The organism is Microbispora sp. GKU 823, assembly GCF_002027145.1.
Classification (GTDB): domain Bacteria; phylum Actinomycetota; class Actinomycetes; order Streptosporangiales; family Streptosporangiaceae; genus Microbispora; species Microbispora siamensis.
In genome coordinates this window covers 1-54729 of sequence record NZ_MWJN01000011.1, presented here as the reverse complement: position 1 = coordinate 54729, position 54729 = coordinate 1, and the positions used below count along the sequence as shown (strand labels likewise).

Below are 54729 nucleotides of genomic sequence, written 5' to 3'. Positions count from 1 at the left end.
CGTATCGCCGAGGAGTTCTGCCAGGACGAGGCGGCCCAAGGCGTTCGCTACGCGGAGGTCACCTTCACGGCGGCGGCTCACGGGGAGCGTCTCGGCGATCCGGACATGCCGCTGGAGGGCGTGATGGAGGGACTCGCCATCGGCGCGGAGCGGTACGGCATCCAGACGCGGGTGATCCTGGACCACTCCCGCCGCCGCTCCGCCGAGCGGCTGTGGCGCAGCCTCAAGCTGGCCGCCCGGCACCCGCAGGTGATCGCCATCGGCCTGGCGGGAGACGAGGCCTATCCGGCGGCGCCGTTCGCCGAGGTGTTGCAGGCCGCCCGCGAGGCGGGGCTGCACCTGGTGCACCACGCCGGGGAGACGGCGGGCCCGGCCAGCGTCTGGGAGGTCCTGACGGTGGGGCACGCGGAGCGGATCGGCCATGGCATCCGGGTGCTGGAGGATCCGGATCTGGTGGCCGAGCTGCGGAGACGCCGCGTGCCGCTGGAGGTCTGCCCCTCCTCGAACGTCCTGCTCGGGCTGGTCCCGTCGTTGGCGGAGCACCCGCTGCCGCGCCTGGTCGAGGCCGGTCTGACGGTCACCCTGAACACCGATGGGGAGACGTCGTTGGCGGCGGAGTACGAGCGCGCCCGGGAGATCTTCGGGTGCGGCGACGCCGAACTGGCGGACCTGGCCCGCGCCTCGGTCGAGGCGAGCTTCGCACCTGCGGAGGTGAAGGCACAGGTCAACGCCGAGATCGGCCACTGGCTGAGCGGATGAAAGCCCGCTCCCCCGCGCCGTGTCCCCGAGGCGATGCGCGGTCTGGGCCGACTCCGGGGCCGCACGGGCGGCGGGACGCTAGCCTGGTGCGGATCACGGAAAGGGGACGACCGGAAATGGTGCTGGAGGGGACGGCCCGCGCACTGCTGCGCAGGCTGGCGGCCGAGCAGGCGGAGGCACGGGTGCCGTCGCTGGTGGCGGCGATCGTGCGGGGCGGTGAGATCGCCTGGTTCGGGGCGCGCGGCCGGGTCGGCGGGGAGCCGCCCACCCGGGACACCCAGTACCGCATCGGGTCCATCACCAAGACCCTCGTGGCGACCGCCGTCATGCGGCTGCGCGACGAGGGCCGGCTCGACCTGCTCGACCCCCTGGACAAGCACGTGCCCGGCACACCGCTGGGCGACGTCACGGTCGCCCAGCTGCTGTCGCACAGCGGCGGGCTGACCGCCGAGTCGCCCGGCCAGTGGTGGGAGCGCACCCCGGGCGTGCCGGTGGGCGACCTGGTCGCCGCGCTCGGCCCCGAGTCCGCACGGCACCGGCCCGGCCGCCGCTATCACTACTCCAACCTCGGGTTCGCCCTGCTCGGCGAGCTGGTCGCGCGCAAGCGGTCGGCGCCGTGGGACGAGGTCGTACGCGAGGAGATCCTGGAGCCGCTCGGCATGCGCGACACCACCCCGCGCCCCCGTGCGCCGCACGCCACCGGATATGCCGTGCACCCGTGGGCCGACGCGCTGCTGCCGGAGCCGGAGAACGACCACGGCGCCATGGCCCCCGCAGGGCAGATGTGGTCCACGGCGGCCGACCTGGCCCGGTGGGCGGCCTTCATCGGCGGCGACACCGGCGAGGTGCTCCGCCCGGCCACGGTCGCGGAGATGCGCGAGCCGGCCGTCGTGGAGGACGGCGACACCTGGACCCGCGGTTACGGCCTCGGCCTCCAGCTGGCCCGGCACATCGGGCCCGGCGGCCCGCGGCGGCTGGCCGGCCACACCGGGTCGATGCCCGGCTTCCTCGCCACCGTGTGGGCCGACCCCGCCGACGGCGTGGCCGTGCTGTGGATGGCCAACACCACCTCGGGCGTGCGCAACCTCGACACCGCCCTGCTGGACATCCTGGCCGAGCACGAGCCGCCGCTGCCGGCCGAGTGGTCGCCCTCCCCCGTGGACGAGGACCTGCTGGCGCTGACGGGGCCGTGGTACTGGGGACCGACGCCGTACGTGCTCCGGGTCCTGCCCCAGCGGGGCCTTTCGCTGACCCCGGTGAACGGGCAGGGCCGCGCCTCCCGGTTCACCGCCCGCACCGACGGCACCTGGGTGGGGCTCGACGGCTACTACGCCGGGGAGACCCTGCGTGTGGTCCGCTCCCCCGGCGGGGTGACCCACCTCGACCTCAACACGTTCATCTTCACGCGTGAGCCGTACGACCCGGCGGCCCCGGTGCCGGGCGGCGTCGACCCGGCCGGCTGGCGGTGACCTGTCGCCTGACCGGCCAGGCGACCGGTCAGGTGGTGGCCAGCGCGACCGTCGGCGACAGCCGGGCCGCGCGCATCGCCGGATAGAGGCCGGCGAGGGTGCCGATGACGAGCGTGGCGCCGACGCGCCGCGAACGCCCAGGCCGGGACCACCGGCGGCCAGTCGCGCGACAGCGCGTAGCCGGCGGTGGCCAGGCCGCCCAGCACCGCGCCCGCGATCCCGCCGAGCGCCGACAGCAGCAGCGACTCGGCGAGGAACTGCAGGCGCACCTGCCCGCGGGTGGCGCCCAGCGAGCGGCGCAGGCCGATCTCCTTGCGCCGCTCCAGCACCGAGATCACCATCGTGTTGGCCACGCCGACCCCGCCGACCAGCAGCGCGACCGCACCGAGGCCGAGTAGCAGGTTGGTGAACGCGCTCGCGGCCGCCGCCCGGGCCGCCAGCGCGTCGGAGGGCCTGCTGACCGTGACCTCCTCCGGGTTCTCCGGATTGACCGTGCGCGGCAGCACGGCACGTACGGCCTCCACCGACTCCTCGGCGGACCGCTCGTAGATCGTCGTCGGGTGGCCGTCGAAGCCAAGGTACTTCTCGGCGGCCGGGAACCGACGAGCGCCGAGCGCTCGATCTCCGGGGCGAGCGGCATCGGGCCCAGGACGCCGACGACGGTGAACCACCGCTCGCCCATCCAGACCTGTACGCCGATCCTGGTGATGCCGAGCCGCTGTGCGGCCTTGGCGCCCAGCACGACGGCGGGCCGCGCCTCGGTGGCGGCGTTCAGCCAGGCACCCTTGACGACCCGGCCCTCCAGGGTGGTGAGCAGGTCGGCGGTCGCGGCCTGGACGGCGATGCCGCCGGTCACGGCCTTGGGGATGCGGTCGGTGCGGCGGATGGTGGTGTCGACCGTGCCGGTGGCCGAGGCCGTGCGGACCGGTCCGATGCGCCGGACCATGCCGAGCGCCTCCACGGGCAGCTTGGCCTCCTCGCCGAACATCGTCTGCCCCGGCGCGACGGTGAGCAGGTTGGTGCCGAGCCGGTCGAGCTGGCGCAGCAACTGCTCGCGGGAGGAGGACGAGATGCCCAGCACCGCGATCATGGTGGCGATGCCGATGGCGATGCCGAGCGCGGACAGCACCACCCGCGCGGGGCGGGTGCGCAGCCCGGCCGCGCCGGTCCGCAGGACGTCGGACGGCCCGAGCCTGGCGGGGGTCAGCCGCTGACGGTTCATCGTGGCGCTCCCTTCGCCGCCCCCGCGGTTTCGGCATCCGGCAGCTTGGGGTTCGCTCCGGGAGGGCGGCGCCCGGCGCCCGCCCCGGCGTCGGCGACGACGCGGCCGTCGCGTACGCGCACCTGCCGGGGGCACCATTCGGCGATCTCGGGGTCGTGGGTGATGACCGCGATCGTCGTGCCGGCGGCGTGCAGGTCGCGCAGGACGCCCAGCACCTCGGCGCCCGCCGCCGAGTCCAGGTTGCCGGTCGGCTCGTCGGCCAGCAGCAGCGGCGGGTCGCCCGCCACGGCGCGGGCCACCGCCACCCGCTGCTGCTCGCCGCCGGACAGCTGGTTGGGGCGGTGGCCCAGCCGGTGGCCGAGGCCCACCCGCTCCAGCGCGGCGGCGGCGCGTTCCCGCCGCGCCCGCAGCGGCGTGCCGGTGTACAGCAGGCCGTCGGCGACGTTGTCCAGCGCGCTCACCCCGGGCGCGAGGTGGAACTGCTGGAAGACGAAGCCCAGGTGGCGGGCGCGCAGCGCGGACAGCTCGCGGTCGGAAAGCCCGGCCACGTCGTGCCCGGCGATCCGTACGGTGCCCGTGGTGGGCCGGTCCAGGGTCCCGATCAGGTGCAGCAGGGTCGACTTGCCGGAGCCGGACGGCCCGGCGATGGCGACCAGTTCGCCGGGTTCGACCAGCAGGTCCACCCCGCGCAGGGCCCGTACGCCGCCGCCGTACTCCTTGGTCACCTCGCGCAGCTCCACCACGTAGGGCTGCTCGGGCTGCGGGATGCTCATGTGGCGGGCACCCCGACCTTCATGCCCTCGGCGAGCCCGGCGCCGGTGATCTCGACCATGCCGCTGCCGAAGGCGCCGAGTTCGACCGGGACCACGCGGGTGGAGGCGCCCTCGACCACCTCGACGCCGAAGCCGCCCTCCCGCAGGGCCAGCAGCGCCTCCACCGGCACGGCCAGCACGTTCTCGCGCCGCTCGCTGACCAGCTCCACCTCGACCGGGGCCTTGTCGAGGCGGGTCTTCGGGGTCTTGCTCAGGGTGATGTCGACGTCGATGGTGCTGCCCTCGTCCTGGCCCTGTCCGGAGGGGACGGCCTCGGCCACCGTGCCGACCGTGGTGATCTTCCCGGTGACCCGCTCGCCGCCGGGCAGTTCCACGGTGACCTTGGCGCCCTTCCTGGCCAGCGACTGGTCGTCGGTGGACAGGTCCACGTGCACCAGCCGCCGTACGCCCGACACGGTGAGGGCCGGACGACCGGGGGTGGTCCTGTCGCCGATCTCGACCTTGGCGTCGGTCACCCGGGCGGCGGCGGGCAGGAAGACCACCTGGGAGGCGTCCACCTGTCCGGTCTCGGGCAGCCCGGCGTCGTCCTGCCACTCCTTGACGGCCAGGTAGGTGGCGTAGCTGAAGTGGTCGTCCACGGTCAGATCGTCGCCGTAGCCGAGGACCTTGAGGTTGCGTTCGAGCTGCTCGACGTCGGGGCCGTCGTCGACGCCCTGCCGCAGCGGGCGGTACATCGGCAGCGAGCCGTACATGAGGACCACCGGCCTGCGGTCGACACTGAGCAGCGCACGGCCGCGCCGTACGACCGCGCCCTCGGCGGGCACCCAGGTCACGGTGCCGGAGGCGTCGGTGCTCACCTGCCGCGCGCCGGAGTAGGTCAGCGACCCCTCCACGGTCTTGGTGTCGACCAGGTCCTGGCGGGTGACCGACGCGGTGGCGGGCACGGGGGGCGAAGACGGCTCGGCCGCGCCGGCGCCGTCGCCGCCCGCCACGGCGACGGCGGTTCCCGCGGCGGCCAGGGCGAGGACTCCGGCGCCCGCGATCACCAGGCCCTTCCTCACGGCTTCCTCCCCGGCGCGAACTCCTCGCAGGCCTTCTGCGCCTCTTCCATCGCCTTCTCCTGGCCCGGTTTGATCTTGACCTGGAGCCCCTTTCCGGGTTCGGGGTCGGGCATGTCGACGCCGTGCTCGCGCATGCACTGGGCGAACTTGAGCATCCGGTCGCGCGCCTGGGGATCGTCGCCGCCGAGCTTGTCGCCGACCGCGTCCTTCATGAAGTGCTGGCAGGCCTGCATGGCCTTCTGCATCGAGGCCTCGTCGCCCTTCTTGCTCATGATCCGGACGCGGCCGTCGGGATCGGGGTCGGGCACGTCCACGCCGTGCTCGCGCATGCACTGGGCGAACTTGAGCTGGGCCTCCTGGCGGTCCACGGTGGCCGACGCCGACGGCCTGGCCGTGGCGCCCGACGTGGCACCGCCCGCGCTGGCGATCCCGTCGTCCGCGGGGGCCGCGCCGCAGCCGGTCAGCGCCAGTGCGAGCCCCAGTGTGAGACCCAGTGTGGGCCCCAGTGCCGGGCCCAGGGGGTGCAGCGGTCGTAAGCGCATGGGTCGTTCCTCCTCTGTCGCTCCTTCTCATCCGGGGCGTTCGCCCGGGACGGGGCCCAACTTCAGCGGAGGCGGTGCTAAACGCGGATAAGCGAGATCCGCTTATCCGCGGCTAACACCGACTGCGCCACTCTCGGAGCCGAGCGGGAGGTTGGGATGCGGGTGCTCGTGGTCGAGGACGAGGAACAGCTGGCCGAGGCCGTCGCCCGGGGGCTGCGGCTGCACGCCATCGCGGTGGACGTGGCCTACGACGGTCAGGAGGCGCTCGAGCTGGCCGCCTACGTCGATTACGACGTGGTCGTGCTCGACCGCGACCTGCCCGAGGTGCACGGCGACGACGTGTGCCGGGAGCTGGTCACGGCCAGTGGGGCGAGCCGCATCCTCATGCTGGACGGCGGCCGGGCGGGTGCGGGACCGGGGTCGGGGGCCTGTCTCTGGGCGCCGACGACTACCTGGTCAAGCCGTTCGCGTTCGCCGAGCTGGTGGCCCGGATCCGGGCGCTGGCCCGGCGCTCGCCCCGGGCGGTGCCTGCGGTGATCGAGCGGGCCGGGATCCGGCTCGACCCGGCCCGCCGTACGGTGACGCGGGACGGGCGGCAGGTGGCGCTGGGCCGCAAGGAGTTCGACGTGCTGCACGAGCTCATGCGCGCCGGCGGAGGGCTGGTGACCTCGGCCCGGCTGCGCGCGAACGTGTGGGACGAGCACGCCGACGCCGGCACGGGCGTGCTGCGCGTCACGATCACCTCGCTGCGCCGCAAGCTGGGCGAGCCGCCGGTGATCGAGAACGTGCCGGGCCGGGGGTATCGGCTGTGATCCGTGTCCTGTCCTTGTGGAGCAGGCTCGGCCTGCGGACGCGGCTCACCCTGCTGTACGGCGGGCTGTTCTTCCTGGCGGGATCGGTGCTGCTGTGGTTCACCCACCTGCTGACCGCGCGGGCGCTCAACCAGCGGTTCGTGGTGGCGGTGGCGTCGAAGGTGACCGGCGCCCCCGATGCCATGTTGGGGGGCAGGCTGCCCGACAGCGACCTGCTCGCGCAGCGGGTGCGCACCAACGTCGAGCAGGGGGCGGCCGACGTGCTGAGCGACGTGCTCAGGTCGTCGGTGATCGTCATGGTCCTGGTCGGGGCCGTCGCGGTGATCCGTGGGCTACCTGGTGGCCGACCGCGCGCTGCGCCCGCTCGACCGGGTGACCGAGACCGCGCAGCGGCTGTCGGAGAGCACGCTGCACGAGCGGATCGCCCTGCGCGGCCCGCAGGACGAGATCAAGCGTCTCGCCGACACCTTCGACGCGATGCTCGACCGGCTGCACCGGGTGTTCGACGCCCAGCGCCGGTTCATCGCCAACGCCTCCCACGAGCTGCGCACCCCGCTCGCGGTCAACCGTACGGTCCTGGAGGTGTCGCTGGAGGAGCCCGCGGCGTCGGAGGACCTCAAGGCGCTGGCTCGCGCGCTGCTCGGCACCAACGCGAGGTATGAGCGGCTGATCGAGGGCCTGCTCATGCTGGCGCAGTCGGAGCAGGAGCTGACCGCCCGCAAGCCGGTCGACCTGCGGCACATCGTCCGAATGGCGATGGAGCAGATCGACCTGCAGCCGCGCCGCAGGAAGGTGGTCGTCCACGAGGACCTGTGCCCGGCGGTCGTGCACGGCGACCCGCTGTTCCTCGAACGCTGCCTGGTCAACCTGCTGGAGAACGCGATCAAGTACAACGTGCGCGACGGAGAGGTCTGGGTCCGGCTGCGGGAGGACGAGGCCGGGGTGAGCGTGACGGTGGAGAACACCGGGCCCCTGGTCCCGCCGTACGAGGTGGACGACCTGTTCGAGCCGTTCCGGCGGCTCGGCGGCGACCGCGTCCGCTCCGCCCGGGGGGCGGGGCTGGGCCTGTCCATCGTCCGGGCCATCGCCGTGGCGCACGGCGGCGGGGTGGAGGCGCTCGCCCGGCCGGAGGGCGGCCTGGCGGTGACCGTACGCCTGCCGAGGTGAGCCGGGGTTCTCCTGCAATCGATGATCGCTCTGCGGCCGGTTACCCGGCCCTGCCGGGTTTGCTCCCTACTGACCAGTAAAATCTGGGTTGTTCTAACTTGACCGGTTTGACCTGGTCTATTACGTTTTAGGCAGCTCAGGGCGCACTTGCTCATCTCAATGGTCAAGAAGCCCTCCTCAGACCGACGCGGCAAGCCGATCCCGGCCTGCCGCCCGGCCGCCGAGTCCGCGTCCGCGCGGAGCCGGGGACCCACCTCTCCTGGGGTGAATCGGCATACCTGCCGTAGGGCGACTTCCAGCCCGAACCCGTCAGCTAACCCGGTAGGCGGCATGGAAGTAAGGGAGTACGCCCCACCATGCACGTCCTCAACACCTGTGTTCGCGCTGCCCTCGCGGGCGGGGCCCTCGCCTCGGCCGTGCTGCTCGCGTCGCCGGCCGCGCACGCGGACAACCCGGCCACCGGCAAGGGCCCGGCGGCCGCGAAGTCCATGGCCGAGATCGCTTCCACGCTGCCCAAGGTCAGCGCGGCCGACGTGCTGAACCTGGCCAGGAGCCAGGTCGGGATCAGCGAGAACGCCAACGGCGGCGGAACCAAGTTCCAGCACTGGTACATGTCCACGCCGCGTGCCCGCGAGACCCTCGCCCGCGACGGCGGCACGATCGACGGCTACCTGAACGCCCCCTGGTGTGACATGTTCGTCTCCTGGGTGGGCCAGCAGCTCGGCATCGCGCCGGTCATGGGCTCCGACGCCTACACGGTGGAGCATGCCCAGTGGTTCGCCGACCACGGCCGCTGGGGCCACACGCCCAAGCCGGGCGCGGTGGTGTTCTTCAACTGGAACGGCAGCAAGGACATCGACGACGTCCAGCACGTCGGTTTCGTCGTCAAGGACAACGGCGACGGCACGATCCGGACCATCGAGGGCAACACCGGCGACGGCGGCGCCGTCGAGGCCCGCACCCGTCCCACCTGGCAGGTGGCCGGGTACGGCTACCCGATGTACCCCGCGGACACCTCCGCGTCCACCACCACCGCCTCCTCCTGAGAGACGACGGCCCCTGAAGCGCGCCGGTGATCCCGGCGCGCTTCGCCGTCCCCGCCGAAAGCCGCCCGACTGCCGCAAATTGACCTACAAGAGCGCGGGCTGCGAGCCTGGCGGCATGCACGCGTTCGACGTCCTCGGCGATCCGGTGCGCCGCCGGATCCTGGAACTGCTCGCCGAGGGCGAGCGCTCCGCCGGAGAGATCGGCGCGATCGTGCAGGAGGAGTTCGGGATCTCCCAGCCCGCGGTGTCGCAGCACCTGCGCGTGCTCCGGGAAAGCGGCTTCACGACGGTCCGGGCCGAGGGCACCCGGCGCCTGTACGCCGTCGATCCCACGCCGCTGCGCGAGGTCGACACCTGGCTCGACCACTTCCGCCGCTTCTGGAACCAGCGCCTGGACGCCCTGGGCACCGAACTCGCCCGCGGCAGGCGGGAGCGCCGCCTGCGGGACGACGCCCGTCCGTGAAACGGCGGGTGCCGGAGGCGACGGCTCCTGTCAGGCGGATGATCGCGACCGGCTCGCAAGCTCAGCGCGGCTGGTTGGTGGGATGGGTTGCCTGGGGTCGGGTTGCCTGGGGCTGGGTGGCTGCCAGGCTGGCGAGGAGTTTGAGCCGGTCCTCGGAGGCGGTGCCCGGTCTTGATGCTCACGACCGAGTTCGTGGTCGCGGGCCTGCTGCCGGAGATCGCCGGCGACCTGCGGGTGAGCGTACCCGAGGCGGGACTGCTGATCACGGTGTTCGCGGCCGGCATGATCATCGGCGCGCCGTCGATGGCGATGCTGACGCTGCGGCTGCCCAGGCGGTTGACGCTGATGCTCGCCTTGGGCGTGTTCGCGGCCGGGCATCTCGTCGTCGCGGTCGGCTCCAGCTTCGCGCTGCTCCTGGCAGCACGGTTTGTGACGGCGCTGGCGACCGGGGCGTTCTGGGCGGTGGCCAACGTGACCGCCGGCCGTACCGCGGGCCCTGGGGCAAGCTCCCGAGCTTTGGGTCTGGTGAGTGCCGGAGGCATGCTCGCCAACGTCGTCGGGGTGCCTCTCGGCGCGTTCGCCGGGCAACTGGTGGGCTGGCGGGGCCCGTTCTGGGCGCTGGCGATCCTCGCGGTGGCGGCTGCCGGGCTGATCGCCCGCACCGTCCCGCACGATGGCGGCGATCACCGGGCGGTGTCGGTGCGGTCGGAGGTGGCTGCTCTGCGCAGGGGGCGCCTGTGGCTGGTGCTGGCGGCCTGCGCGACCACGACCGGCGGGGTGCTTTCGGCCTACTCCTACATCGCGCCGCTGCTGACCGGCCGGACCGGTATCGCGGCCGGGCTCGTGCCGCTGGTGCTCGTCGGCTTCGGCGCCGGAGCCCTGGCGGGCTCGCTGGCTGGAGGCCGGCTCGGGGACGCCCGCCCGCACACCACGACGATCGCGGCGGCCGCGGGCACCACGGTCCTGCTGCCGGCGATCTGCCTGCTGTCCGGGCAGGCCTGGGCCATGGTCGTTCTGGTCGTGCTGCTGGGGTTCTCCGGGCTCGGCGCCAATCCCGTGCTGATCTCCATGTCGGTTCGCTTCGCCGGTCAGGCGCCCACCCTGGCGTCCGCCCTGAGCGTCTCGGCGTTCAATTTCGGCACCGCCGTCGGCACCTGGATCGCCGGGCGCGCCCTCGACTCGTCCCTGGAGACCACCGGACCCGCTGCGGTCGGCACCGCCGTCGCCGCACTGACCCTGATTCCCACGATCACGATCGCCCTGCTCCAGCGGCGCCGCGTCGCCGCACCCGTCCACTAGATCTCCGCCACCGGGTGTATGGCCAGGTCAGCTCGGGGAAGGCGGCAAGGAGCCACAACGCTGGAACCCGTTCGCGGCCACGGCCCGGGGCTGCGCTCTCCGCCACCACGTGAGACACACAACCATCTGAGAATGGAGCATTTCGATGCGTGCAACCTTGATGTACGGCGCCGGCGACGTCCGGGTCGAGGAGGTGCCGGACCCGGTCGTCAAGCTGCCCACCGACGCGCTGGTCCGCGTCACCGCGTCCTGTATCTGCGGCAGCGACCTGTGGCCCTACGGCTCGATGAAGCCAGACGACGGCCCTGCCCGGATGGGGCACGAGTTGATCGGCATCGTCGAGGACACCGGCTCCGAGGTGACGACCCTCAAACGGGGCGACCTGGTCGTCGCGCCGTTCGCCATCTCCGACAACACCTGCGACTTCTGCCGCGAGGGCCTGCACACCTCCTGCGCTCACCCGCAGGCCACCTTCTTCGACGGCCTGTCCGACGAGGGCGGACAGGCCGAAGCGGTCCGTGTCCCGCTCGCCGACGGCACCCTGGTCAAGCTCCCCGTGGAAGCGGACTCGGCCCTCATGCCGTCCCTGCTGACACTCTCGGACGTGTTCGGCACCGGCTACCACGCCGCCGTGGCCGGCGGCGTCACCCCGCGCACCCGCGTCACCGTGATCGGTGACGGCGCTGTGGGCCTGCTGGCGGTGCTGTCGGCCAAGCGCCTTGGCGCCGAACAGATCATCCTGATGGGACGCCACCAGGCGCGCACCGACCTCGGCCGCGAGTTCGGCGCCACCGACGTCGTCTCCGCCCGGGGCGAGGAAGGCATCGAGGCGGTCCGCGAGCTCACCGGCGGGCACGGCACGCACGTGGTCCTGGAGGCCGTCGGCACCATGCCCGCCTACCGGCAGGCCCTCGGCGTCGTCCGCCCTGGCGGCGTCATCAGCCGCGTCGGCGTCCCGCAGTACGAAGATGCGCCGATCGGCATGAGCGGCCTGTTCCGCCACAACATCCGACTCTCCGGAGGACCCGCGCCGGTCCGCGCCTACATCGAAGAACTGATGCCCGACATCCTGAACGGCACCATCGAACCGGGAAAGGTCTTCGACGCCACCACCGACCTGGACGGCGTCCCGGCTGGCTACCGGGACATGGCCGACCGCAAGAGCCTCAAGGTCCTCATCAAACCCTGAGTTCCACTGCGGTTTGCTCGCCGCACCTTCATGCGGCGAACCGCTCGGTGCCGGGGTCGACCTCGCCATCACCCACGCCCTGGTCAGGGGCGCTCGCGGTGGGGGCGATCCTCATGCGCGAAGGTCATAACTGATGTGGGTGACCCGGTCGCTTTGGACGATACGCGGGTTGTCCAACATCGTCATGGGAACCCTGTGCTCTCCGAAGAACCGGATCCCGTCGCCGAGCAGGACCGGAACGACGTACATGTCGATCTGGTCCACCAGCCCGGCAGAGATCGCCTGTCCGGCGAGATCGCCCGCAGGCAGGGAGACGTCGCGGTCGCCGGCCGCCTGCTTGGCACGCGCCACAGCTTCTTTCAGGTCCCCGACGAAGTGGAACGGGGCGCCGGGGTGGCGGCTCGGCCAGTCGCCGGGGGAACGGTGGGTGACCACGAAGACATGGTCGCCCACGGCGGGTTTGCCGCCCCAGCCGTCGGTGAGGTCGAACAGACGGCGTCCCATGATGGTCGCACCGACGCTCGCCCAGGTGGCGCGGAGGAAATCGGCGCTGGCGGCGGCCGGCCGGTAGCCGCCCTTCGGCCGGTACTGGTGCGGTGCGACAGGCACCTCCTGGGGGCCGTTGAAGTACCAGTCGAACAACGGTCCCACGCCGTCGTTCCGGTCGGCGATGAAACCGTCCGCGGACACGGCCGCACCGATGATCACCTTGCTCATGTGCGTTCTCCTGCCTGGACACGTCCACTCGGTTCGGGGCGGCGCCGACCGGGCGCTGATCGGCCCGCCCTGATCGATCTGTGCTGATCGGTCTGCTCAGCGGACTCGGTCGTAGACCATGGCGATCTCGCCCAGCTCTCCGGTCTCCTGGTGGGTGAGCGTCCACTTCGTCGCCGGCAGCCCGTCGTCGAACAGGCGTCCCCCGCCTCCGGCGATCTGAGGGAAGATCATGAGATACAGCCGGTCGAGCAGGTCCGCCGACAGGAGCGGCTTGATGACGCTGACGCTGCTGTTGACGAGGATGTCGCCTCCGCCGGTGGCCTTGAGGTCGGTGACGACATCGGCGACGGGGGCGTTCACGATGCGGGTGCGTTCCCACGGCGCTTCGGTCAAGGTGGTCGAGAAGACCACCTTCTCGGTGTCGACCAGCCACTTGGCGTATCCGCGGTCACGCGGGTCGGCGTTCTCGTCTTCCGCGACCGATGGCCAGTACCCCATGAATCCCTCGGCGTTGATCCGGCCGAGCACCGCCGTCGTCGCGCCCTCCCAGATGCGGTTCATCTGGTCTCGCGCGACCTCGGTGATCACGTAGGGAGCGAACGCAGCGAAATCGCCGGGCCCCCCGGGACCGTGGTAACGCCCGTCGAGGGTGAGACTCAGGTTCGCGGTCACTCTGCGGCCGGTCGAGTTGGTCATTGCGTGCTCCTTGTATCGGTGTCGTGTGCATTCGGGGCAAGGGTCGCCGCGAGCTTGTCGAGGCTCTGGCCGAAGCCGATCTCGATGCCTGCGATGAAGTCCGCGGATTCGACGGTGCTGTCGGTGATGCGGAAGCGGACGTCGAGGTCCGTGCCGGTGCCTGTGGGCCTGAGGTCGAGGTCGAGGCGGGCGGTGAAGGCCCGGCCGCCCTCGGGAAGCAGTGGGGAGAGCCGGTAGGCGAGGTGCTCATAGGGGCGCACCTCGTCGACGACTCCCTCCGCGCGCCCGGCGATGTGGTCGAAACCGTCGGTGTCCTCGGCGTCGCGGTACTCATGCGCGATTCGTCCGCCCGGTCGTGCCTCGAACACGAGCTCGGAGACGCGCAGGTCGTCGGGCGTCCACCAGCGGGCGAGCAGGGAGGCGTCGGTCAGATGGCGCCAGACCAGCTCGGGCTGCCCCGCCAGCGACCGGTGGAACCCGAACGAGCGGCCGTCGGCCCATCCCGGCCCTTCTGCGGCGAGCCGCTCTTCGTGGAGGCTGAGCCCGTAGCGATCGTAGGTCTCGCGTGGGCCGCCGACCCGGTCCGCGGTGTCGGCGAGCCGGCTGAGCGCAGCCGCGAGCTCCCGCAGGGGCTCGGAACGGAGCGCGTAGATGCGGCGCTGACCGGTGCGCCGGGAGGTGACGATGCCGGCGCGTTCAAGGGTCTGCAGGTGTTTGGTCGTCTGCGGCTGACGTGCCTCGGCGAGTTGGGCCAGGACGCCGACCGGCCGGGGCCGCTCGGCCAACAGACTCACGAGCCGCCATCGGGCCGGGTCGGCCAGCGCGGTGAGGAGTACGTCCACGAGGAAGAGTATTCGCCATAGAGAATATTCGTGTCAAGGAATATCTTCGGCGAAGTGTCGTCGTAGCCGTGCTCTGCCGCCGGTCGAGCCGATGCGTCAGCCGGGTCTGTCCCAGTCGGCGGCGCTCCGACGTCCACAAGCTGAAGGAACGCCGCTTGTCGCAACCGCCGCCCGCACGGGCCTCAGAACCGGTAGCGGAGAATGCGTGCCCCTTGCCGAGACAAGGCCGTGCTGCGGGCGGTGAGACGGGTCAGCGCGCGTAGGGGTTGCGGGAACCGGGCTATTTCCGGTGCTCGGGTGAGGATCTGCTCCTCGATCAGTTCGAGGCCGGCGTCCCAGGACTCTGGTTCGTGTGGGTCGTCGAAGCCCTGGGCGGCTTTGATGCCGAGTGCCTTGATGGTCGGGTGGTACTTCATGGCCCAGGCCGCGAAGCGGGTGTAGCCGTTGAGCGCGAGCTCGCCCGAAGGGAAATGGCCGGCCAGCGCGCGGGTCATCGTCTGGAAGGAGTCGCCGGGCATGAAGGGGAGCAGCCCCTCGGCGACGATCATCGCAGGCCGGTCGCCGGGGATGGCTGTAAGCCAGTCGGAGCCGGTGAGGTCGGCGCCGACCAGGTGGGAACGTCCGGGCAGACATTCGGCCCGCAGGTGCACCACTTCCGGGAAGTCGATGTCGTACCAGTCGACGCCGGGCGGGGGATCACAGCGGAACATCCTGGTGTCCAGGCCGCAGCCCAGGTCGAGCACCACGCATCCGGGATGAGCGGCGATGTAGGCGCGGACGACCTCGTCGAGCTTCTTGGCGCGCAGTGCCGTGGTGAGGACGAGGTTGGGCTTGACCTTCAGCTTGCCGAAGTCGTAATCGATGTTGGCGGCCAGGTCGGCGGAGAGCGTATCGCCGAGGATCGGGCTGGGCTGCCCGGCGTCCAGGGCTCTGGCGTGGAGAGTGAGCAGCAGCGTTTCCTGGATCAGCCCGAGTTCGGGTTGCCAGCGGTGCATGGGATTCCTTAACGGCGTAGCGGATGGCGGGCCGCGAGGTTCTGCAGCCACGTCAGGGAGTCGTGGGCGGCCTTGATGCGCTCGGTGCGGTGCCCCTCGCCGCCCACGATGTCGAGCCCTTCGTCGGCGATCTCGCCGAACGCGCTCAGGCTTTCGAGCTTGCGCTGGATGACCTTCTGCCAGGCGTCGTCTTCGATGCGGTAGTAGGAGGTGCGATCCCCGGGCCTTCTCACCTTCTTGACCAGGCCGATGGCCGTGAGGAAGCGCATGTTCGAGGTGAGCGAGGCCCGGCTGGCCTGGATGACCTCCGCGATCTGGCCGGCGGACTGCTCGGCCGGATCGCAGATCATGAGCCAGCCGAGGATGCGTCCGGTGATGGGCGGCAGCCCCCACTCCTCGACGCAGAAGGCGGCCACCCGTTCCACCCAGCGGAGCAGCCGGTCCTGCTGTTCCTCAGCGCTCATCGTCGCATCCTCCGTTGTCGATCGTGTGCCGGTTCACTGTGTCATGGCGGCCACCGACTCGTAGGTGGGTGTCGGGGTGATGTCCGCGAGCCGGGTCCTGCGCAGGTGAAGGTCGAACCAGTCGATCGCGAGCGCCATCGCCTCCTCCAGGCCCGGGCCGGTGTAGAGGCCGAGCACGTCGTAGGGCAGCACCGCGAGCCGCTTGGGCTCGCCCGCCTTGGCGAAGGCGCTTTGCGCCTCCTCGAGCATGTGGTACGGATCCCAGCCGCCGTTGGCGATCATCAGCAGCGGCGTCGGTGCAAGCCGGTGGATGAGGTTCTCCGGTGCGAAGGTGAGCAGGTGCTCGGCTGAGTCGAGGGTCTTCTCGTTGCGGTAGGTGGGAAACAGGCGGGTCGACATGTCCGGGGTGTCCTTCACGCTGTCGCCCTCCAGCGTCAGGTGCGGCACGCGAGCGCTCTGCCCGCCTTCGTAGCGCCGCTGCCAGTCCTGCTGCAGTTGGTCGCGCAGCGCGTGGACACCGGCGCGGCCGAGGAGGCGTTCCATGTACCGCCATCCGTTCCACACGCTGGGGCTCTGCACGACGACGCACTTGATGCGCCGATCGAGCACGGCGGCCTGGGCCGCCACCGATCCGCCGATGCTCACCCCCCACACCCCGATCCGCTCCGGCTGCACTTCGGGACGGGTCTGCAGGTAGGACACGGCGCTGCGGAAGTCCTCCACCTGCCGCTCCGGGTAGTCCAGGCCGCGCGGCTCGCCTTCGCTGGAGCCGACCGTGCGGTAGTCGATGGCCAGCACCGCGAAGCCGGCCTTGACGAAGTACGGAGCGAAGAACGCCAGCGCCTCTTTGACCATCACCCCGCTGTGCCCGAGCACCAGCCCGGGGACCGGGTCGCTCGTCTCGGGCAGGTAGAGATCGCCCGCGCAGCGGGTGCCGAGGCTGTTGAAGGTCACGTGTTCCATGGCTTGCTCCGCACTCCCTGGCTAGTTATTTCAAACATGACTGAAATATCTAGCAATGTCAACCTGGAAGGCTGTACAGGAAGAGGGGTGGCGGCCGTCGGTTGAAACGGTGGCCCGGGCCGAAGAGATCTTGTCCCTCGACGTCGAAGACCTCGACCCCGAGTTCCGCCGCGCCCGCGTGGTCTCCAAGGGCGGCGCGATCGAGTACGTGCACTGGGCCACCGCCACCGCCCGCTTGCTGCCCCGCCTGCTCTCCAGCCGCACCACCGGGCCGGTGTTCCTGGCCGACCGGCGCGCTCCTGCCTCCGGCCGCCGACGTCTGCGCCATCCCCGAGCCGCAGGCCAAGTCCCGCCTCCAGCACCTGGCCAGCCTCGGCCGCCACGTACGCCTGGGCGAGGAGACCTCCGCCCGCATCACCGCTGAGCACGACCCCACGCCCGACGGCGCAAGCATCGACACCACGGGGCCGCCACCACGCGGTGGTGGCGGCGGGCCAGGCCCTCGCGGGTACCGGTGCGCGGGACTCGTCGGGACGCCCTGGCGTGTCCGGCGCGTCTGCCGCGAGCAGTGGACCCGGGGATACCCCGTCAGCGGCCGATCTTGTCCAGCTCGGCGAGTTCCTCGTCGGAGAGCGAGAGTCCGGCGCCGGCGACGTTCTCGCGCAGGTGCGCCACCGACGAGGTGCCGGGAATCAGCAGGATGTTCGGCGACCGCTGCAGCAACCAGGCCAGGGCGACAGACATCGGCGTCGCATCCAACCGGGCGGCTACGGCCGACAGCGCCGAGGACTGCAGCGGGCTGAAGCCGCCGAGCGGGAAGAAGGGCACGTAGGCGATGCCCTCTTCGGCGAGCTCGTCGATCAGCTCGTCGTCTTGGCGGTAGGCGAGGTTGTACATGTTCTGCACGCACACGATCGGCGCGATCGCCCGTGCCTCGGCGACCTGTTCCGCCGTCGCGTTGCTGACTCCGAGGTGGCGGATCAGGCCCTGCCGCTGGAGTTCGACGAGCGTCTCGAACGGTTCGGCGAGCGAGCCAGGTTGGGGTCCCTGGGCGTTGCCGAGCCGGAGGTTGACCAGGTCGAGCACCTCGAGGCCGAGGGTTTCAAGGTTCTCGTGTACGGCGCGGCGCAGGTCCTCGGGCTGCCGGGCCGGAGGCCAGCCGCCGTGCTCGTCGCGAATCGCGCCGACCTTGGTCACGATGTGCAGCGATTCTGGATATGGGCGCAGCGCTTCGTGGATCAGCTGGTTGGTCACGCGCGGCCCGTAGGCGGCGGCGGTGTCGATGTGGGTGATTCCGAGGTCGATGACCTCGCGGAGGACTGCGAGTGCGCCGTCGCGGTCGGCGGGCGGGCCCATGACCCCGGGACCGGCGAGCTGCATGGCGCCGTAGCCGAACCGGGTGACGGTCAGGTCGCCGAGGGTCCAGGTGCCGCCGGGAAGCGATGTGGAGAGCGTGCTCATGCCTCTGTCTTTCGTGTCGAGCTGGTGGTGGTGCCTCACGGGCCCTTGCTGCAGTATTGACACGTAACTTCCTGACGGGAAGTAGGCACTTTCGAGTGCGTAAGCCACCCACGGGTTGGAGGAGCGGTCCATGGCGACGATGACGGCGGCCCAGAAGAGGGCACAGGCCAAGGCGGAATATGACGCTTTCGTGGCGGCGTGTCCTAGCCGCAAGCTGCTCGACCGGATCTCCGACAAATGGGTCACGTTGATCCTGGCCGCGCTGGGCAGCGGCGGCGGCTCGCCTCAGCCGGGCGCCGACTGTGCCGGCGAGCCCCGGTCGATGCGCTACTCGGAGCTGTCCCGCCAGCTGGCCGGCGTCAGCCAGAAGATGCTCACTCAGACGCTGCGTTCCCTGGAGCGTGACGGTCTGATCACCCGCACCGCGACGCCGACCGTGCCCGTCACGGTCACCTACGAGCTGACCGACCTCGGTCTCTCACTGCACCAATTGATGCGCGGCATCAAGACCTGGGCCGAGACGCACATGGACGATGTGCTCGCCAACCGTGCGACGTACGACACCCGCACCGCCTGCACCAAGGAGCTGCCTTGACCTCGATGACCAGCGGCGGCTCGACGACGATGACGGTGCTGGGTTCGTAGGGTCGGCGGCCGCCCCGGACCCGCCCGCACGCCCGCCACGGCCGGCCTGCGCCCCGGACCGGGGCGGCTCTCCTCAAAGCGGCCGGCGTTGCACGTTGTTACGGGACGGCCTGGGTCAGGCTCCGACGTAGGCCGCGAGGTGCTCGCCGGTGAGGGTGGAGCGGGCGGCGACGAGGTCGGCCGGGGTGCCCTCGAAGACGATCCGGCCGCCGTCGTGACCGGCACCGGGACCCAGGTCGATGATCCAGTCGGCGTGCGCCATGACCGCCTGGTGGTGCTCGATCACGATGACCGACTTGCCGGAGTCGACCAGCCGGTCCAGCAGGCCGAGCAGTTGCTCGACGTCGGCGAGGTGGAGGCCGGCGGTCGGCTCGTCGAGGACGTAGACGCCGCCCTTGTCGGCCATGTGCGTGGCCAGCTTGAGCCGCTGCCGCTCGCCGCCGGACAGCGTGGTGAGCGGCTGGCCGAGGGTGAGGTAGCCCAGCCCGACGTCGGCGAGCCGGTCGAGGATGGCGCGCGCGGCGGGCGTGCGCGCCTCGCCGGAGCCGAAGAACTCCTGGGCCTCGGTCACCGGCATCGCGAGCACCTCGCTGATGTCGCGCCCGCCGAGCCGGTGCTCCAGCACCGCCGCCTGGAACCGCTTCCCCTCGCACTCCTCGCAGGTGGTGGAGACGCCGGCCATCATCGCCAGGTCGGTGTAGATGACGCCGGCGCCGTTGCAGGTGGGGCAGGCGCCCTCGGAGTTGGCGCTGAACAGCGCCGGCTTCACGCCGTTGGCCTTCGCGAACGCCTTGCGGATCGGGTCGAGCAGTCCGGTGTAGGTCGCCGGGTTGCTGCGCCGCGAGCCGCGGATGCCGCCCTGGTCGACCGACACCACGCCCGCGCCTGCGGGGATCGACCGTGGATGAGCGAGCTCTTGCCCGAGCCGGCGACGCCGGTGACGACGACGAGCACCCCGAGCGGGATGTCGACGTCGACGTCGCGCAGGTTGTTCGCCGTCGCGCCGCGGATCTCCAGCGTGCCGGTGGGCTTGCGCACCGTCTCCTTGAGAGCGGCCCGGTCGTCGAAATGGCGGCCGGTGATGGTGCCGCTGGTCCGCAGCCCCTCGACGCTGCCCTCGAAGCAGACCATGCCGCCCGCCGTACCGGCGCCGGGGCCGAGGTCGACGACGTGGTCGGCGATCGCGATCATCTCCGGCTTGTGCTCCACGACCAGCACCGTGTTGCCCTTGTCCCGCAGGCGGAGCAGCAGATCGTTCATCCGCTGGATGTCATGAGGGTGCAGGCCCGTCGTGGGCTCGTCGAAGACGTAGGTGACGTCGGTGAGCGAGGAGCCGAGGTGGCGGATCATCTTGACGCGCTGCGCCTCGCCGCCCGACAGCGTGCCCGACGCCCGGTCGAGCGACAGGTAGCCCAGCCCGATCTCCACGAACGAGTCGAGGAGCTGCTGCAACGTCGTGAGCAGCGGCGCGACCGAGGGCTCGTCGAGGCCGCGGACCCAGTCGGCCAGGTCGCTGATCTGCATCGCGCAGGCGTCGGCGATGCTGATCCCCTTGATCTTGGACGACCGGGCGGCCTCGCTGAGCCGGGTGCCGCCGCACTCGGGGCAGGTCATGAACTTCACCGCCCGCTCCACGAACGCCCGGACGTGCGGCTGCAACGCCTCCTTGTCCTTGGACAGCATCGACTTCTGGATCCGCGGGATCAGACCCTCGTAGGTGAGGTTGATGTTGTCGACCTTGATCTTGGTCGGCTCCTTGTGGAGCAGGTCGTGGAGCTCCTTCTTGGTGAATTCGCGGATCGGCTTGTCCGGGTCGAAGAAACCGGATCCGCTGAAGATGCGGCCGTACCAGCCGTCGACGCTGTAGCCGGGGATCGTGAGCGCGCCCTCGTTGAGCGACTTGGAGTCGTCGTACAGCTGGGACAGGTCGATGTCGGAGGTCCGGCCCATGCCCTCACAGCGCGGGCACATGCCGCCGGTGACGCTGAACTCGCGCCGCTCCTTCACGGTCTTGCCGCCGCGCTCGAATTTGACCGCTCCCGCTCCGCTGACCGAGGCGACGTTGAAGGAGAACGCCTGGGGCGAGCCGATGTGCGGCCGGCCGAGCCGGCTGAACAGGATGCGCAGCATGGCGTTGGCGTCGGTGACGGTGCCGACCGTGGAGCGGGGGTTGGGGCCCATCCGCTCCTGATCGACGACGATCGCGGTCGTCAGCCCGTCGAGCACGTCGACCTCGGGACGGGACAGCGTCGGCATGAAGCCCTGCACGAACGCGGAGTAGGTCTCGTTGATCAGCCGCTGCGATTCGGCGGCGATCGTGCTGAACACCAGCGAGCTCTTGCCCGAGCCCGAGACACCCGTGAACACCGTGAGCCGGCGCTTCGGGATCTCGATGCTGACGTCCTTGAGGTTGTTCTCGCGCGCGCCGTACACGCGAATCAGGTCGTGGGTGTCGGCAACGTGCGGCGCAGGGGACTGCGCGTCCGTCCTCGTGGCCATGCTTATCGTGTTCTCCATTTGATCAGGTGGGGGCCGCCTTCGCGGTCCCGTCGGCGTCGCCAGGCTCGATCTAACCAGCTCTGACCAGTACGTCTGGTCCTCTCGCCGGTGCGGGCGGACGCGGACCAGCGGTCGGGGCGTGGCCGGCTCAGCGCAGCTCGTTGATGCGGATCAGGTTGCCGGCGGGATCGCGGACGGCGAAGTCGCGCACCCCGTACGGCTGCTCGATCGGCTCCTGCACGACCTCGGCGCCGTCGGCCTGAAGCCGGTCGAAGAAGCCGTCGAGGTCCTCGGCGGCCAGGGTGATCATGGCGTAGGTGCCCTTGGCCATCATCTCGGCGATGGTGCGACGCTCGTCTTCGGTGATCCCGGGATTGCCGCCAGGCGGGTAAAGGACGATGGACGTGCCGGGCTGGTTGACGGGGCCGACCGTGATCCAGCGCATCCCGCCGTAACCGGCGTCGCCCCGGACCTCGAAACCGAGGACGTCGCGGTAGAAGGCCAGGGCCGCGTCCGCGTCGTCGTGCGGGAGGAAGGCCGAGTGAATGGTGACGTCCATGGCACTCACGCTAGCTGCGGCTCGGTGACCGGGACTTCTCGATTCCTGACCGGCCTGGTCACCTGTTTCGCCACGCACGGCGGCATCCCGGCCGTGGCGCCCGCCGCCTGGCGCCGGTAGGTGCTGGGCGGCACACCGACCAACTCGGTGAAGCGCGTGCTGAAGGTGCCCAGCGACGAGCAGCCGACTGCGAAACAGACCTCGGTCACGCTCAGGTCGCCGCGACGCAGCAGTGCCATCGCGCGCTCGATCCGCCGCGTCATGAGATAGCTGTAGGGCGACTCGCCGTAGGCGAGCCGGAACTGGCGGCTGAGGTGCCCCGCGGACATGTTCACGCCGCGGGCGAGCGCCTCGACGTCCAGCGGCTGCGCGTACTCCCGGTCGATCCGGTCACGGACCCGGCGCAGCAGCGCGAGGTCGCGCAGGTGCTGGGCCGAGGCGGGTCTGCTGCTCACGCGAGAATCGTACGTCGCGCCACCGACAATTCAGCGTGCCGGCGACCCGCCCCCGTTGCCTGACCTGCGGCGCGTCCTGGCCGCCGCGACGCCACGCGACTGGAGTCCTCCTGAGATCACGGCATGCGAGAAGAGATCGCGCAGGTGCTCGGCGGCCCGGCCGCCGCCCGGTGCCGCCGGTCAGCCGGCACGCTCCTGGACCGCTTCGGCGGCGGCGCTCGCGTAGAGGATCTCGCGCATGCCCGGGAGGGCCTCACGGTCGGCCCGCCACACCAGGCGCAGGCTCAGGCCGGGGACGTCCAGCGCGAGCCGGGCGAGCGCGCCGGCGGCGACCTGGTCGCGACCGCGAACCACGGCAGCAGCGTGATCCCGAGGCCGCGCTCGGCCCACGCCCGCATGACCGGCACGCCGCCCGCCCGCACCCGCTCCACCCGGTCGCCCAGCAGCCGCTCCCCCGCCAGCCAGAACGAGCAGGCCGGAACGTTGACCAGCAACCGCTGGCCGTACAGGTCCTCCTCCCGCAGCCGTGACGCGGCGGCCAGCGGATGGTCCGGCGCGGCGACCAGCGCGAGCGGCACGGGATCGAGGTCGAGGAAGGCCAGCGGCGCGTCCGGCGCGCCGAAACCGAGCCCGCCCAGGTCCTGCCCGGTGTCGAGCAGCAGCGCCGCGTCGAGGTCCGCGGCGGCGACCGCGTCGAGGAGACGGTCGCGGGCCCCGTCTGACCGCACCTCCACCACGAGGTCGGGACGGCGCTCGGCCAGCCGGGCCAGGACCGCGGGCACGTACACGGCCGCGATCGTCTCCAGGGCGCCGAGTCGCAGCACCGGGCGGGCCTCCACGACGTCGCGCCGGGCCTGGTCGGCCTGGTCCAGCAGGCGGCGCGCCCAGCCGCGCAGGCGCTCACCGGCCGCGGTCAGGCGCATCCCCCGGGGACCCCGCTCGAACAGCGCGACTCCGAGGTCCCGTTCCAGCGTTCTGATCTGCTCCGACACCGACGACGGCGCGAGACCCAGGGCGACGGCGGCGTCGGTGACCGTCCGATGTGCCACAACCGCCTCGAAGGTGCGCAACTGCCGCAGTTCCATGCCCCCCGAACGGGCCCGGAGCGTTCGGTTATTCCGAACGCTCCGTGCGGCCGGGCCGGTGGAGCCGTACGGCGGCGGGCTCCACAGTGGGCCCAGGTTGTCTACCTTCTGGAGATCCCTTGATGACGTCCCCCGTCTCTGCCCCGGCCGCGCCACCCGTACGGCCCGCACCCGCCCGGGGCCGCGCGCTGGCCGGGATCGCGCTCGGCTACTTCATGGTGCTGCTCGACACCACCGTGCTGTCGGTCGCCGAGCCCGACCTCGCCCGGTCCTTCGGCGGCGCGGGCGTCGCCGGGCTGCAGTGGACCGTGACCGGCTACACCCTCGTGTTCGGCGCCGCGCTGCTGACGGCCGGGTCGGTGGCCGACCGGTACGGCGCGCACCGCGTGTTCCGGGTGGCCGTCGCCGCCTTCGGCCTGGGCAGCCTGCTGAGCGCGTTCGCGCCGTCGCTGTGGGCGCTCGTCGGCCTGCGGGCGCTGCTCGGCCTGGCGGCGGCGGGGTGCGTCCCCGCGTCGATGGCGATGATCGCCCGGCTGTACCCGGTGCCCGCCGAGCGGGCCAAGGCGGTGGCCGTCTGGGCGGCGACCAGCGGCGCCGCGCTCGTGGCCGGTCCGGTGGCGGGGGGAGCGCTGACCGACCTCGCGGGCTGGCGGGTGATCTTCCTGGTCAACGTCCCGCTCGCCGCCGTCACCCTCGCGCTCACGGCCGGAGCGGCCGTACGCTGCCCGCGCGGCGACCGGCGTATCGACTGGGCCGCCCAGATCCTGGCCTGCGCGGCGGTGGCGCTGCTGACCGACACACTGATCGCGCTCGGCGCCCACTCCTTCGTCCACGCCGCCTGGTCGGCGGCCGCCACAGCCGTGGCGGTGTGCGCCTTCGCCGTACGGGAGCGGCGCGGCCACGCCCCGGTGCTGGCGCCCGCCGTGCTGCGGACACCCGGCGTCCCCGGCGCCCTGCTGGCGGGGGCGGCGGTCAACTTCGCGATGAGCGGGGTGCTGTTCGTACTGCCGCTGCTCTTCCAGCAGGCGCTGGGCCTGACGCCGGGGCAGATCGGGGCGGCGCTCCTGCCCATGACGCTGCCCTTCGCCGTCAATCCGCTGCTGACCGGCAGGATCGTCGCCAGGTCCGGGCCGAGGCCGCCGGTGCTGGCGGGGCTCGGCCTGCTCACGGCCGGCGGCGTCGCGTTCGGCGCGGCCGTCTGGGCGGGCGCCTCCTACCCGATCCTGCTGGCCGGGCTGGTGGCCACCGGTTTCGGTGTGTCGTTCGCGCTGCCCGCCCTGGCCACTCTGATCGTGACCGCGGCTCCCGAAGGCTCCGCCGGCGTGGCCGGTGGGCTGCTCAACGCGGCCCGGCAGTGCGGCGCCACGATCGGCGTCGCCGTGACGGGTGCGTTCGTGACCGTCGGCGTCTCCGACCAGGGACACCACGGCGCGGCGTACGCGCTGGTCGTGCCTGCCGTGGTCTGCGCCGCGGCGGCCGTCGCCGTCGCGCGGGCAGCCCAGCGGGCGGCCCGGCGCACGGCCGGGTGAGGCACCGCCCGTAGGCGGTCCTCGCGATCGCCGCGGGCGCGTTCATCGCCTTTTCCGTCGCCGTTTCGGGGCCGTAGCCCGTTGACAAGCAGCCTCCCGGGAATGGGAGACAGCAGGGCCGCGGGACGGGCGGCCGGGAGTCATGCCGACTGCGGGAGCTAAAGACGGGGTGTGGGAAGGGCTGCACCGTGGTCACGAGGTCAGAGATCGACTATGAGGCGGTGTTCAGGGCCAGCCAAGCCCCGTCCATGCTGCTGACCGCCGACTTCGTCGTGCTCGCCGTCAACGACGCCTGTCTCGAACTGGCGGGGCGCAGCCCGCAGGACGTGTTGGGCCGCAACCTGTTCGACGTCTTCCCGCCCAACCCGGTGGCGCCGCAGGACGCCGAGCAGCAGGGTGCGCGGATGCTGCGGAACTCCCTGGAGCAGGTGGTGACCACCCGCCGCCGGGACTTCATGCCCCTGCAGAGGTACGACATCGAGGCGGCGGGCCGGCCCGGCGTGTTCGAGGAGCGGTACTGGAGCACGGTCAACACGCCCGTGCTCGGCCCGCACGGCGAGGTCCGCTGGATCGTCCTCAGCAGCGAGGAGGTCACCGACTTCGTCCGCGCGCTGCGGCGCTCCGGTGCGGGCGGCGAGCAGGACTCCCTGGCCCTGCAACTGCAGACCCTCAACGACCAGCTCAGGCGGGCGCACCGGGAGCAGCGCGAGACGACCTCCGCCCTGCGCGAGGCCATCGAACGGCAGCGGCGGCTGGTCAGCGACGCCTCCCACGACCTGCGCAACCCCATCACCGGGCTGCTCACCGAGCTGGAGGTCGCGCTGTCCGAACCCGGCATCGACCTGCAGCGGATCTTGCGCAAGCTGCTGCGCGACGCGGAACGGCTCAACGACATCGTGGCCGACCTGCTCGACCTCGCCCGCCTGGACAGCGAGGCGCACGAGGACGAGCAGCTGATCGACCTCGCCGAGTTCGTTAGCGAGGAACTGGACCGCCGCACCCCTCGCGCCACCGTCCTCACCCGCCTCGACCCGCAGGTGTACGTACGCGCCTCGGCGATCCGCCTCGCCCGCCTGCTGGGCAACCTGATGACCAACGCCGAGCGGCACACCCACACCAAGATCGAGGTCGTGGTCACCGCCGATCCTCCCGACGCCGTTCTGGAGGTCCTCGACGACGGCCCCGGCATCCCGCCGGAGGACCGCGAACGCGTCTTCGAGCGCCGCTACCGCCGGGAGGAGGCCCGCGTACGGGATCCCGGCGGGTCCGGGCTCGGCCTGTCCATTGCGCGGGAGATCGCCCAGGAGCACGGCGGCCGGCTGTACGTCGCCGAACACCACGGCGGAGCCCGCCTCGTCCTGCGTCTCCCACTCGCCGGCGAGCGGTGCTGCGGAGATGACGCCGCTGAAAGACGCCCCTGAGGAAGCGTCCCTTCACCCGGCGAGGGCCTCCCGGAGGAACCCCGGCGAGCTCCACCCGCGCGGCCTTCGCCTGCGACACATACAGCGGCCGTGATCGGCCACTGGGCCGGGGCCGGCCCGCTCACGACGCGTACGGCGAACGGCCGCACGGATGCGGCGGCGGCCGGTGCGGGCCTGGCGTCCTAGGATCGGGGTCATGCCCCTGACCGCGGAGTACGTCGACCGGTTCGAGGCCTCCAGGCCGCGCCTGGAAGCCATCGCCTACCGCCTTCTCGGCTCCGCCGGGGAGGCCGAGGACGCCGTGCAGGAGACCTTCCTGCGCTGGCAGGCCGCCGGCGTCGATCACATCGAGGTTCCCGAGGCCTGGCTGACGAAGGTCCTCACCAACCTGTGCCTCAACCAGCTCACCTCCGCGCGGGCGCGCCGCGAGACCTATGTGGGCCGGTGGCTTCCCGAGCCGCTGCTCGCCGGGGACCCGATGCTCGGCCCGGCCGACACCGCCGAGCAGCGCGAATCGGTCTCGTACGCGGTCCTCACCCTCATGGAGCGCCTGTCCCCCAGTGAACGGGCGGTGTACGTGCTGCGGGAGGCCTTCGACTACCCGCATCGGGAGATCGCCGAGATCCTCGACATCACCGAGGCCGCCAGCCAGCAGATCTTCCACCGTGCCAAGAAGCACATCGCGGACGGCAAGGCCCGCACCGAGATCGGCGAGGCCGCCACCCGGCGCATCGTCGAGGAGTTCCTGGCGGCCGCCACCACCGGCCGGATCGAGCCGCTCGTGCGCCTGCTCACCGAGGACGCCATCGCGATCGGCGACGGCGGCGGGAAGGTCCCGGCCCGTGCCAAGGCGTTCGAGGGCGCCGTCGCGGTCGCGAAGTTCCTGCGGGGCCTGTTCATACCCGCCGAGGCCAAGCGCGCCTTGGTCGGTGGCACGGCCGAGGTATACCTCTGGACCGCCAACGGCGACCCCGCCGTCGTGGCCGTCGTGGACGGCCAGGTCGTCGGCGTCATGTGCCTGGAGGTCACCGCCGAGGGCATCGCCGCGTTCCGCAGCCAGGTCAACCCCGACAAGCTCGAACGCGCGACCGCGCGGTGGGCGGCCGCCGACCACGGAGAGCCCCTGTTCTCCGTGTGAGGCGCTTCACATCTCGTTCCTGTCAGGAAACCGCGTGCTGCCCGGTTCAAGTGGCACATCGCGCAAGACAGGAGCAAGGGGCATGCAGCACCGCATCATCGTCCTCGGAGCCGGATACACCGGAGCCATCGCCGCCGGGCGCCTGGCCAAGCGGCTCCACCGCGAGGACGTGGCCATCACCCTCGTCAACGCCGAGCCCGACTTCGTCGAACGCGTCCGCATGCACCAGCTGGCGACCGGCCAGGACCTCAAGCCCCGGCCGTTCAGCGAGATGTTCGCGGGCACCGGTGTCGAGCTGAGGCTCGCGAAGGTCACCGGCGTCGACGTCGACCGCAAGACCGTCACCGTCGTCGACGCGAACGGCGCCGGCGTGATCACACCCGAGTCCGGCGCCGAAGAACTCCCCTACGACACGCTCGTCTACGCCCTCGGCAGCGGCTGGAACGACCAGGCCGTCCCCGGGGCCGCAGAGCACGCCTATGAGATCGCCAGCCGGCCCGGAGCACTGCGGCTGCGCGAGCGCCTGGCCCGCCTCGGCGCCGGGCAGACCGTGGTCGTCGTCGGCGGTGGCCTCACCGGCCTGGAGGCCGCGACCGAGATCGCAGAGGCCCGCCCGGACCTCGACGTCGCCCTCGCCTCCGGCGGCGGCCTCGGCGACTGGCTGTCGCCCAAGGGCCGCGAGCACCTGCGGAAGGTCTTCGGCAGGCTCGGGATCACCGTGCACGAGCACACCACCGTCACCGGCGTCGAAGCCGACCGCGTCGTCACCGCCGGCGGCACGGCCATCCCCGCCGCGGTCACCGTGTGGACCACCGGCTTCGCGGTCCACCCGATCGCGAAGGCGACCGCTCTGGAGGTCAACGGCGCCGGCCAGATCGTGGTCGACGGGACCATGCGCTCGGTCTCGCACCCCGACGTGTACGCCATCGGCGACGCGGCCATGGCGATGGGCCCGGGGAACAAGCCGCTGCGCATGTCGTGCGCCTCGGGCACCCCGGCCGCGTGGCAGGCAGCCGACGCGATCGCGGCGCGCCTGACGGGCGGGAAGCTCCCCAACGCGCCGATCCGCTACTTCAACCAGTGCATCTCACTCGGCCGCAACGAGGGCCTGATCCAGTACGTCACCGCCGACGACCGCGCCGTGCGGGCCGTCCTGACCGGCCGGCTGGCCGCCGTCTACAAGGAGTTGATCTGCAAGAGCGCCGCCTGGGGCGTCGCCAACCCGACGCTCGGGCTGCCGACCCGGCGCCGCCGCGTCACGCCGGGATCTGCCGTGAAGGAGCCTGCGTAGGACGCACCAGGCGGCCGGAGGAGATGACGGAGCGTCGTCGTCACGGCCCGTGCGGGGGCTCGGGAGACTCCTGACGCAGCCGCAGCTCGGCGGCGACCGCGCGTTCGCGCAGTTGGGCCGCCTCGGCCCGGGCCACGTCGAGCTGCGCGCGCAGGTCGGCCAGCCGGGCCCGTTCCAGGGACAGCTCCGCCTGGATCCGCTCCCGCTCGGCGGTGGCGGTCCGGGCGTCCTGCTCCGCCCGGGCGGCTTCCGCGTCAGCGGCCCCGGCGCGCGCTTCGGCCTGCGCCGCCTCCGCGCGCAGCCGGGCGCTCCGCGACGGCCTGCTCGCGGGCCGCCTCCGCCGCCTCGGCTCTGGCCAGCACCCGGTCGCGCTCGTCGTGGGCCTGCGCCACGGCCCGGTCGCGTTCGGCCTCCGCACGCGCGACCGCGCGGTCGCGTTCGGCTCGGCCGCCTGGGCGCGGGCCAGCGCGGCGGCGCTCGACTGCTCGGCCTCACGATGCGCCCGGCGGGCCAGCTCCGCCTCCGCCCGCGCGGCCCGCGCGTCGGCCTGCGCCTCGTCTCGTTCCTGGACGGCCTGCTCGGCCTGCTCCCGGGCCAGGCGGACCTCGGCCGCGGCCCGTCCACTCGGTCGGCCAGCTCGCGTACGGCCTGCTCGCGGGCGGCCTCGGCGACCTCGGCCCGGCGGACGGCCTGGTCGGTCTCCTGCCTGGCCCGGCGTTCGGTGCTCGCCGCCTCCCGCAACGCTGCCAGGGCCTGCTCGCGGGCGGTTTCCGCGTCGGCGAAGGCGGTGTCCCGCTCGGCGTAGGCCTCCTCCGTCCGGCGGCGGGCCTCCTCGGCCTCCCTGCGTGCCTCCTCGGCGGCCTCGCGGGCGAGCCGTACCTGCTCCAGAGCCTGCTCGCGCTCGGCGCGGGCGATGGCGACGCTCGTGTGCGCCTCGGCCTGGATGGCGCTCAGCTTCGCCTCGACCCCCGCCGGGCTCAGCTCCTGGGCGAGCACCTGCGCCAGCGGCTCGATCGCCGCCGCCAGGCCTTTCTCCATGCGTTCGTACAGGTCTTCCACGCGCGCCAGCGCGCCCTCCAGGCCCGGTGTCGCGCGGCGGAGCTCCCGCTCCCTCTTGGCCGCCGCCTGGCAGTCGCCGTCCGGGCAGTACTCCCGCGGCCTGCCCCGCCGGATCGGCTGCTCGATGGGCGCGCCGCAGTGCTTGCACGCGGTGATGGTCACAGAGCTCGTCACGGCGGCCCAGCGTACTGAATTTCTGAATTTCTGGAAATAGAAAACAGAAAATATTCATCCGTTGCGCGGCTATGCCGCTCAGATCACTTGGGAGATGGGTAATTCTCGCAAGCTATCGACCGGGCGCCGATCCTCCTACTGCGTCCAGAGGTATCTGTTGAGCGCCACGTTTTGTCACTGGCCCTGAACGGGACTCCGGAGCCCTGGACGTGCGCTGACGCAGGTGATCGTTTCGGTGCCTCTGTGCGACGGCATAGCGCTGGGGACCCGCTGCCAGGATGTGAAGCTGCCGGGAATCCGCAGGGGTAGCTCCCCCGAGGCCTGGCCTGCCCGACCGATGACACGCTTCACGATGAGCCCTTGACCAGCGGAGACGCCAGGTTGTGTCACTGGGAGCGGCGAGTTTGGCAGTGGAGGCGCCAGTTTTTGTCACTGGCAGGGTGTGCGGGGCCGGCGAACCGCGTGAAAGCGGGTTGACAGTTGCTCGGCCGCTGATCAACTTAGGGGGAGGGGTGTCCTCCCGCATCGGCCCGCCGGTAATGCAGCGATGCTCCTGCGCACCATCGGTCCACTGCGCGCGGGTCCTGACGTTCGTGTCGCCGACGCGATACGTGGACTCAGTGTTCGATCCCAAGGAGGGCGCCATGTCGCGACGAAGCACCCTGCTCCTCGGCCCGTTATCCACCGTCCTCGCGCTGCTGCTGATGACCGCGCAGCCGCAACCCGCCCAGGCGTACACGCAAAGGACCTACGTCACAGTGGCGCAGGGATCCTCCTACTGCGTCCAGGCCACGGCAGGCATCGACCACGTTACGCCGGGCGTCTGGTCCGCGAACCAGGCGTGGGGGACGGCCTACGCACTCGAGGCGGACTGCGTCACCCCGAAGGTCATGAACGCCAAGATCAACCTGCAGGTCCAGAGGTGGACTGGAACCGTGTGGCAGTGGTGTGTAGGGGGAGGTGCCTGGGTGTATGGAACGACGGGCTCGGACGCCTGGGGCCCCACCGGGCCCAGCGTGAATTACAGCTACGAACTCGGCGTGACGACGCCATATGGGAGCACATTGTGTGGTGGGCCTGGCTGGTACCGGGCACAGGTGCGAGCACAGGTCTCCGTCTGGGACCCCTTCGCCGCCAGCTATATCTGGAAGGGCGGCACCCTCTATTCGGGCAACGAGTGGGTGGAGTGAGCCCCCGTCCGGAAGTGTGCGGCCTCGCGGATCATGAAAGGGCTTCCTCCTCCCACCCACAGCTCGCGAGCGGAGCCGGGCGGTGGAGGCCGGAGCCCAGGCCGTCGGCGGCGACGATCTCGTTGACAGCGTGGTTGGGATTGCCCTGTAGTAGAGCGCGCCCGCACTAGGGCCTGTATCGAAGTCGATCAGAGCCATTCGTTGATCGCGGCGATGAGGATCGTGGCTTCGTAGCGGACGGCGAGTTTGTCGTACCTGGTGGCGACAGCGCGGTGGCGTTTGAGCCGGTTGATGCCGCACTCCACCGCGTGCCGCTGGGTATAGATCTCAGGGTCAAAGGCAGGCGGCCGCCCGCCCTTGGATCCCTTGGCGCGGCGGTTGGCATCCTGATCGGCCTTGCTGGGGATGGTGGCCTTGATCCCGCGCTGCCGCAGATAGGCGCGGTTGGCCGTGGAGGTGTAGGCCTTGTCGGCCCTGATAGCGGCGGAACAGGGCGTACACCGCCGGCCAGGATCCGTAACAGGCGGGCACGTCACGCCAGGGCGCTCCCACGCGCACCCGCCAGCGAATCCCGTCGATCAACTGCCGCTTGCTGAACGACGACGGCCGCCCTGCGCGTTTCGGCGCAGTAGCAGCGCTTCCAGCACCGCCCACTGCGCATCGGTCAAGTCGAACCGCCGCGCCACCGCTAAGGTGGCCAACGAGGTCTCCGGTATTCAGGTTGTTCTTGGTCGATCAACCCTCTTACCGGAGACCTCGTTCGTTGTCGATCTCCCACGCGCACACAAGCTTCAGAGCGGCGGGGCCGCCACAGCGGACTTTGATACAGGCCCTTAGTCGAGCGGTTCGCGGCAGTGGAAGCACGTAACCATCGAAGGTCCTTTTAGATCAGGGCGAGTTGTTCCAGTTCGAGGGCGGGGGCGAGGGCCCGTGGCGAACCGCGGCGGGGGGACGCCGCCGCCTCGACGTGAGCTGGTAGCGGCGTCGTACGGGTCGTAGACCAGGAGAGATCCATGCAGGTCAAGCTGCATTTAGAGGGAGCGGCAGAGCCTCTCAGTGACAAAACTTGGCGTTAGTAGTCTCAACAACTGTGCGCTCAACAAGCCGAGGCCGCCGAGCGCGCGTACAAGGACGGCGTGCAGGACATGCTGGCCGAACTCACCCGGCGCCGACGACCCCACCCCTGGCACCGCCGATGCCGCAGACGGATAACCGACGACCAGGAGAAGACGACATGAGCCGCATCGTCACGGGCACCACGCCTCCCGACCGGCGCAGCAACGTCGGCCCCCACAAGCTCGCGCGCGTGTCCGCCGCTCGGCGCCCCACCACCGCGGAGGCATCCGCATGATCGGCAAAGACGAGTCGACAACCGCCGACGACGACCTGACCGCCGTCATGGAGGCCGCCCGTACGGCCGGCGCCGGCGCCGTCGTCCGCGCCACGCTGGGCTGAACCGCTCGGAGACGCGGTCAGAAGGGTGGCCGGGCCAGCAGGATTCCGGCGCCGAGGGGAACGGCGACGGCCGGTATGCGAATCGGCATCTTCCTCTCGCCGATCTTGAATCCCTCCATTCCCCAGCTCACGGCGACCTCGCAGTCCCCGCCGGGATGGAGGGTCACCAGCCGCCCGTCGCGGATTCCCGCGTACAGCAGCCCGATCGTGAACGTCAGGTCGACGGAGATCGTGATCGTGAGCACTTTGCGCTCGTCGGCGTAGACCTCGACGTACGGGCGGTGCTCCGAGGTGATCGAGTGCGCGGCCAGACGGGCCTGGTTGGTCTTCCCACGGAAGCCCTCCTCGTGACTGCGCACCGCGGCGGCCCGCAGCTCGCGGGACTTCTGCCATCCGGCCGCCAGGACCGTCCCGAGAGTGATCCCGTGGAGCAGGCCGGCGCCGGCCTCGGGCAGCTGAGCGACGAGTTGCCCGGCGAGGCCCGGGGCGTCGCGGCAGATCGTGCTCATCACCTGGGGGTCGCGGACGACGCTTGCCGCCGCCGCCACCGCGCCGCGCGCGCTGTCATAGAGCGCGAGGGCGGCCGTGCCCGGATTCGGGTTGATGGTCAGGTTCATGACAGGCCTTCCCGGATCTCTTGCCGGCCCGGGTCCGGGACAACGTGAAGACGTACGGCCGGGCGGGAGTCGCGGCTCTCGTGGATCCGCACGTTCGGGGACGGGTCGGCGCGGGAGACGAGACGCACCTCCCGGCGGCGGTCGTGGTCCCGGTCAGGCGCGCGCCTGCCGCCCCGGGCCTTCCATCCGGCGAGGCCGAGGAGCGCGGCGGCGACCACGACGACGGCGAGCCCCGGCGGCACACCGAAGTCAGAGCCCGTCTCCTCGCCGGAGAGCGCGACCGTCGGCACCGCCTCAGGGCTCGCCTCGGGCGACTCCTCCGACCGCGGCGACTCCGGTGGACTCGGTGAGGGACTGTCGTCCGGGCTCGCCGGTGGACTCACAGGTGGGCTTACCGGTGGGCTCACGGGGGACACTTCGCTCAGGACGACGTCGATGGCATCGCCGATGGTCAGCTCGTCTCCGCCGGGAGGGTTCTGGTCCTCGACGATCTGGTTGTCGCGCGCATCGTCCACTCCTCTGAGCGTCAGCCCCCGGTCCGCCGCCATCTGCCGCGCCTCGTCGACCGTACGGCCGATGAGGTACGGCACCTCGGTCGAGCCGTCGAGGAGCAGGCTGACGGCCTGCCCGTAGGCGAGCCGCCCGCCGGGCGCGGGAGTCTGCTGGGCGACCTTCCACTCGCCGGTGGCCTCCGGCTGCCGGGTGGTCACGCCGAACCCGGCCTTCTCCGCTTCGGCGGTGGCCGCGGTCAGCGTCATCCCGGTCAGGTCGGGCACCTGCCCTTCCAGGTAAATTCGGACCCCACTGATTTTGAATTCGATGCACGACACCGTCTCCGCGCTGCTCACGAAACTCGTCCCGGGAGGAACGGGATCGGGCACGGTCACGACCCCATAGCCGAAATGGTCGTGGAGCGTCTCGTACGCCTGCTCGTACGTCTGACCGTTCACGTTGGGCGGGGGTGGGCAGCTCGTGGCCTGCGCCGGCGTGGCCCAGAACGCGGCGGCGGCCATGGCGAGAGCCACGATCAGGCGTACCGGCATCATCGTCTCCGGAACGAGTCGGGGTTGTCCGAAGGGAACGGGGGCGGGCTTCCCGAATGACGGGCTTCTCGAAGAAACGTTGCGAAGAATCGCGGTCAGCTCGCCTAAGTATCCCCCTACTCATATGCGCGAGCGCAATTCCCTGGTCCGATGAGCGGACCGGGGGTGCGCTTGAATGCGATCCATGTAGGTCAAGGCGCATTTAGAGGGAGAGGCAGAGCCTCTCAGCGGCCGAGAGCGCGCGTCAGGGAATTGCGGCCTCGATCTGGGCGAGGTGGGCGGCGAGGATCTCGTCGAATGCGACGCGGCGGTCGGCCCCGAGGGGGCGGATCTCGCGGGCGAAGTGGGCCAGGGCAGGGAAGCGGTCGGGGTCGGCGCCGAGGACCGCGACACGGAACTGCTCCATGCCCTGTTCGTATTCGCCGGGGGTGAGGGTGCCTATGCCGGCCTCGGAGGCGATCAGCGCGGCGAGGAGGATCACGATCCGGTGGTAGCGGGGCGGAATCTCCTCATCGGGCAGGCCCGAGGCCCACAAAGCCTGTAGCACCTCCTCCATCACCAGCCGGGAACCGGTGCCGCCGGACCCATAGCGTCCCCAGATCACGGCGAGCTGGGGGTGCTGCCCGAAGGCCTCTCGCAGGCGCAGGGCTGTTGCGGTGATGCGCTGCTTCCAGTCGCTCTCGGGGCTGTAGCCGTCCATCGCGGCCACCAGGATCCGGTCGGCGACCGCGCGCAGCAACTCGGTCTTGTTGCGGAAGTGCCGGTAGAGGCTGGAGGAGTCGGTCCCGAGCGCCGCGGCGAGCTTGCGCACGCTGAACGACTCGGCGTCGCTCGTGCGCAGCAACTCCGCCGCAGTATCCAGGATCTCCTCTGTAGACCAACGCCTTCGGCCTGCCATCTCGCCCCTCTCATCCGCGCCCAGGCTAGCCCATGCACGCACCGATGCACGCACCGCGTGCATAATGAGGGCAACTGCTGGGCGAGAGACCTGGCTGGGAGAAGGAACAGAGCGAAGGAGAGATGGAGACATGAGCGAGACCACTGCTGTGAAGCGGCCGCCGGAGCCGGACTTCTCGGCGATAACGACCGAGGAACTGATCGCCTACCGCGCTGCGGAGAACAGCTGGCGGTCGTCCAGCGCGGCGCGGGCGTTCCTTGGCGAGCCGGACCCCGGGGCCTCTATCGAGTGGCAGGACGTCGCGCTACCGGGCCGCGACCTTCCGGTCCGGGTGTACCGGCCGGTGTCGGCGGGCGACGGCGAGGCCGTCCCCCGGACCGACCTGCCACTCGTGGTCCATGTGCACGGAGGCGGTTTCGTGGGCACGGCGGTGCAGTGCGACTGGACCAACAGCCACCTCGCCGCCCGGCTGCCCGCGCTCGTCGTCTCGGTCGAGCACCGCCTCGTCGCCCCGGACAGCCCGCTCTCGAACGCCGCGGACGACGGCTGGGACGTGCTTCAGCACGTGTTGCGGCATGCCGCGCAGTGGGGCATCGACCCGACGCGCACGGCCGTCTTCGGCGAGAGCTTCGGCGCGCTGATCAGCGCCCTGACGGCCATCCGGGCCCGCGAGGCCGGCCTGCGGCTCAAGGCGCAGGTGCTGGTCAATCCCGGAGTCGACGTGACCGAGACGATGTACGACTACCCCTCGATGGCCGAGTACGCGTACAGCCCGACCCGCGCCATGCCGCAGCTGCGGTTGATGCAGCGGCTCGCCGTCCCTCCGGGGACCGACGCCCGCGCATACTCGCCGCTGTACGCGGACGACCTGAGCGGGCTCGCCCCCGCGCTTCTCGTGGTGCCGACCCAGGACGCGGTCGCCGATCACGGCCGCCGCTACGCCGAGCGACTGCGGGCGGCCGGCACATCCGTGCGACTCACCGAGTACCCAGGAGCTCGGCACGCGTTCCTCACCCTGCCAGGCGTGGAACCGCAGGCCGAGATCGCCCAGGCGGAGATCCTCGAGTTCCTGCGCGCGGCCCTGGAAGCGTGACGGAGGAACGATGCACACCACCACTGTCAGGCCCGTCGGCCCCGAAGTCTCCCGGCTCGGCCTCGGCTGCATAAGCATGACCGGCACCTACGGCCCCGCCGATCCGCACGAGGCCGCGGCCACCCTGCTGGAGGCCCTCGGCTCTGGCGTCACCCTCTTCGATACCGGCGACTTCTACGGCGGCGGCGCGAACGAGGAACTTCTCGGCCAGACCCTCGCCCCGCACCGCGACCGCGTCGTGTTAGCCACCAGAACGGGCGTCCGGCGCACCGCCGAAGGCCTGGTGCCCGCCGGGTCGTACGCGTATCTCGCCACGCTCGCCTCGTGGGCCGCCGTCCACGGCATCGCCCCGACGACGCCGACCGCACCACCTGGGTGGACCCGGCCAGCGTCAAGGCCCTCACCAAGGCCCTCGACGACCTCCTCGCCGACCTCGCATAGCCACGTCGGCAGAGACGGGAGCAGACCACGCGCATGCAAGAACCACGACATCTGTTACTGGGGCGGCACCCACGGCTACCCGTTCAAGGGCAAGCGCGCCGACTGTGACTGGACCTTCTACCTGGAGATGTCCGCCGCGTGCCGGGCGGCCTTCTCCTGGGTCACGGATCCCCGCCAGTCGTGGTGCCTGACCCAGGCGTCGGCCTACTACGCCGCCGTACGAGCCATCGGGGGAAGCTACTAGGCGGGCAAACCGGCGGACAACAACTGAACCGCGCCGGAATCCCGCCGGGCCCGTGCCGGGTCACGCCCACCCGGCAGGGGCCGGCCGCACGGTGTCGAGGTCGCCGAACATCACCGTCGGGTGGTGGCACCCCTCCCCCGCCAGCCACCCCGCGCACAGGAACTGTCGTTGCCAGCCATGTGGCAGGCGAACAGCGGGCCGCGGAGTTCCGAGCCGATGGTCGCGGCGCCGAGGGGAGGCGAGTTCCGATCTCGGTCACCGCGTGCTGGAACGTCTCCATAGGGACGAACCCGCCGGGGCCCAATCCCACCTGTGGCACCCTTCCGGGAAGAACGCGACGTGGCAGGCCAGGCAGGAGACAACCCAGGCGTGACCCGGCCCCGTCAGTCGCACACCCTAGAGGGCCCGGTCAAGGGCTTCGGTCACGGCGATCGGGGTGATCTCGAGGCGGTAGAAGCGCCAGCCGGTCTCGGTGCGGCGCGCTCCGTAGCGGAGGATCCCGGCCGCGAGAGCCTCCGTCTTGTCGTCGATGACGAAGACGGCGACGTCGTGGGCCCGCACCGTGGCGGTCTCGCCGTCGACCTCGATGACGAGGTTGGACTTGGTGTGCAAAGTATGGGCGTACACGCGGTGCGCGCTCACGAGCTCGATGAGTTCCTTGATGCCGTGAGCCTCCCCACGGGGGGACTTGACGACGACGTCCTCGGTGAAGAGCCGGTCGGTCTCGTCGTAGCGGCCCTCGTCGACCCACAGGCTGTGACGGGCGACCAGATCGGCCAGTTCGGCGCGGTCAGCCAGGCCGCGGATCAGGGTTTCAGTAGCAGTCATGACGATCTCCAAACAGTTAGCGCTGGCCACTAGCCGATCTGGCCATCCGTGACCAGTTCTCAGTGGCCACTGGCACCTAGCGGGTGGCGTCCTGGTGGTCGAGCTTGAGGCTGGTGAGGAAGAAGTCCCGGACATCCTCGGCGAACAGGTCCGGCACCTCCATCGCGGCGAAGTGGCCGCCGCGCTCGAACTCCGACCAGTGCCTGATGTCGTACAGTCGCTCGGCCAGCGGCCGCACCGACTGCGTGATGTCGTGCGGGAACACCGCCACGCCGACCGGTACCGGGCACGGCTCGCTCCCCCGCGGGGTGTCGTGGTGCAGCCGTGCCGAGGATGCCGCGGTGGCGGTCAGCCAGTACAGCGAGACGTCGGTGAGCAGCCGGTCGTCGCTGATGTACGAGCGGGGGTCGGTCCACTGCGCGAAGCGCTCGGCGATCCAGACCAGCTGGCCGACCGGTGAGTCGGTCAGCGCGTAGCCGATGGTCTGGGGGGTGAGGGCCTGCAGTGCCTGGTACGGCGGGCGGTTCGCCATCAGTTGCCGGACCTTGTCCAGCCGGGCCTCGTCCGTTTCGGACAGCTCGATGCCGGCGTCCGGGACCGGCCGGGTCGGGAGGTAGTTGACGTGCACACCGACGACCCGCTCGGGTGCCACCGCGCCGAGCGCCAGGGAGATGCCCGCGCCGAAGTCGCCGCCCTGCGCACCGTAGCGCTCGTACCCGAGACGGCGCATCAGCTCGGCCCAGGCCCGCGCCACCCGGACGATGTCCCAGCCGCGCTCGTGGGTCGGCCCGGAGAAGCCGTACCCCGGGATGGAGGGGATCACCAGATGGAAGTCACGTGAGAGCGGCTCGATGACGTCGAGGAACTCCAGGAACGAGCCGGGCCAGCCGTGGGTGAGGATCAGTGCGAGCGCGTCCGGCTTGGCGGACCGGACGTGGACGAAGTGGATGTTCTGGCCCTCGATCTCCGTGGTGAAGTGCGGAAGCTCGTTGAGCTCGGCCTCGCGCTCGCGCCAGTCGTACCCGGTCCGCCAGTGTTCGGCGAGCTCCTTGAGCCGCGCCAGCGGGAAGCCGTAGTCCCACCCGGCGTCGGCGACCTCGTTGGGCCAGCGAGTACGGGCGAGCCGGTCGGCCAGGTCGTCGAGGTCGGCCTGGGGAATGTCGATGCGGAAGGGCTTGATCATGGTTTCGGCTCCAGGGTGGATCATTTGGTCACCAAACATTCGGGCGGCTAACGTTTGCTCGCCGAACGATAGCACATCATTAGTGCGCCAAACGATTCGTTAGACTTCTCGCATGGAGACCGATGAGACGCCCGCCCGATGGGAGGGCCTGCCCAGCTGGCTGCTCGGCCAGACCGCCAACCACGCGCACCGCCTGGTGGGCGACGGGTTCTCGTCCGTCGGTGCTCGCGGCTACCACTACCGTCTGCTGGCGACACTCGAGGAGTACGGCCCGGCCAGCCAGGCCGCGCTGGGCCGCCGCAGCGGCATCCATCTCAGCGACATGGTCGCGACGGTCAACGAACTCGCCGATCGCGGGCTGGTCGAGCGCGCCCCGGACCCCTCCGACCGGCGGCGCAACATCATCTCGCTGACCTCGGCGGGCAAGCGGCAGCTGCGGCGACTGGAGAAGCGGCTGGCCGAATGTCAGGACGAACTGCTGGCTCCGCTGTCGCCCGAGGAGCGACAGCGGTTGACCGAGCTGCTGTCCAAGCTGTTGACGCACCACAACGGACGAACCGGCACTCCCGAGGAGCCGTGGCGCTGACTGGAAACGCGCTGGCGACCAAGGCCCCGGCCCACCTGACAGGAGTCGAATGACGGCGACCGCCGCATGGCGGGCGCCCCGGTTTCCTCCTCGCCGATCGACGAGATCGTCCCGGGAAAGGGCTCGCAGCGCCTTCGCCGCGCATGACCTGTCGAACGTGGACTACGTCCTGGTGATGATCGGCGTGCGCGCCGAGTGGACGCGCCGAGTTCAGCGGGCGTGGCCGGTCGCGCAGGCGGCGGTCACCATGCCTGGGCCCAGGAAGGGGACGGTGCCGGGGCAGGCATCAAGTGACGCAGATCGTGGGACCATGTCTCCGCCCAAATGCCGGACCGCCACTCGATGATCTTGACCGCGCCTTCATACGTGGCCATGAGCAGCCGCCCCTTGCGGTCCCAGTCGGCCCAGGCCGCCTCGGGCAGCGGTGTGATCTCGCCGTCGTCGTCCTCGCATAGGTAGCTGATTTGTGCGCCCTCGATCCCGTACCGCTGGAAATCGGTCCCGGTGTGGGCCAGCACCAGGGCACGTTCGCCTCCCGGCTGAACTCGTTGGAGGAGTACGGCTTCGCGCAAGCCGGCCGGTATCCGCTCGACTTCGCCCGAGAAGGGGCGCCACCCGCGTTTGTACTCGTTCTGGAGGTCTCGGCGGGTCCAATCGAAGCTGAGGTCTTCGACGGTCGCGCCGTACGGATAACTGCCATGGAAGGGCCGTTTGTCCATGGACGCGGAGATCGTCAGGCTGTTGTCGGTCGCGAACCTGCAGCCGGCGGTCCAGGTGCCATGGGTGTGCCAGGCGGCGAGCGCGGTGAGCCACGGCGTCTTCGACACGGCAAAGTAGGTGTCCCATGGGGACTGGCCGTCGCCGAGCGCGAAGTACCCGAGCAGTTTCCCGTCGGGCGATATGTCGCATCGGCGGGGGTAGAGCGTTCCCCGAAGCCACGCGCCGTGTCTCACCTCGTCGGCCTGCAGATCCCATTCCAGCAGGTGCCACCATGCCGACGGCCCGCGACGCATGATCAGGGCCGTTGGCGCCGCAGTGGCCAGGAGCACATACAGACGGCAGGGCGGGGGGAAGGTCGTCACCGCTGGTCCTTGAGGTCATGATCGGCGGCGCGGAGCGTGCCCGTCCACCGTTCGTCGAAGTGAGTCGCCACCTGAACGGCAGGCTACCCCTTTGCAAGGGCTGGTGGTCGGCTCCGATATGAACGGCGCCCGGCGGTCGCCCACCAGGGCGGCCGGCAATGCTCCTGGTGGGCGGCTGGTGATCGTCTTGACTATCGCAGCCGGACGGTGATGTCGGAGTTGTCCTTGACCGGGTGGGTCAGGACGGTGCCGCGGGCACCGAAGAACCGACCCGTCCCTCCGGTGATCTTCGAGGTGAAGTCGCCCTCACCGCCCTGGCTGGAGATGAACAGCATCGAGCCGCCGATCGCGGCCTGGGCGTCACAATGCGGCTTGGCCTGCGCGTCGAAGACGCAGATCGTGTGGTCGGAGCCGATCGGCTTCTTGCTGTGGTGCTTGTGGTCGCCCGCGTACAGGTCACCGGCCAGTTCGATGCGATCGCCCGGCTTGACCGGGCCGTTCGGCGGGGTGTGGATCGGTTTGCCGCCGGCGGGGGTGTAGGTGAACTGGTTCTGCTTCTCGAAGTAGCGCAAGGTCGTGGACGATTCGGCCGAGGCGGTGCCGACCAGGCCGAGGGTCAGCACACCCGCGACACCGGCAACGATCAGAGAACGCATCTGCCCTCCCAAGGGATCGAGTGGATGCCTGCGATCGTGCGCCTGGTCTTTTCCCCTCGTGACGAGGCCCGTTTCCCGTGTGACCCGGGAGAATCTCCCGGGTCACACGGGAACGCGGCTGATGCACAATTCAGGCGTGAGATGGTCCCGTGCCGCGGCGGCGTTGGTGGCGGTGACGACCGTCGTCGCCGCCGCACTGCTCCCCGGCTACGGAGACGGCCTGGCGTCCTGGGGACAGATCGTCCTGGCCGTGGCCTACGGGTTCGCCGGATGGCTGCTGGCCTCGCGCCGCCCTCAGGTGCTGATCGGCTGGCTGGCCCTTACGGCCGCCTTCGGTTACGGCGCCGGTTTGGCCGCTCAGGAGTGGTCGCTGTATGCCGCCGTCCACGGCTTGCCCGGCGCTTCGTGGGTGGCGCTGCTCAGCGTCGTGTTGGGGCCGCTGGAAGTGATCGTCTTCACCCTCACGTACGCGCTGTTCCCCGACGGCCGGTTCCCTCGCGGCCGGATCGGGTGGCTGGCCGCCGCGAGTATCGCCCTGGGCGCGTGCGGCTGGTTGTACGGGATCTTCGCGCCGTTCGACCCATCGATGCCGGCCGGGCTTGTCAATCCGCTGGACGTCGGCCTGCTGCCCGCGATGCAGCCGGTCGGGTTCTTCGCGGCGGCCATGGTGCTCGCCTCGATGGTGATCGTCGTGCGCTGGATGCGTGCCCGCGGCCAAGAGCGGCAGGTCCTGCGCTGGCTGGCCGTCGTCAACCTCTGCAGCATCCTGCTCACCCCGCTGATCGTCGCGCTGCCCGCCGGAGAGCTGATCAGCACGGCCGGGACGATCGTGGTCCTGATCGTCGTGGTGGCCGTCGTGCTGCGCAATCAGGTCTACGGCCTGGACGTCGTGCTCAACCGGGCGCTCGTCAACACGCTGCTCACCGCGTTCGTCGCGGCCGTGTACGGGGCGGGCATCGCCGTACTGGCCCTGGCCGGGCAGCGGGCCGGTGGTCCGTGGACGATCGCGGCCGCGATCGGCGCGGCCTTCAGCCTGGCCCCGGCACGCGAGCGGTTCCAGCGGCTGGTCAACCGCTTCCTGTACGGCGAGCGCGACGACCCGTACGCCGTGATCGGCCGTATCGGCGCCCGGCTGGAGACCTCAGGCAGCGCGGAGCAGGTGCTCCCCGACCTGCTCGAGGCCATCGCAGGCGCGCTCAAGCTCCCGTTGGCGGCGGTCGAACTGCAGGGGGCGCGGCGGTTCGGGCCCCCGGCGGACGGGCCCGTGGTCCGGTTCCCCCTCGTCCATCAGGGCGACAGGATCGGCGCGCTCGTCATCGGCCTGCGGCCGGGGCAGAACGCGCTCGACCTGCGGGAAACCCGGCTGATGGCCGACATCGCGCGCCAGGTCGCGGTCGCGGCGAGGAATGTCCTGCTGACCGAGGAGCTGATGCGCTCACGCGAACGGATCGTCCACGCGGCCGAGGAGGAGCGACGCCGCCTGCGGCACGATCTCCACGACGGCCTCGGCCCAGTGCTCACCGCGGCGGCCACCAAGGTGGACGCGGTGGCGAACCTGCTGGCGCGGGACGCCGCCAAGGCCACGACGGTTCTCGCGGCGGTCCGCCAGGACCTGACCGCCGCACTGGACGACCTGCGCCGCCTGGTGTACGCGCTGCGCCCGCCCGTCCTGGACGAGCTCGGCCTGTTCGGCGCCCTGCGCGAGTACCTGCGGCACTCCGCGGTACCTGTCAGCCTGCGAGCGCCGAAGGAGCTGCCGGCTCTCCCGGCCGCCGTGGAGATCGCCGCCTACCGCATCATCACCGAGGCCGTGACCAACGTGACCCGGCATGCGGGAGCCGCATCCTGCTCGGTCGAGATCGGCTGCGACGGACGGCTCACACTGGAGATCTGCGACGACGGTCTCCACCGCGACAGCTGGACGCCCGGCGTCGGCCTGACCTCGATGCGCGAGCGCGCCACCGCGCTCGGCGGCACATACACGGCCGGTCCGACCGACTCGGGCGGGCGGGTCCGCGTCGAACTTCCCCTCAACCTGGCGGGTGCCCTGTGACAGTCCGTGTCCTCGTCGTGGACGATCACCGCATCGTGCTGGACGGTCTGACCGTCCTGCTCGACTCGGTGGACGACATCGAGGTCGTCGGGGAGGCGACGTGCGGGGAACAAGCGGTCACCCTCGCCGAGGAACTGGCGCCCGACGTCGTCCTCATGGATATCGAGATGCCGGGGATCGGCGGCGTCGAGGCCACCCGCCGCATCACGGCTCGCCGCCCGGCAATCGCGATCGTCATGCTGACCATGTACGGCGAGGACGAGTTCGTCTTCACCGCCCTGCGCGCCGGCGCCCGCGGCTACCTGCTCAAGGGCGCTCAGCAGGCCGACGTCGTCCGCACCATCGAAGCCGTGGCCCGCGGGGACGCCGTCTTCGGCCAAGACGTCGCGCACCGCGTCCTGCGCACCTTCACCGGCCCGCAGCCCCAGAACGGGCCCTTCCCCCAGCTGACTGAGCGGGAGCGGGAAATCCTGGCCCTCGTCGCCAATGGCTGGCCCAATGGCCGGATCGCCCGCCACCTGGTCCTCAGCCCCAAGACGGTCGCCAACCACATCTCCAACATCCTCGCCAAACTCCAGGCCCCCGACCGTGCCGCCGCGATCATCCAAGCTCGCCGGGCCGGCCTGGGCGACCCCTGACGAGATTCGAGCGCTATGAGCGACCCTGGGCGCCTTCGCATCGTTTCGCACCGGCGTCACCGGCTTGCTCGCGCACGCCTGTTCCAGGACACCGAGGGGCTGACCCCGCCTCCGCGACCGGACCCCGCAGGGCGTGCCCGCCCTGTCACCTCGGCTTCAGACGGAACCGACCGCTAAGGGTGGCTTTTGTCAGAAGAAAATGTCATTTGAGGCAGGCCGTCACCTCGATTTGATCTAGGGTGAGGTCTCGTGCGTGCTGCCCGCGCTCGCACGCCAGGGGGTCACGCTTGGCGCCGGAGCCGGATTCGCCCTGCTGACCTGTGCCGATGTAGGGGGAAGGGTGTCAGAGCCGAGACTCATGACCGACGGGCTCCGCTGGTCGAGGCGGGCCGTGCTGCTGGCCGGCGGCCTCCTGATCGCCGGCTGCGGCACACCGGCCCGGCCCACGATCGAAAGCGAGGACTACGAGTCCACCGGGTCGAACGGCAAGCACCTGCGGGAGATCCTCGACCGCCGGGCCACCGCCCTGACGGAACGGGACGAAAAGGGTTACCTGGCCGATCTGGACCCCTCGAACGCGAAGCTGATCCAGCGTGAGAAGGCCCTGTTCAGCAACCTGCGCCAGTTCGAACTCCAGGAGGTCCGGTTCATCGATGACCGGGCCTTCGAACAGAAGGAGAGCGACGGCGATCTCCGCTTCGCGCCGCTGATCAGGATCACCAAGCTCACCGCCGACGCCGGGCCGGGTGACATCGCGCCCGCCGAGACGTTCTCCTACCGTCTGCGGAAGAAGGGCGACGCGTTCGTCATCACGGCGACCCGCAGCAACCGGGAGAAGCTGGGTCTCGACGGCCCGCTCGCCGATGCGCCCTGGAACACCGACGCGCTGCGCGTCCAGAAGGTGGGCAGCAAGGTATGGCTCGTCGGCGACAAGAGCGTGAACGACCTCGATCGCTACGCCGCCGTCACCGAGCGGGAACTGGCCGAGGTCGAGCGGCTGTGGGGAGACCGCCTCAGCTACCCGGGCCATGTGCTGTTCTTCACCCGCGACCCGGCGAACTTCCGGCAGTGGTTCGGCCTCGGCGCCGGAGGCAACTTCAACCCCGACAACCTGGGCTATCAGATCAGGACGCTGGGCGTGAAGAAGGACGGCCAGACGTTCACGGGCGAGTTCGCGGCCTCGCGCATCGTGGTGAACCTGCGCGGCCATCAGTCGCACAACGCGCCGCCCAATCTGACGATCCGCCACGAACTGACCCACGCCGTGTCGGCGCGCCTCACCATGACCATGAGCTTCAACGACTTCGGGCCACCTCTGTGGGCGGTCGAGGGCTTCGCCCGCTGGACCGAGACCATCGGAAACCCGGCGCAGGCGGCCGTCATCCGCAACGTCGTCGCGAACGGCGTGCGGGCCGGCAAGTTCCGTGGCACCGTGCCGGACTCGAAGACCTTCTACGGCAGGGACATCGACTTCAATTACTGTCTCGGCTCGACGGTCTTCAGCCTTGCCGAACGGCTCAAGGGCCGGGACGCCGCCGTGGAGCTGTACGCCTCGATCATCCAGCACCCGGACTCGCTCGACATGCCCTTCGTCGAGCTGCCGGTCTTCGAGGGAATCAGCAAGCGGGTCCTGGGGATGTCCGCCGGCTCCTTCCGGGCCCGTTGGGTGAGCCACGTGCGGAACGGAGGGTGAGATGACCGCTCCTCTCCCCGGTCCGGGCCCGCAACAAGTCGCCGCGGCCTCTCCGGCGCCGGGGCGCCGCCCGTCGTCCCGGCGCGGTCTCGCCCTGGTGGCCGGTCTGGTCGCGTTCCTGCTGGCCGGGACGGGTGCGTTCGTGCTGGCGCGCAACCACCGGGCCGCCCAGGTGACCGTGTCCTGCGACGACGACTACGGGTGCGTCCCCGGGCTCAAGGCCATGTCGGCCCTGGGCTCGCTGCGGGACCAGGGCTACACCTGCACGACCGAAAGCGACGACTGGCATTGCGAGCTGACGATCGGCACGACGTACTTCGACGTGTGGTTCCGGGTGTACGACGAGCTCATTCACAAGATGTCGATCCGCGTCAACCGAGCCGGCGACGACACCATGGCCACGACGGGGGTGGCCTACCTGTCCTGGTTCGCCACCATCCCCTACCGTGACGACCCGGCGACGTCCAAGGACATCAGGGACTGGCTGGCCGAGCAGATCGCCAAGCACAAGGAGACCAAGGCCAAGATCCTCGACTACGAATACGTGCTGCAGAATCCCGATTCGAAGTCGACGAAGTTCACGATCGAGGCGGTGTCGTGATGTCAGCTCAGCCGCCCGCGCCCGGGCCGTACTCCCCCGACGGCAGGTTCTGGTGGGACGGTGCCGCCTGGCAACCCGTGCAGTCCCCGTCCCAGGCGCCCGCGCCGCTGCCGCCTGGGCCCGGGCAGCCGTACGCGATGCCGTCGCAACCGGGGGCGCCGCACAACCCGGGCCCCTACGCACCACCCGCCGCGCCGAGGCCAGCGGGCAGGGGGATCGGCCTCGTGATCGGCATGGTGATCGCCGGGCTGCTGCTGGGCGGCGGAATCGGCGCAGCCGTCGGACTCGGGACGACCAGCCCGAAGGGCGGCACCACCCCGCCCGCGTTCTCCGCCGGCTTCCCCGGCGGCGACCGTCGTTACCTGCCCGGGGTGACCGTCGCCATGATCGCCGAGGATTGGCTGAAGAAGGCCAACAAGTGGAGGTGCGTCAAGGACCGCGATGCCAAGAAGGTCTCCAGCGGCGCAGCCCAGCGCATCGAGTGCGAGCCCCCGGACGACCGAGGCGACATGTCCGTCGACATCGAGTACGACAAGGAGGACAAGATCCGGGAGGTGGAGGCCACGTGCTGGCTCGGCCTGCACACGACAGCCTGCACCAGCCTGTTCTCCAGCATGGCCGACACGGTGATGATCCCGCAGAAGTCCCTGCGTAAGAAGGCCGCCGACTGGGCGGCGAAGAACGCCGACAGCGAGCGGGCGACGAGCATCGGCGGCATCCACCTGGAAGGCGACCTCAGCCCGCACGGCATGCGGATCACCCCCGCGATCTGACCCGCACGACCGCGCGGGCCCACGGCCTCGTCACGACGCGGCGCGAACGACCAGCCGGCGGCCACCTCCCCCAGTTCCCGGGCCCGCTCCAGCACGGTCACGTCCCATCCGCTGCGCAGCAGGCCGACGGCTGCGGCCAGCCCTCCGATCCGGCCCCGGCCACGATCGTGCTGAGCCCCTGCTCACGCCTCATCGGCATCTCCCTCGTGCTACGGCCGGGGCATGCTCACGAAGGCCTTGTCCATCCAGTCGAAGACGTTGTGCGCCGCGCAGCCGCCCGGTGCGCGCCGGACCGGGCCGGCCCGCTCCATTCCCGCCGCGGTGATGTCGCGGAACGCGGCCAGGCCCGCGGCCCTGCGCCGGACGACCCGTTCCCAGGCGTCATCGTCCACCCGGTAGTAGTGAGTCTTCTGCCCCGGACGGGTGCGACGGCGTACGAATCCGGCGTCGATGAGCAGGCGCATACTGGTGGCCGGCGACGCCCTGCTCGCGCCGATCGCCTCGGCGATCTGACCCGCCGACTGCTCCGGCGGATCACAGATCATCAACCAGGCCAGCACGCGGCCGGCGATGGGCGGTACGGCGTACTCACCGATGCAGAACACCGCCGCCCGCTCCACCCGCTCCAGGATTCGCTCTCGGTCGTCTGTCGCGTAGATGCAAGAGATGGTCCGCGGGAAGGAGGCAGGTTACCGGTGCCGCCCGCGTGATCCGGGGAGCCGGTTCGCGCGGTTCCGCCGATCACGATTGCCCGCATGGACGTGCTGTCGACCCGAACAGCGGGCGGGCTCGGGTGAGCGGCGAACAGCGTGACATGCCGCCGGAGAGGACACCGGGCGGCACCGTACGGCAGGCGGCGGCGAGCTCGTCCTTGTCCCTGCTCACAAGGTTCACGGACGCTCGGGAGCACCGAGCAGGCCGCGGTTGTAACCCTCCGCGACCGCGGCCGCACGGTCGTTGACGTCGAGCTTCGCATAAATGTTGATCAGGTGCGTCTTGACCGTGGCCTCGGTGATGAACAGCCTGGCGGCCGCCTCCCGGTTGGTGTGACCGGCCGCCACCAGGCGCAGCACCTCCAGCTCGCGCTGGCTCAACGGGCCGGACGACGGCGCCGGGGTGCGCAGCCGGCTCATCAGGCGAGCGGCGACCGACGGAGAGAGCGCGACCTCGCCGCGGGCGGCCGACCGTACGGCGCGCAGCAGCTCGTCCCTCGGCGCGTCCTTGAGCAGGTAGCCGATGGCGCCGGCCTCGATCGCGGGCAGCACGTGGCTGTCCGTGTCGTAGGTGGTCAGCACCAGCACCCGGGCCGGCACGCCGCGCCGGGTCAGCTCGCCGATCGCGGTGACGCCGTCCATGCCGGCCATCCGCAGGTCCATCAGGATCACGTCCGGCCCGAGCGCCTCGGCCAGCCGGACCGCCTCGGCCCCCTCCGCCGCCTCGCCGACCACGGTGAACTCGGGGTCGCGAGCGAACATGCTGCTCAACCCGTCCCGTACCACCGGGTGGTCGTCGGCGATGAGCAGCTTGATCGGGTCACTCACGAACGCACCTCCGGTGCCTCGGCGGGCAGGCAGGCCGAGATCCCGGTCCCACCCCCCACCTCCGATTCGATCTGCAACGTGCCCGACAGCGCCTCGATCCGCTGCCGCATCGCCACCAGGCCGAAGCCCCCGTCGCGCCCGACCTGCGCGGCCGGATGGTCGAAGCCGTGACCGTCGTCGCGGACGTCGAGGGCCACCTGCCGGTCCATGTAGGAAAGGGTGAGACCGACGCGGGTGGCGGTGCCGGCGTGCTTGGCGACGTTGGCCAAGGCCTCTTGGGCGACCCGTAACAGGGCGACCTCGGCCTCCGGGCGCATGGTGCGGGTCTCGCCGGTGATGGTGACCTGGGCCGGGATGCTGTGGCGGGCCGACCACGTGGCCGCTACCTCGGTGATGGCGTCGGCCAGGCGGCCGGTCTCCAGCGGCTCCGGGCGCAACTCGTTCACCGAGCGCCGCGCCTCGGTCAGGCCCTCCCGGGCCAGCGAGGTCGCCGCCGCGTGGTGCCGGCGCCACGCGGCCGGGTCGTCGGCCGCCTGCTCGGCGGCCTGCAACTGGGTGACGATGCCGGTCAGGCTCTGGGCCAGCGTGTCGTGGATCTCCCGAGCCATCCGGGCCCGCTCGTCCAGGACGCCGGCCGCGCGGGCCTGCTCGACCAGCCGTTCCTGCAGCGCCGCGTTCTCGGCCAGCGCCGCGGCCAGCCGCGCGTTGGCCTCCCGGGCCTCGCGCAGCGCCGCTTCCCGGGAGGCGTAGTATCGCGCGCCGATCTCGCCCATCCAGGCCACCAGGCACATCGGCACGACGTTGACGGCCAGGATCCCCAGGTACTCGAGGCGGCCGACCCAGGAACCCAGCTCCAGGCCGCCCGACTGTGCCGTGCCGGCCACCACCGCGACGCCGGCGACGAAGTACAGCTCGCGCGGCCAGCCGATGATCCGGTACGCGTAGAAGTACAACGCCGGCGTGTAGAAGCCGAACCACGGGTTGCGTAGAACCATGACCAGGCCGAACACGATCAGGCCCGCCAGGAAGACGCCCATCACGCCGATCCGGTCGCGCCATGCCGGGTGCAGCGTGAAGAGCGCCAGGCTCCACACCGCGGCCGCCGCGCAGAGCGCGAGGTCGATGGCGAGGGAGCCCGGCTGGTCGTGCTTGAAGGCGATGGTCAGGGCGGCCATGACGGCCAGCAGCACGTACGGGACCACGGTGACCATGGGCCGGAACCGCTGTTCCCAGCCCGCCGGCCCGGCCATCTGCCAACTCTGCATCGCGTATCTACTCCCAGCGGAACAATCTAGCCGCCGCCCCGGCCGTCACGGCCGCCCACGCGAGCTCGCTCTGCTCACGGCGCTCACGGCCGGACCGGCCGGCGCCGGTTGATCTGCACGACCACGGGCAGCAGGAGCAGGCCGCAGATGCCCTGCTCGAACTTGAACCAGAGCGGGAACGTGCCGGGCAGTGCGATGATCACCACGATCGCGACCAGCATGACCGCGGTGACGACGCGCAGCCGCAGCAGCATCCGGCGGTCGCCGCGGGCCGCCCGGACCGCGAAGAACAGTGTGAGCAGCGAGCCGGCGGCGACGAGCGTGCCGCGGACCCAGACCGCGGTGGTGACCATCGTCGCGTCGTGCCGAAACACGATCATCGCCACCAGTGTCAGCAGGCTGACCGCGGCGTACCCGCTGATCAACCAGACCACATTGCGCATGTCCGGTGCCTCCGTCTCTTCGTCCGCCGACGGGAATCAGCGTCGCAACGGAGGCACCCGATGCGGATCGCCCGATCTCCTGAGCGGGCGGTGGAATCGGCCGCTCGCCCACGCGGTGGAGCGACTCCACCGATCGGTGGATTCAGGGGCGCGGAAGCAGGACGGTATCAGCGGATGGAGACCGAGACGGGCGGAGTGTGGCAGCGCGGCCGCCCTCCGGCATCCGGGTCGCCCATCCGGGTCGCCCATCCTGGTCGCCGAGGAGCAGCGCGCCGGCCGGCGCGGCCCGCATCAACCGGCGTGGCGGCACCTGCTACTACCGGTCGATCGCGCGGGACAGCCGACCGGTCGCCTCGGCGTGCACAGGAGGCCGCGCGTGTGTGGAGTGCCGGTCACGCGGTCACCTTCTGGAGGAACTCGCTCACGTTGACCGCGGTCCTGCTGATCTTCTCTTCGAGCGTGAGCGATTCGGGCATCCGCCCGCCGGGGCCGACGTCCTTCTTGCCGCGCACATAGAGGGAGCAGGCGAGATCGGTGCAGATGTAGGCGCCGACGGAGTTGCCGCTGCCGCCGGTACGGCGGGCGGTCATCAGCGACACTCCGTCGCCCGTGTGCGTGGTCAGGCAGAGCGAGCACATGCTGCGCCGTACATGTGCGGCATTCGGGGCGGCCCGTCGTAGTGCCACCCCCACCAGACGGTCGCCCTGCTCGGCGATCAGGTACGCGCGACCCGGCGAGGAGAGATCCTGCCAGCCCAGGAAGTCCAGGTCGTCCCAGGGCCGCACATCCAGGTCCCTGGGTACGGCAAGGCGTTTGGCCTCACCCTTGGTGCAGTTCACGAACGAGGCGCGGATCTCGCGCTCGGAAATTTGCCTCATAGGTACGAAGCTATCGTTCGCCGGTTTTATGGGCAATCGATTATGTTTCCTCCTAGGAATCCTAGGCAGCCGCAGCGGCCAGGGTCACGGGCCCGAGAGTGCCATGAGGAGGGTGGCGGGTTCGGCGCGCTCCTTCCGGAGCGCGTGGACGTCACCCACCGCGCCGCGGCAGCGCGGCCTCGCCGCGGAGGAACGCCCTGGCTGCACGGAATCACCCTGGTTATCTGTCCGGCAGAGGGTTGGCGGCATGCCACTGCGACTTGTAGCAGGTGAATTTCAAGGCTCGGGACGACTCGGCGCTCGGCCGGTTCTGGGCGGACGCGCTCGGCTGGGGTGTTTCCAGCGAGGGGCCCGGTGTGACCAACGTCGAACCCGTGGGTTTCGTCTGGCCGGGTCCCGTCGCCGTCTGCGTCTGTGTGGTCACCGTTCCGGACCCGGAAACGGTGAAGTACCGCGTGCACCTTGATCTCGCCACCACCTCTGTGGCCCATCAGGCGGAGTTGGTGGCGCGCCTGAAGGAGCTCGGTGCGACGCCCGCCGATGTGGGCCAGGGCGACGTCCCGTGGATCGTCCTCGCCGACCCGGAGGGCAACGAGTTCTGCGTCCTCGGCCCGGCCTGACAGGGAGCCTCCCCGCCTGCGCGCCGGATAGTGGCGAACCGCTTGACGTAGTACGGCGTGGCCATGCGTCCGGTCCTTTACACAAGGCGTTCGCCGCTCTCGGCGCGCTCGTCCTGTCGACTGCGGCTCTGGCCGCCGAGCCTGGCCCGGCCGCGGCCGACCCGGGCGTCCCGGCGTCGCCGAAGACCGTCTTCGCCGAGGACTTCGAGAACGGCCAGGGCGCCACGCCCACCCTGGTCAGCGACTACACCGGAGCCGCCCCCGTCCTCCAGACCTACACCGCCGACCTCGTCTGGCTGACCCACTGCAACGGCTGGATCGCCTCCCAGCAGAACCCCCGCCGCCGCGTCGGCGGACTCCGGCTGCGGCGGCGTCTGGGCGACGGTGAAGCAGATGGCCGGCGCCCTCGGCCAGTGGGCGGACGGGGACCCCGAGGCCAACCACGCCGTCACGGCGTACACCGAGGGTGCCGATCCGGGATCGGGCAGGACCCAGCTGGAGTCCGTCCTGTCCGTGAACGTCGGCGCCAAGCGGTTCCTGACCTTCTCGGTCGACGTCGCCGAGACCAACTGCTTCGCCAACCACACCAAGCTGGGCTTCTACCTGCTGGACGCCGTGACGGCGTACCGGCCTTCGCCACTCCGATCGAGCCGTGCGCCCACCCGGGGACGACGATCGGCTCGGTGGCGGTCGGCACCTACACCAGCGACGGGCCCGTGCTGTTCGGCGGAGGCGCGCTGCGGCTCAGGCTGGTGAACTTCCAGGCCCAACGCCATCCACGTACGGACGCTGGCAGGGGCGGACATCGTGGTCAGCCACGCCAGGGCCGCCTTGACCGTCCCCGGCAGGCCGTGCCCGTCCGCCTGACCACTCGCAACGCTTCGGCGTGATCAGAGAGCTCCCGCCATGAGCAGGGGGTGACGAGTCGAGCACTCTTCGTTACTATCCGATTACTGAAAGTAGAAGTTCGGCCCGCCCAAGGAGCGTCATGAAAAGGTTCGTCCTCGTCCCCGCCCTGACGGCCGCGACAATCGCGATCAGCGCCGGCGCCGCCTACGCCTCCCAGTACGTCGCCTATGAAGGACCCGGCTTCAGCGGCAGGTCGGTGGTCATCGACCGCTGCGGCGTGTCCAACATCCCCTTCCACGGGTCGTACCGCTGGTACGGCGACGGCCAGAGCGGCCGGATGTACAACCAGCCCGACGCACAGGGCGTGGCCCACTTCACGCTCGCCGCCGACAGAAACGCGGAGCAGAGGACTCCGGTCGGCTGGCAGAGCATCTTCATCGTCTGCTGACCCCGGCTCCGCCCCCGCCCCGCCTCCGGCATCCGCCGGGGGCGGGGCGTTCCGCGTTCCGCGGGCAGGAGGACCGGCCGCGCCGATTCGAGGCGCTGCTCACCGCGGATCACCCTGGAATCGGACGTGTCTGCGTTCGTCGAGCCGGGGGAAACGCCGATGCGGGCTGCCGGCGCCGGCTGAAAGACTGCGTGGATGATCGCATCGGACCCGAAAAATGATCTGCAACGCTACCTGCAAGCCGCCCGCGACGCTCTGCTGTGGAAGCTCGACGGGCTCTCCGAGTATGAGATCCGCCGCCCGCTGACCCCCACCGGCACCAACCTCCTCGGACTCGTCAAACACCTCGCCGGGGTGGAGGCGGGCTACTTCGGCGATACCTTCGGGCGGCCGTTCGGCGAACCGCTGCCGTGGACGGCGGACGACGCCGAGGACAACGCGGACATGTGGGCCACGGCGGACGAGTCGCGCGACGACATCGTCGGGCTGTACCGCCGGGTGTGGCAGCACGCGGACACCACGATCGCCACGCTGGCCCTCGACGCGACCGGCCGCGTGCGGTGGTGGCCGGACGAGCGGAGCGAGGTGACGCTGCACCAGATCCTGGTGCACGTGATCGCCGAGACCAACCGGCACGCCGGCCACGCCGACATCGTCAGGGAGCTCGTCGACGGAGCGGCCGGGATGCGGGACGGGAACCTCAACCTGCCCTCCGGCGATCAGGAGTGGTGGGAGAGTTACCGGAACCGGCTGGAGCAGACGGCCCGGCAAGCCGCGCAGGGCTGATCGCGCCCCACGCCACCCGGCTCGTCGCGGCGGTCCGGGAGTGCATGACCCGGCGCCCGGCGACGTGCCGGGCGGTCCGCCCGAGCAGCACGAGGGACGTCAGGCACGCGTACCCTCACGCGCGCTTCGCGGCTCAGGAGACCGGCAGGACGGCCTTGCCGCGCAGCCGGCCCGCGGCGAGGGCGTCGAGGACGGTGGCCGTCTCCTCCCACGACCCCCGATGGCCGATCTCGACCTGGAGTGCGCCGGCGGCGGCCAGCTCGAGGAGGCTGTCGAGGTCGTCGCGATCGTCCGAGCGGCCCATGTAGACGAAGTGCTGCAGAGTCAGTGCGGTGCCGCCGTCGAAGAGCCGGAAGAAGTCCAGCGTCAACGGCGCGCCGCCGGCCTGGCCGTACCAGAGGAACAGGCCGCCCTCGCGCAGCCGGGTGGCCGCCGCGGAACCCACGGCGCCGCCGACCGACTCGAGGACGACGTCGAAACCGGCGGCGGGCAGGGAGTACACGTCGTGGACGACGGTGGCGCCGGCCTGGACGAGGTAGGCCCAGGGGTCTTCCTCCCGGGCGACGACGGTGATGTGCGCGCCGCCGGCGACGGCGAGCTGGACGAGGAATTGCCCGACCCCGTCGGTGGCCCCGGTGGCCAGCAGCCGGCTGCCCTTCAGCGGCCCCGCCGCCTTGAGCAGGCGGGCCGCGGGTCGGGGACCTCGTGCGGCGGAGCGGCTGCGGGAGGACGTCGGTGTGGAGGATGTCGCGGCGTTCATGCGGATGGCCGATTCGGTCCCGCCGGAGCGGCGGGGAAAGGCCCTGAAGGTCCTGCTGGCCGGCCTGGCCGCATCACCTACGCCGCCGCCGCGCTGAGTCCGGCCTCCGGAACCGGCCGGAAGTACGGTCGCGAGCGGCGCGAACCATGCTTCCGGCCGATAACGGCAGGGGGCCGCCGCCCGCAGGATGAACCCCCATGCACCGTGAAAACCCCACCTCCCCCGCCACGCTCCCGGGGCCCGGCGGGACCGGCCACTCCACCACCTCCG

General features: G+C 70.9%; 57 protein-coding genes, 5 pseudogenes and 1 riboswitch (1 of these 63 only partly in view). Of the genes and pseudogenes, 28 read left to right on the top strand and 34 right to left on the bottom strand.

The window, feature by feature from the left end; genetic code table 11:
• Positions 1-759, top strand: partial view of an adenosine deaminase gene (add, locus tag B1L11_RS08675; protein WP_179155040.1) — the 3' portion only. Its footprint begins 189 nt before the window's first position; the window shows 759 of its 948 coding nt (coding positions 190-948); its start codon lies off the left edge, out of view; the stop codon is at positions 757-759.
• Between the two features lie 86 nt (positions 760-845).
• Positions 846-2228 carry a serine hydrolase gene (locus B1L11_RS08670; protein WP_239108381.1) on the top strand — a complete coding sequence of 461 codons (1383 nt, stop codon included), beginning with the start codon at positions 846-848 and terminating at the stop codon, positions 2226-2228.
• Positions 2229-2473: 245 nt separating this feature from the next.
• Here B1L11_RS08670 and B1L11_RS53775 read toward each other — a convergent pair.
• The 5 genes and pseudogenes from B1L11_RS53775 to B1L11_RS50110 form a co-directional block, all read right to left on the bottom strand.
• Positions 2474-2569 (bottom strand): annotated as a pseudogene (locus tag B1L11_RS53775) (ABC transporter permease); the annotation flags it as partial.
• Entirely contained in the window at positions 2563-3450 is an 888-nt protein-coding gene (locus tag B1L11_RS08665) for an ABC transporter permease (protein ID WP_306291617.1), read from the bottom strand. The pseudogene B1L11_RS53775 and the gene B1L11_RS08665, both read right to left, overlap by 7 nt.
• On the bottom strand, positions 3447-4223 hold the full coding sequence (locus B1L11_RS08660; protein ID WP_079314001.1) for an ABC transporter ATP-binding protein: 777 nt from the start codon (positions 4221-4223) through the stop codon (positions 3447-3449). The genes B1L11_RS08665 and B1L11_RS08660 overlap by 4 nt, the downstream gene beginning before the upstream one ends.
• Positions 4220-5284, bottom strand: a complete 1065-nt coding sequence (locus B1L11_RS46615) for an efflux RND transporter periplasmic adaptor subunit (protein WP_256862345.1) — start codon at positions 5282-5284, stop codon at positions 4220-4222. Before B1L11_RS46615 ends, B1L11_RS08660 begins: the two co-directional genes overlap by 4 nt.
• Complete coding sequence (locus B1L11_RS50110; RefSeq protein ID WP_143737124.1) at positions 5281-5826, bottom strand: hypothetical protein; 546 nt, start codon at positions 5824-5826, stop codon at positions 5281-5283. The genes B1L11_RS46615 and B1L11_RS50110 overlap by 4 nt, the downstream gene beginning before the upstream one ends.
• Before the next feature lie 156 nt (positions 5827-5982).
• Here B1L11_RS50110 and B1L11_RS08650 point away from each other — a divergent pair.
• From B1L11_RS08650 to B1L11_RS08625, 6 genes and pseudogenes are all read left to right on the top strand, one after another.
• A pseudogene (locus B1L11_RS08650) lies at positions 5983-6638 on the top strand (response regulator transcription factor).
• 327 nt (positions 6639-6965) lie between these two features.
• A complete protein-coding gene (locus B1L11_RS08645; RefSeq protein ID WP_256862344.1) occupies positions 6966-7805 on the top strand; it encodes a HAMP domain-containing sensor histidine kinase in 840 nt (279 codons plus the stop codon).
• Positions 7806-8013: 208 nt separating this feature from the next.
• A riboswitch (cyclic di-AMP (ydaO/yuaA leader) is annotated at positions 8014-8147 on the top strand.
• 14 nt (positions 8148-8161) lie between these two features.
• Complete coding sequence (locus tag B1L11_RS08640) at positions 8162-8851, top strand: CHAP domain-containing protein (protein WP_079313999.1); 690 nt, start codon at positions 8162-8164, stop codon at positions 8849-8851.
• Between the two features lie 115 nt (positions 8852-8966).
• Positions 8967-9314, top strand: a complete 348-nt coding sequence (locus tag B1L11_RS08635) for a helix-turn-helix transcriptional regulator (protein ID WP_079314071.1) — start codon at positions 8967-8969, stop codon at positions 9312-9314.
• 174 nt (positions 9315-9488) lie between these two features.
• Entirely contained in the window at positions 9489-10613 is a 1125-nt protein-coding gene (locus B1L11_RS08630) for an MFS transporter (RefSeq protein WP_079313998.1), read from the top strand.
• Between the two features lie 145 nt (positions 10614-10758).
• A complete protein-coding gene (locus tag B1L11_RS08625) occupies positions 10759-11802 on the top strand; it encodes a zinc-dependent alcohol dehydrogenase family protein (protein WP_079313997.1) in 1044 nt (347 codons plus the stop codon).
• 111 nt (positions 11803-11913) lie between these two features.
• Here B1L11_RS08625 and B1L11_RS08620 read toward each other — a convergent pair whose 3' ends face one another.
• From B1L11_RS08620 to B1L11_RS08595, 6 genes are all read right to left on the bottom strand, one after another.
• Positions 11914-12519: a dihydrofolate reductase family protein gene (locus tag B1L11_RS08620; protein WP_079313996.1), complete on the bottom strand. Its 606-nt coding sequence runs from the start codon at positions 12517-12519 to the stop codon at positions 11914-11916.
• A gap of 96 nt (positions 12520-12615) precedes the next feature.
• Positions 12616-13215 (bottom strand): dihydrofolate reductase family protein, encoded by a 600-nt coding sequence (locus B1L11_RS08615; RefSeq protein WP_079313995.1) that lies wholly within the window; start codon positions 13213-13215, stop codon positions 12616-12618.
• Entirely contained in the window at positions 13212-14057 is an 846-nt protein-coding gene (locus tag B1L11_RS08610) for a metalloregulator ArsR/SmtB family transcription factor (protein ID WP_079313994.1), read from the bottom strand. The genes B1L11_RS08615 and B1L11_RS08610 overlap by 4 nt, the downstream gene beginning before the upstream one ends.
• Positions 14058-14239: 182 nt before the next feature.
• A complete protein-coding gene (locus tag B1L11_RS08605) occupies positions 14240-15052 on the bottom strand; it encodes a class I SAM-dependent methyltransferase (RefSeq protein WP_079313993.1) in 813 nt (270 codons plus the stop codon).
• Between the two features lie 8 nt (positions 15053-15060).
• A complete protein-coding gene (locus B1L11_RS08600) occupies positions 15061-15516 on the bottom strand; it encodes a GbsR/MarR family transcriptional regulator (RefSeq protein WP_079313992.1) in 456 nt (151 codons plus the stop codon).
• A 33-nt stretch (positions 15517-15549) separates the two neighbouring features.
• Positions 15550-16479, bottom strand: a complete 930-nt coding sequence (locus tag B1L11_RS08595) for an alpha/beta hydrolase (RefSeq protein WP_079313991.1) — start codon at positions 16477-16479, stop codon at positions 15550-15552.
• Between the two features lie 109 nt (positions 16480-16588).
• Between B1L11_RS08595 and B1L11_RS08590 the strand changes: the two genes are divergently transcribed.
• Positions 16589-16903: a hypothetical protein gene (locus tag B1L11_RS08590; RefSeq protein WP_218670977.1), complete on the top strand. Its 315-nt coding sequence runs from the start codon at positions 16589-16591 to the stop codon at positions 16901-16903.
• Between the two features lie 164 nt (positions 16904-17067).
• Here the strand turns inward: B1L11_RS08590 and B1L11_RS08585 are convergent, their stop codons facing one another.
• Positions 17068-17940 (bottom strand): aldo/keto reductase family oxidoreductase, encoded by an 873-nt coding sequence (locus tag B1L11_RS08585; RefSeq protein WP_079313990.1) that lies wholly within the window; start codon positions 17938-17940, stop codon positions 17068-17070.
• A gap of 130 nt (positions 17941-18070) precedes the next feature.
• On the opposite strand from B1L11_RS08585, the gene B1L11_RS08580 reads away from it, so the two are divergent.
• Positions 18071-18535 (top strand): helix-turn-helix domain-containing protein, encoded by a 465-nt coding sequence (locus B1L11_RS08580; RefSeq protein ID WP_079313989.1) that lies wholly within the window; start codon positions 18071-18073, stop codon positions 18533-18535.
• A gap of 165 nt (positions 18536-18700) precedes the next feature.
• Here B1L11_RS08580 and B1L11_RS08575 read toward each other — a convergent pair.
• The 5 genes and pseudogenes from B1L11_RS08575 to B1L11_RS08560 form a co-directional block, all read right to left on the bottom strand.
• Positions 18701-21084, bottom strand: a pseudogene (locus tag B1L11_RS08575) (ATP-binding cassette domain-containing protein).
• Between the two features lie 148 nt (positions 21085-21232).
• On the bottom strand, positions 21233-21643 hold the full coding sequence (locus tag B1L11_RS08570) for a VOC family protein (protein ID WP_079313988.1): 411 nt from the start codon (positions 21641-21643) through the stop codon (positions 21233-21235).
• 5 nt (positions 21644-21648) lie between these two features.
• Positions 21649-22098 carry a helix-turn-helix transcriptional regulator gene (locus B1L11_RS08565; RefSeq protein WP_079313987.1) on the bottom strand — a complete coding sequence of 150 codons (450 nt, stop codon included), beginning with the start codon at positions 22096-22098 and terminating at the stop codon, positions 21649-21651.
• 180 nt (positions 22099-22278) lie between these two features.
• Positions 22279-22452, bottom strand: a complete 174-nt coding sequence (locus B1L11_RS50105) for a hypothetical protein (RefSeq protein WP_256862343.1) — start codon at positions 22450-22452, stop codon at positions 22279-22281.
• Positions 22383-23183, bottom strand: coding sequence for a LysR family transcriptional regulator (locus tag B1L11_RS08560; RefSeq protein ID WP_256862342.1), 801 nt, complete (start codon positions 23181-23183; stop codon positions 22383-22385). The genes B1L11_RS50105 and B1L11_RS08560 overlap by 70 nt, the downstream gene beginning before the upstream one ends.
• A gap of 122 nt (positions 23184-23305) precedes the next feature.
• On the opposite strand from B1L11_RS08560, the gene B1L11_RS08555 reads away from it, so the two are divergent.
• The 4 genes from B1L11_RS08555 to B1L11_RS08540 all read left to right on the top strand — a co-directional run bounded on the left by B1L11_RS08555 (position 23306) and on the right by B1L11_RS08540 (position 28562).
• Positions 23306-24712: an MFS transporter gene (locus B1L11_RS08555; RefSeq protein ID WP_079313986.1), complete on the top strand. Its 1407-nt coding sequence runs from the start codon at positions 23306-23308 to the stop codon at positions 24710-24712.
• Between the two features lie 188 nt (positions 24713-24900).
• Entirely contained in the window at positions 24901-26133 is a 1233-nt protein-coding gene (locus B1L11_RS08550; RefSeq protein WP_079313985.1) for a PAS domain-containing sensor histidine kinase, read from the top strand.
• A gap of 196 nt (positions 26134-26329) precedes the next feature.
• Complete coding sequence (gene sigJ, locus B1L11_RS08545; protein ID WP_079313984.1) at positions 26330-27271, top strand: RNA polymerase sigma factor SigJ; 942 nt, start codon at positions 26330-26332, stop codon at positions 27269-27271.
• Between the two features lie 82 nt (positions 27272-27353).
• Positions 27354-28562, top strand: a complete 1209-nt coding sequence (locus B1L11_RS08540; protein WP_079313983.1) for an NAD(P)/FAD-dependent oxidoreductase — start codon at positions 27354-27356, stop codon at positions 28560-28562.
• A 40-nt stretch (positions 28563-28602) separates the two neighbouring features.
• On the opposite strand, the gene B1L11_RS46610 is transcribed toward B1L11_RS08540, so the two are convergent.
• Positions 28603-28980 carry a hypothetical protein gene (locus B1L11_RS46610; protein WP_179155039.1) on the bottom strand — a complete coding sequence of 126 codons (378 nt, stop codon included), beginning with the start codon at positions 28978-28980 and terminating at the stop codon, positions 28603-28605.
• A 78-nt stretch (positions 28981-29058) separates the two neighbouring features.
• Between B1L11_RS46610 and B1L11_RS46605 the strand changes: the two genes are divergently transcribed.
• Positions 29059-29367, top strand: coding sequence for a hypothetical protein (locus B1L11_RS46605; RefSeq protein ID WP_179155038.1), 309 nt, complete (start codon positions 29059-29061; stop codon positions 29365-29367).
• Positions 29368-30439: 1072 nt separating this feature from the next.
• The gene (locus B1L11_RS08530) at positions 30440-30985 is read left to right on the top strand and encodes a hypothetical protein (protein WP_143737122.1); all 546 of its coding nucleotides are present in this window, start codon (positions 30440-30442) and stop codon (positions 30983-30985) included.
• 188 nt (positions 30986-31173) lie between these two features.
• On the opposite strand, the gene B1L11_RS08525 is transcribed toward B1L11_RS08530, so the two are convergent.
• The 6 genes and pseudogenes from B1L11_RS08525 to B1L11_RS08510 all read right to left on the bottom strand — a co-directional run bounded on the left by B1L11_RS08525 (position 31174) and on the right by B1L11_RS08510 (position 34998).
• Positions 31174-31521, bottom strand: coding sequence for a transposase (locus B1L11_RS08525; RefSeq protein ID WP_218670976.1), 348 nt, complete (start codon positions 31519-31521; stop codon positions 31174-31176).
• Positions 31517-31639 (bottom strand): annotated as a pseudogene (locus B1L11_RS54610) (hypothetical protein); the annotation flags it as partial. The pseudogene B1L11_RS54610 and the gene B1L11_RS08525, both read right to left, overlap by 5 nt.
• Before the next feature lie 229 nt (positions 31640-31868).
• Complete coding sequence (locus B1L11_RS50100) at positions 31869-32000, bottom strand: hypothetical protein (RefSeq protein ID WP_256862341.1); 132 nt, start codon at positions 31998-32000, stop codon at positions 31869-31871.
• Positions 32001-32457: 457 nt separating this feature from the next.
• On the bottom strand, positions 32458-33057 hold the full coding sequence (locus tag B1L11_RS08520) for a hypothetical protein (RefSeq protein WP_079313981.1): 600 nt from the start codon (positions 33055-33057) through the stop codon (positions 32458-32460).
• Entirely contained in the window at positions 33054-34103 is a 1050-nt protein-coding gene (locus B1L11_RS08515) for a PASTA domain-containing protein (protein ID WP_079313980.1), read from the bottom strand. The genes B1L11_RS08520 and B1L11_RS08515 overlap by 4 nt, the downstream gene beginning before the upstream one ends.
• Before the next feature lie 241 nt (positions 34104-34344).
• Positions 34345-34998 (bottom strand): TetR/AcrR family transcriptional regulator, encoded by a 654-nt coding sequence (locus B1L11_RS08510; protein WP_079313979.1) that lies wholly within the window; start codon positions 34996-34998, stop codon positions 34345-34347.
• Positions 34999-35128: 130 nt separating this feature from the next.
• Between B1L11_RS08510 and B1L11_RS08505 the strand changes: the two genes are divergently transcribed.
• Both B1L11_RS08505 and B1L11_RS47975 read left to right on the top strand, forming a co-directional pair.
• Complete coding sequence (locus B1L11_RS08505; RefSeq protein ID WP_079313978.1) at positions 35129-36091, top strand: alpha/beta hydrolase; 963 nt, start codon at positions 35129-35131, stop codon at positions 36089-36091.
• 10 nt (positions 36092-36101) lie between these two features.
• Positions 36102-36776, top strand: a complete 675-nt coding sequence (locus B1L11_RS47975) for an aldo/keto reductase (protein WP_218670974.1) — start codon at positions 36102-36104, stop codon at positions 36774-36776.
• A gap of 396 nt (positions 36777-37172) precedes the next feature.
• Here the strand turns inward: B1L11_RS47975 and B1L11_RS08495 are convergent, their stop codons facing one another.
• Positions 37173-37604 (bottom strand): nuclear transport factor 2 family protein, encoded by a 432-nt coding sequence (locus tag B1L11_RS08495; RefSeq protein ID WP_079313977.1) that lies wholly within the window; start codon positions 37602-37604, stop codon positions 37173-37175.
• A 76-nt stretch (positions 37605-37680) separates the two neighbouring features.
• A complete protein-coding gene (locus tag B1L11_RS08490; protein WP_079313976.1) occupies positions 37681-38787 on the bottom strand; it encodes an epoxide hydrolase family protein in 1107 nt (368 codons plus the stop codon).
• Between the two features lie 112 nt (positions 38788-38899).
• Between B1L11_RS08490 and B1L11_RS08485 the strand changes: the two genes are divergently transcribed.
• Entirely contained in the window at positions 38900-39373 is a 474-nt protein-coding gene (locus B1L11_RS08485) for a MarR family winged helix-turn-helix transcriptional regulator (protein WP_079313975.1), read from the top strand.
• A 242-nt stretch (positions 39374-39615) separates the two neighbouring features.
• Here the strand turns inward: B1L11_RS08485 and B1L11_RS08480 are convergent, their stop codons facing one another.
• Positions 39616-40455, bottom strand: coding sequence for a hypothetical protein (locus B1L11_RS08480; RefSeq protein WP_079313974.1), 840 nt, complete (start codon positions 40453-40455; stop codon positions 39616-39618).
• Between the two features lie 191 nt (positions 40456-40646).
• Positions 40647-41111, bottom strand: coding sequence for a hypothetical protein (locus B1L11_RS08475; protein WP_079313973.1), 465 nt, complete (start codon positions 41109-41111; stop codon positions 40647-40649).
• Between the two features lie 136 nt (positions 41112-41247).
• Between B1L11_RS08475 and B1L11_RS08470 the strand changes: the two genes are divergently transcribed.
• The 5 genes from B1L11_RS08470 (at position 41248) to B1L11_RS44955 (ending at position 46869) form a co-directional block, all read left to right on the top strand.
• Positions 41248-43164 (top strand): sensor histidine kinase, encoded by a 1917-nt coding sequence (locus tag B1L11_RS08470; protein WP_218670973.1) that lies wholly within the window; start codon positions 41248-41250, stop codon positions 43162-43164.
• Positions 43161-43802 carry a response regulator transcription factor gene (locus tag B1L11_RS44960; protein WP_218670972.1) on the top strand — a complete coding sequence of 214 codons (642 nt, stop codon included), beginning with the start codon at positions 43161-43163 and terminating at the stop codon, positions 43800-43802. The genes B1L11_RS08470 and B1L11_RS44960 overlap by 4 nt, the downstream gene beginning before the upstream one ends.
• A 358-nt stretch (positions 43803-44160) precedes the next feature.
• Positions 44161-45495: a hypothetical protein gene (locus B1L11_RS08465; protein WP_079313972.1), complete on the top strand. Its 1335-nt coding sequence runs from the start codon at positions 44161-44163 to the stop codon at positions 45493-45495.
• A gap of 1 nt (position 45496) precedes the next feature.
• Positions 45497-46096, top strand: coding sequence for a hypothetical protein (locus B1L11_RS08460; RefSeq protein ID WP_079313971.1), 600 nt, complete (start codon positions 45497-45499; stop codon positions 46094-46096).
• Entirely contained in the window at positions 46096-46869 is a 774-nt protein-coding gene (locus tag B1L11_RS44955; protein WP_143737118.1) for a hypothetical protein, read from the top strand. Before B1L11_RS08460 ends, B1L11_RS44955 begins: the two co-directional genes overlap by 1 nt.
• A 209-nt stretch (positions 46870-47078) precedes the next feature.
• Here B1L11_RS44955 and B1L11_RS08450 read toward each other — a convergent pair whose 3' ends face one another.
• The 5 genes from B1L11_RS08450 to B1L11_RS08430 form a co-directional block, all read right to left on the bottom strand.
• Positions 47079-47489, bottom strand: a complete 411-nt coding sequence (locus tag B1L11_RS08450) for a GbsR/MarR family transcriptional regulator (RefSeq protein ID WP_218670971.1) — start codon at positions 47487-47489, stop codon at positions 47079-47081.
• 270 nt (positions 47490-47759) lie between these two features.
• Positions 47760-48410 carry a response regulator transcription factor gene (locus B1L11_RS08445; RefSeq protein WP_079313968.1) on the bottom strand — a complete coding sequence of 217 codons (651 nt, stop codon included), beginning with the start codon at positions 48408-48410 and terminating at the stop codon, positions 47760-47762.
• Positions 48407-49660, bottom strand: a complete 1254-nt coding sequence (locus B1L11_RS08440) for a sensor histidine kinase (RefSeq protein ID WP_079313967.1) — start codon at positions 49658-49660, stop codon at positions 48407-48409. Before B1L11_RS08440 ends, B1L11_RS08445 begins: the two co-directional genes overlap by 4 nt.
• Before the next feature lie 98 nt (positions 49661-49758).
• The gene (locus B1L11_RS08435) at positions 49759-50118 is read right to left on the bottom strand and encodes a hypothetical protein (RefSeq protein ID WP_079313966.1); all 360 of its coding nucleotides are present in this window, start codon (positions 50116-50118) and stop codon (positions 49759-49761) included.
• Positions 50119-50510: 392 nt separating this feature from the next.
• Positions 50511-50996 carry an FBP domain-containing protein gene (locus tag B1L11_RS08430; protein WP_079313965.1) on the bottom strand — a complete coding sequence of 162 codons (486 nt, stop codon included), beginning with the start codon at positions 50994-50996 and terminating at the stop codon, positions 50511-50513.
• Between the two features lie 269 nt (positions 50997-51265).
• Here B1L11_RS08430 and B1L11_RS08425 point away from each other — a divergent pair.
• The 4 genes and pseudogenes from B1L11_RS08425 to B1L11_RS08410 all read left to right on the top strand — a co-directional run.
• Positions 51266-51610, top strand: a pseudogene (locus tag B1L11_RS08425) (VOC family protein); the annotation flags it as partial.
• 399 nt (positions 51611-52009) lie between these two features.
• Positions 52010-52372: a hypothetical protein gene (locus tag B1L11_RS08420; protein WP_143737114.1), complete on the top strand. Its 363-nt coding sequence runs from the start codon at positions 52010-52012 to the stop codon at positions 52370-52372.
• 232 nt (positions 52373-52604) lie between these two features.
• Entirely contained in the window at positions 52605-52913 is a 309-nt protein-coding gene (locus B1L11_RS08415; protein WP_079313963.1) for a MiAMP1 family antimicrobial peptide, read from the top strand.
• Between the two features lie 195 nt (positions 52914-53108).
• The gene (locus tag B1L11_RS08410) at positions 53109-53699 is read left to right on the top strand and encodes a DinB family protein (protein ID WP_079313962.1); all 591 of its coding nucleotides are present in this window, start codon (positions 53109-53111) and stop codon (positions 53697-53699) included.
• 133 nt (positions 53700-53832) lie between these two features.
• Here the strand turns inward: B1L11_RS08410 and B1L11_RS08405 are convergent, their stop codons facing one another.
• On the bottom strand, positions 53833-54459 hold the full coding sequence (locus tag B1L11_RS08405; protein ID WP_079313961.1) for a zinc-binding dehydrogenase: 627 nt from the start codon (positions 54457-54459) through the stop codon (positions 53833-53835).
• Positions 54460-54729: the final 270 nt, after the last annotated feature.

Coding starts and splice junctions, on each gene's coding strand:
- B1L11_RS08620 (WP_079313996.1), bottom strand. CDS start 12,519: ATGAGCAAGGTGATCATCGGTGCGGCCGTGTCCGCGGACGGTTTCATC.
- B1L11_RS08520 (WP_079313981.1), bottom strand. CDS start 33,057: ATGAACCTGACCATCAACCCGAATCCGGGCACGGCCGCCCTCGCGCTC.
- B1L11_RS08595 (WP_079313991.1), bottom strand. CDS start 16,479: ATGGAACACGTGACCTTCAACAGCCTCGGCACCCGCTGCGCGGGCGAT.
- B1L11_RS08430 (WP_079313965.1), bottom strand. CDS start 50,996: ATGAGGCAAATTTCCGAGCGCGAGATCCGCGCCTCGTTCGTGAACTGC.
- B1L11_RS08405 (WP_079313961.1), bottom strand. CDS start 54,459: ATGAACGCCGCGACATCCTCCACACCGACGTCCTCCCGCAGCCGCTCC.
- sigJ (WP_079313984.1), top strand. CDS start 26,330: ATGCCCCTGACCGCGGAGTACGTCGACCGGTTCGAGGCCTCCAGGCCG.
- B1L11_RS50100 (WP_256862341.1), bottom strand. CDS start 32,000: ATGGATCTCTCCTGGTCTACGACCCGTACGACGCCGCTACCAGCTCAC.
- B1L11_RS44955 (WP_143737118.1), top strand. CDS start 46,096: ATGTCAGCTCAGCCGCCCGCGCCCGGGCCGTACTCCCCCGACGGCAGG.
- B1L11_RS08630 (WP_079313998.1), top strand. CDS start 9,489: ATGCTCACGACCGAGTTCGTGGTCGCGGGCCTGCTGCCGGAGATCGCC.
- B1L11_RS08570 (WP_079313988.1), bottom strand. CDS start 21,643: ATGGACGTCACCATTCACTCGGCCTTCCTCCCGCACGACGACGCGGAC.
- B1L11_RS08625 (WP_079313997.1), top strand. CDS start 10,759: ATGCGTGCAACCTTGATGTACGGCGCCGGCGACGTCCGGGTCGAGGAG.
- B1L11_RS08540 (WP_079313983.1), top strand. CDS start 27,354: ATGCAGCACCGCATCATCGTCCTCGGAGCCGGATACACCGGAGCCATC.
- B1L11_RS08510 (WP_079313979.1), bottom strand. CDS start 34,998: ATGGCAGGCCGAAGGCGTTGGTCTACAGAGGAGATCCTGGATACTGCG.
- B1L11_RS08530 (WP_143737122.1), top strand. CDS start 30,440: ATGTCGCGACGAAGCACCCTGCTCCTCGGCCCGTTATCCACCGTCCTC.
- B1L11_RS08560 (WP_256862342.1), bottom strand. CDS start 23,183: ATGGAACTGCGGCAGTTGCGCACCTTCGAGGCGGTTGTGGCACATCGG.
- B1L11_RS08665 (WP_306291617.1), bottom strand. CDS start 3,450: ATGAACCGTCAGCGGCTGACCCCCGCCAGGCTCGGGCCGTCCGACGTC.
- B1L11_RS08465 (WP_079313972.1), top strand. CDS start 44,161: ATGACCGACGGGCTCCGCTGGTCGAGGCGGGCCGTGCTGCTGGCCGGC.
- B1L11_RS08515 (WP_079313980.1), bottom strand. CDS start 34,103: ATGATGCCGGTACGCCTGATCGTGGCTCTCGCCATGGCCGCCGCCGCG.
- B1L11_RS08460 (WP_079313971.1), top strand. CDS start 45,497: ATGACCGCTCCTCTCCCCGGTCCGGGCCCGCAACAAGTCGCCGCGGCC.
- B1L11_RS08410 (WP_079313962.1), top strand. CDS start 53,109: ATGATCGCATCGGACCCGAAAAATGATCTGCAACGCTACCTGCAAGCC.
- B1L11_RS08660 (WP_079314001.1), bottom strand. CDS start 4,223: ATGAGCATCCCGCAGCCCGAGCAGCCCTACGTGGTGGAGCTGCGCGAG.
- B1L11_RS08635 (WP_079314071.1), top strand. CDS start 8,967: ATGCACGCGTTCGACGTCCTCGGCGATCCGGTGCGCCGCCGGATCCTG.
- B1L11_RS08640 (WP_079313999.1), top strand. CDS start 8,162: ATGCACGTCCTCAACACCTGTGTTCGCGCTGCCCTCGCGGGCGGGGCC.
- B1L11_RS46605 (WP_179155038.1), top strand. CDS start 29,059: ATGCGCCCGGCGGGCCAGCTCCGCCTCCGCCCGCGCGGCCCGCGCGTC.
- B1L11_RS08505 (WP_079313978.1), top strand. CDS start 35,129: ATGAGCGAGACCACTGCTGTGAAGCGGCCGCCGGAGCCGGACTTCTCG.
- B1L11_RS08475 (WP_079313973.1), bottom strand. CDS start 41,111: ATGCGTTCTCTGATCGTTGCCGGTGTCGCGGGTGTGCTGACCCTCGGC.
- B1L11_RS08615 (WP_079313995.1), bottom strand. CDS start 13,215: ATGACCAACTCGACCGGCCGCAGAGTGACCGCGAACCTGAGTCTCACC.
- B1L11_RS08555 (WP_079313986.1), top strand. CDS start 23,306: ATGACGTCCCCCGTCTCTGCCCCGGCCGCGCCACCCGTACGGCCCGCA.
- B1L11_RS08605 (WP_079313993.1), bottom strand. CDS start 15,052: ATGCACCGCTGGCAACCCGAACTCGGGCTGATCCAGGAAACGCTGCTG.
- B1L11_RS08440 (WP_079313967.1), bottom strand. CDS start 49,660: ATGGCCGGGCCGGCGGGCTGGGAACAGCGGTTCCGGCCCATGGTCACC.
- B1L11_RS08415 (WP_079313963.1), top strand. CDS start 52,605: ATGAAAAGGTTCGTCCTCGTCCCCGCCCTGACGGCCGCGACAATCGCG.
- B1L11_RS08600 (WP_079313992.1), bottom strand. CDS start 15,516: ATGAGCGCTGAGGAACAGCAGGACCGGCTGCTCCGCTGGGTGGAACGG.
- B1L11_RS50110 (WP_143737124.1), bottom strand. CDS start 5,826: ATGCGCTTACGACCGCTGCACCCCCTGGGCCCGGCACTGGGGCCCACA.
- B1L11_RS08420 (WP_143737114.1), top strand. CDS start 52,010: ATGGCCGGCGCCCTCGGCCAGTGGGCGGACGGGGACCCCGAGGCCAAC.
- B1L11_RS08485 (WP_079313975.1), top strand. CDS start 38,900: ATGGAGACCGATGAGACGCCCGCCCGATGGGAGGGCCTGCCCAGCTGG.
- B1L11_RS47975 (WP_218670974.1), top strand. CDS start 36,102: ATGCACACCACCACTGTCAGGCCCGTCGGCCCCGAAGTCTCCCGGCTC.
- B1L11_RS08495 (WP_079313977.1), bottom strand. CDS start 37,604: ATGACTGCTACTGAAACCCTGATCCGCGGCCTGGCTGACCGCGCCGAA.
- B1L11_RS08580 (WP_079313989.1), top strand. CDS start 18,071: ATGGCGACGATGACGGCGGCCCAGAAGAGGGCACAGGCCAAGGCGGAA.
- B1L11_RS08490 (WP_079313976.1), bottom strand. CDS start 38,787: ATGATCAAGCCCTTCCGCATCGACATTCCCCAGGCCGACCTCGACGAC.
- B1L11_RS08585 (WP_079313990.1), bottom strand. CDS start 17,940: ATGAGCACGCTCTCCACATCGCTTCCCGGCGGCACCTGGACCCTCGGC.
- B1L11_RS08435 (WP_079313966.1), bottom strand. CDS start 50,118: ATGCGCAATGTGGTCTGGTTGATCAGCGGGTACGCCGCGGTCAGCCTG.